The sequence below is a fragment of the Vibrio sp. 10N.261.55.C5 genome, from assembly GCF_041470505.1.
GTDB lineage: Bacteria > Pseudomonadota > Gammaproteobacteria > Enterobacterales > Vibrionaceae > Vibrio > Vibrio crassostreae_C.
In genome coordinates this window covers 4941-62611 of the sequence record NZ_JBFRMS010000052.1, presented here as the reverse complement: position 1 = coordinate 62611, position 57671 = coordinate 4941, and the positions used below count along the sequence as shown (strand labels likewise).

The following is a 57671-nucleotide window of genomic DNA, read 5'->3' as shown; positions in this document are numbered from 1 at the left end:
CTTCATTGTGGTCACGCTGATCTTTTCATTCGAGAACAGTGAGGTGATGTCTTTCAACAAGCCATTACGTTCTAGCGCTTCAACACGCAGCGTTAGGATGTATGAACCGACAAAGCCATTACCCCAAACGGTATCAATGATACGTTCTGGCGCATGCACGCTTAGCTCGCCTAGCTGTTCACAGTCAGCGCGGTGCACTGAGATACCACGACCTTGAGTGATGTAACCTTTAATCACATCACCTGGGATTGGCTGACAGCAACGCGCTAGGTGCGTCATTAGGTTATCTACGCCTTCAACGACAACTGCATCTTTCTTAGGACGACTCTGTTGTGCCGGCTTGTTTTCCGACTCAAGCAGTTTCTCTAGCGCTTTCTTGTCTTCTTCTTCCGCCGTTGGCTTATTCACTAGCGCATTGATGTGATTAACCACTTGGTTAATACGCAAGTCGCCACTACCAATACCTGCATAGAGTTCGTCTGGCGTATTCACGTTAAAGCGTTTTAGTGCGTATTGATCAGCATCTTTTAGGGTTGCGCCTACTTTCGCTAGCTCAACTTCCAGGATATCACGACCCGCTTCTAGGTTTTTCTCACGGCTTTGTGCGCGGAACCAAGCGTTGATTTTCGCTCGAGCTCGACCAGAATGAACAAAACCTGTGGTTGGATTTAACCAGTCACGAGATGGGTTCGGCTCTTTCTGCGTGATGATCTCAACTTGATCGCCCATCGATAGTTTATGAGTGAACGGTACGATACGCCCCGCTACTTTGGCACCGATACAGCGGTGTCCGACCATCGAGTGGATGTGGTAGGCGAAATCCAACGGGGTTGCGCCCATTGGTAAGTCGACCACGTCACCACGTGGAGTAAATGCGTATACACGGTCATCGAAGACTTGGCTACGTACCTCATCCAGCATCTCGCCAGAGTCCGACATCTCTTCTTGCCAGTCGATAAGTTTACGCAACCAAGTGATTTTCTCATCGTAGCCACTACGGCCGCTTGAAGCTCCTTCTTTGTACTTCCAGTGCGCCGCCACACCAAGCTCAGAGTCTTCGTGCATTTGCTTAGTACGGATCTGAATCTCAATGGTCTTGCCTTCAGGGCCAAGTACTACGGTATGAATCGACTGGTAACCATTTGGCTTAGGGTTCGCCACATAATCATCAAATTCGCTCGGGAGGTGCTTGTATTTAGTGTGTACCACCCCAAGGCCGGCGTAACAGTCTTGCAGCTGGTCAGCGATAATACGTACTGCTCGTACGTCAAAAAGCTCATCGAAGGCTAAGCCTTTCTTCTGCATTTTGCGCCAGATACTGTAGATGTGTTTTGGTCGGCCACTCACTTCAGCATTGATGTTTGAACGCTGCATTTCTGCGGTTAAATCATCAACGAAATCTGTGATGTATTGTTCACGAACGATACGACGCTCAGACAGCTGTTTTGCAATCTGCTTGTAGGTATCTGGTTGTTGGTAGCGGAATGCGTAATCTTCGATTTCCCACTTAAGTTGGCCGATACCTAAACGGTTTGCCAGTGGGGCATAGATGTTAGAACACTCTTTTGCGGCCGCGCGACGCACAGCATCAGGCGCTTTTTTTACCTCGATAAGGTTACAGATTCGTTCAGCGAGTTTGATGACTACGCAGCGGAAATCATCGACCATAGCCAGTAGCATGCGTCGAACGTTATCAACTTGACCCGAGGCAGCACTGCCTTCAAGGGTCACGTTTAACTGGCCTAAGGCCGCCATTTCTTCAACGCCATCGATCAACTTTACGGTTTCTTTACCGTAGCTTTCTTCAAACGCTTCGCGCTCAAAAACGCCGCTTGAGACGACGGGGAAAAGTTGTGCAGCAATTAAAGTGGCACGGTCCATGGACAAGGTGACCAAGATTTCGATCATCTCACGGCCACGCCAAAGCAAGAGCGATGCTTGCTCGTGATCTTTTAAAAGTTCTTCACAGTGACGATAAACTTTAATCAGTTTATTCGAGGTTTTTGCGTCTTGATTCAATGACGCAATCCAACTTTCTAGCTCAAACTGTTCGCTTGGGTTTAAATGTGCGCTTCGTACCGCAACCATCGTGCCTTCCTAGTTATTCTGTTTTATACCCAATTCAATATGACTAACTGGTTCCAAGTTAGTTCGACCATATTGATATCAGCGCAGGTGTCCCTGCGCCTTTGTCATTCATTTTTAAGCCTTATTTACGGGCCTTTAAGCCTTGATAAAGAGAGCCATCGATTCTAAATGGCTAGTGTGTGGGAACATATCCAACATACCAAGTTTGGCTAATTGGTAGCCTTGCTTTTCTAAGCTCTCTGAATCTCTAGCTAGAGTAGCAGGATTACACGAAACATAAACCACACGCTTCGCTCCTAACGCTGAAATTTGATCAACGATCCCACTCGCTCCCGCACGTGCCGGGTCAAGCAATATTTTATCGAATTTCTCTTTTGCCCAAGGCTGTGAAGATAAGTCTTCTTCAAGGTTAGCTTGGTAAAATTCCGTATTGCTTAACTGGTTTAACGCTGCATTAGATGTGGCTTGCTGAACCATTTCATCAACGCCTTCTACGCCAACCACAAACGCCGATTGTTGCGCGATAGGCAAACTGAAATTCCCTAAGCCGCAAAACAGGTCGAGCACTCGCTCATCCGCTTGAGGTTCTAGCCACTCAATCGCTTGAGCCACCATCTGCTGATTCACTTTCTGGTTTACTTGGATAAAGTGGTTTGGCTCAAACGGTAACGTCACGCCAGTTTCGCTGTAGCTAGGCGCATCACCAACCAGACGGGCCAACTTATCGGTTTCAGGCATCGAGTACAGCGTAGCGCCTTCTTCTTTTGCTAACGCAATCAGCGCTTGCTCATCTTTTTCAACCAAAGGCTTAAGGTGACGTAGAACCATAACAGGGCCAGTATCGCCCAACACCAATTCAACGTGTCCTAAAGACGTAAGGCTGTTGAAAGTGTTCAGTAAATTTTTCAGTTTTGGCAGCAACACATTAAGGCGAGGATCAAGCACGGCACAGTCGGTGATGTTTTCAATCTGCTTACTCTGCTTCTTACGGAAACCGAATTGAAGCTGTTGTGTCTTCTTATCAACAAATAGGCTGATACGTGCGCGACGTCGATAACCGGTTTCATCACCGACAATAGGTTGTGCAACTTCAGTGTTCGCCGTTTGGTATTGGCTCATCAGGTGCGTCAGAGATTGCGATTTATGCTCAACCTGAGAAGAGTAACCTAGGTGTTGAAGGTGACAGCCACCACACTGATTAAAGTGCTTACAAAACGGCTTTAAACGCTGCTCGCTCGGCTTCAATAACTTGATGAGTTTAGCTCGCGAAAACTTACTTTTGCTCTCAGTAAGTTGAATAACCACCTGCTCACCGGGCAATGCGCCATCAATGAAAACCGGTTTATTCTTTTGATAAGCGATGCCAACGCCATTGTGATCCATTCGTTCAACCAAAACCGATTGATGCTTGGTCTCGAGTTGAGTTTTCTTTTTTGGTTGGAAAAAACGTGCCATTGCTTGTGCCTAATGTATCTTTTAATAAGTAATTGGTATCCAGGACTCACTATTATGTCTTGGAATCATTGTCGAACGTCACGGCTTTGATTAAGCTTACCGTTCACTTAACCGCCATTGTGTGCGTTATTTTCCCATATCCAGACCTCGATGTAATTAAAGAACATGACCAGATATGGCTTAAGAGCCCGTGTAATTACCTTAACTCTAGCTCCAACCCTGATTATTGGGTTGCTATTGAGTGCATTTTTCTCATTTAACCGCTATCAAGACCTTGAAGGTCAAGTGGTTAACACTGGTACTAGCATCATTGAGCCACTTGCGATTACGAGTGAATCAGGCATGAAGCTCGAAAGTCGAGAGTCTGTTCGTCAGCTTATTAGCTATGCGCATCGAAAGAATTCTAAGCTAGTGCGCAGTATCGCGGTGTTTGATGAGCGTCATGAGTTGTTTGTAACCTCAAACTTCCACCCCGATTTTGAAAGCCTGACCTACCCCAAAGATAAACCGATCCCGCATTTAAGCTCATCGAACCTTCTCGATAATACGCTGATTCTGCGGACACCTATCATCGCCGAAGGCCAGTACATCAATTCAGCCAACGGTCAGTCTCAAGCTAATCAAGCGATCGGCTACATTGCGATTGAATTAGATCTTTCATCACTTCGATTGCAGCAATATCAAGAAGTGTTCTCTGCATTCTTAGTGTTGATTCTCGGGCTTGGTTTATCGGGCGTGTTTGCGTTCCGCTTAATGCACGATGTCACTCAACCGATCACACACATGAAAAACATGGTCGACCGAATTCGTCGAGGTCACCTAGATGTGCGTATCGAAGGTAAGATGCATGGTGAGCTAGACTCGCTGAAAAACGGTATCAATGCGATGGCGGTATCGCTATCAGAGTATCACGTCGAGATGCAGCACAGTATCGACCAGGCCACATCAGATTTGCGTGAAACTCTTGAACAGCTAGAGATTCAAAACGTTGAGTTAGACATCGCGAAGAAACGCGCTCAAGAAGCGGCTCGTGTTAAGTCTGAGTTCTTAGCGAATATGTCTCACGAATTGAGAACGCCGCTGAACGGTGTGATTGGCTTTACTCGTCAAATGCTCAAGACTCACCTATCGAACAGTCAAACCGATTACCTGCAAACCATTGAACGCTCGGCAAACAACCTGCTTAGCATCATCAACGATATCTTGGACTTCTCGAAACTTGAAGCCGGTAAATTAGCCCTAGAGAACATCCCATTTGAATTCCAAGCCAGCCTTGAAGAGGTAGTAAACCTTCAAGCAACCAACGCTCATGAGAAAGGCCTAGAACTGACACTGAAGATCGACCCTAAAGTACCGCCAGGTGTGGTGGGCGATCCACTGCGTATTCAGCAGATCCTAACCAACCTAGTGGGTAACTCAATCAAGTTTACCGAGCGCGGCAATATTGATATCAGCGTTGAGCTGCGTTCACAAAGCGAAGACAACATCGAGCTGCAGTTCATGGTTCGCGATACGGGTATTGGTATCTCGGAGCGTCAACAAGCTCAGCTGTTCCAAGCCTTCAGCCAAGCCGATGCAAGTATCTCTCGTCGCTATGGTGGTACAGGCTTAGGTCTGGTTATCACCCAAAAACTGGTCAGCCAAATGGGCGGAGAGATCAGCCTAACCAGTCGTCTTCACCAAGGCTCTACCTTCTGGTTCACCTTGAGACTATCAACGACTGATTTGCCGATGACAGAGCTGATTGAGACGCAGTGTCTGCAAGACAAACAACTGCTGCTTATCGAGCCAAACATGCAAGCGGCATCGATTACTCAGCAAATCCTAACCCAAGAAGGCTTAGTGGTAACGTATCGTTCGGTGATGCCAGATGAGACGACCTCGTATGACTACGTTCTGCTTAACCTAGCCGCCAACCAAGAGTATCAATTTGATACTGTGAGTGGTTGGGCGATCGGTGCGAAGAAGATTGCTCAAAACGTGATTATTGGTACACCAAGTACCGAGCTAGCGTTGGGTGAGCAACTAATGAAAGAGGTCGATGTTCAGTGCATCACCAAGCCTCTTTCTCGTAAGAAGTTGCTGCAAACTCTGGTATCGAATCAGGCACCTACCTTGATTGCACCAGCGATTGAAACGCATTCTGAAGAGAAGTTACCGCTTACTGTGATGGCAGTAGACGACAACCCAGCCAACCTTAAGTTGATTACCGCGCTGCTTAAAGAGCGTGTAGAAACCGTCATCAGTTGTACCAGTGGTCAGCAGGCGATAGACAAAGCGACAGAGACGCCATTTGATATCATCTTCATGGATATTCAAATGCCACAGATGGACGGTGTAACCGCTTGTCAGAACATCAAAAAACTGGCGAACAATGCGAATACACCTGTAATTGCCGTGACCGCACATGCAATGATTGGCGAACGAGATCGACTGCTTGAAGCGGGCATGGATGACTACCTAACCAAACCTATTGAAGAGCATGTTTTACAGCAGGTTCTGATTCATTGGAGCTCGACCTCTGAGGTTGAGCTCATCGAAAAAATAGATCCAGACCACCCAGCGGTCTCTGCTGAAGTCGACAACGGTCCGGTGTCAGAAACTGAAGCCAGCGTGCACACAAACATCATCATTGATTGGCAAGCTGCGATGAAACAAGCCGCCAATAAAGAAGACCTCGCACGCGATATGCTGCAAATGCTCGTCGACTTTATTCCAGAGGTGTATGAGGCAGCAGACAAAGCGATAGAAGACAGTGACTATCCAGTTGAAGAGCTGATACACATCATTCACAAGATGCATGGCAGCAGCTCGTACAGCGGCGTACCAAGGCTAAAATCGGTATGTGCGACAATAGAGAAAGAGCTGCGTTCAGGTACTTCTGTTGAAGACATTGAACCTGAGCTTTTCGAGCTTCAGGATGAATTAGATAAGGTTCAAGCAACCGCGATTCACTACTTGAAACAGGCGAAGGCCTAGCGGGTACTTGTTACTCACTAGTATTCTTTAGAGGGTTTACCCGCCAATAAAAAAGCAGAGCTCATGAGCTCTGCTTTTTTCTGTCTAGAGCCAAGAGCACTAGATATAAAGTCGCGATAATCTGTTTACGATTCGAGTAACACCGTTGCCACAGCGTAGTGACGCTCATCCGAGATAGTCAGATGAATCGATGTTGTGCCATTCGCCTCTGCGATTTCACGCGCTTTCTTGTGTAAGCTCAATACTGGCTTACCATGCTCATCGTTTGAAATCTCAAAGTCGTGGAAGGTAACACCCAGCGCAATCCCCGTACCTAACGCCTTAGATGCAGCTTCTTTAGCAGCAAAACGTTTTGCAAGGTAACGGCCTTTTTGCTTCAACTGTTGGAATACTTCAAACTCAGAATCCGTCAAAATACGCTGAGCAAAAGCGTCGCCACTTCGCGACAGCGCCTTCTCGACACGTTCGATTTCTGCGATATCTGTACCTAATCCAACAACTGCCATGTTTCCTCTACTACTTAACTTCTGTCTAATGATTAACTGTACATCGCTTAGTGCCGACGACTTGCCGAACTAAGCGTTGTTACGTGCTGTTTCCATGATTGCTTTCATGTCTGCAACGGCTTTGTTTAAGCCATCAAACACTGCACGTCCCATGATCGAGTGACCGATGTTCAGCTCGTAGATCTCTGGAAGTGCCGCAATCGGTGCTACGTTGTGGTAAGTCAGACCATGACCCGCATTGACTGTGATACCTAAGTCATCTGCATAGCTTGCGCCTGCTGCGATCTTCTTAAGCTCGTCTTGTTGATCTTCTTCTGTCTTAGCATCAGCATAGTGACCCGTGTGCAGTTCAATGAACGGTGCGCCACACGCTTTTGCAGCATCGATTTGCTCACGGTCAGCATCGATAAACAGAGATACCTTGATACCTGCTGCAGACAGTTTTTGTGTCGCCGCTTTGATCTTCTCTAGTTGACCAACTACGTCCAAGCCACCTTCAGTGGTTAGCTCTTCACGTTTTTCAGGAACCAGACAAACAAACTCAGGATTAGTATCGAGTGCAATTTGAACCATCTCGTCCGTTACGGCCATCTCCAAGTTCATGCGAGTTTGAAGTGTTTCAGCCAGAATACGCACATCGCGATCAACGATGTGACGACGGTCTTCACGCAGGTGAATAGTAATGCCATCTGCACCAGCACGTTCAGCGATTTCAGCTGCGTGTACTGGATCTGGGTATTTAGTACCACGTGCATTACGTAGTGTTGCAATATGGTCGATATTAACGCCTAAAAGGATTGAGCTCATTTTCCAATACTCCGTGCTCTGGAGAGGGCTATTGTTGGCATAAATAGCTCTCTACTTTTTAATGGTTTGCCGCCAAGATACGGCTTTAAGGCTATGCGTGTAAAGCGTTTTGCCGCTTTTAACTGCTCTTTAGTAATAAACCTACGTTCGCTGATTGCAATAAGTTCATCGCCCATAAAAGTCAGGTTATCTCGACGTACTGAAGCGATGAAACCTTTCTGCTCTCGATAGCGATAAGTCATGCTCGGATCAATCGCTTCGCCAGTGCCCGCGCAGTGTAAAAAGTCGACGCCGTAACCCATAGCAGATAATAGAGCCAGCTCAAAGCGACGCAGTGCTGGCTCAGGATTATCATTATGCGCCAGCTCTGTTAAAGCATGAAGATAGTCGTGAAAAAGTGCAGGCATCGGTACTTCCGCCATCAATACCCGACCGATAAGCTCGTTCACGTACATGCCTGAATACAGATTAATACCGGCGAGAGGGAGCCCCAAGCTGATGGGTTCAGCTTGGCGTAAGGTTTTCATCGAACCATTACCAGACCACTTAAGCAATAGCGGCGTAAAAGGTTGTAATGCACCTTTCAAATTGGAACGCTTGCTGCGAGCGCCTTTAGACATCAACGTCACCCGACCGAACTCTTCGCTGAAGACGTCCAAGATCAGGCTCGACTCACTGTATGGTCGACGGTGCAACACAAAGCATCGCTGTAACCCTTCGCTCAATCACTTACCCTTATTACAGATACAAAAAGAGAGAGTTCGCACTCTCTCTTGGATTTATCTTCAGTTCAACTTTCTTAATCTCAGAAAGTGACGTTCAATATATTATAGATCGTCGATGTAGCCTAACGAGCGAAGTGCACGCTCATCATCAGCCCAGCCAGATTTAACCTTGACCCAAGTCTCTAGGTAAACCTTACGGCCGAATAGCTCTTCCATATCGATACGCGCTTCACGACCAATCGTTTTGATCTTCTCGCCCGCTTTACCAATCACCATTTTCTTCTGGCCTGTACGCTCAACAAGAATCAGTGCATTGATGTGGAAGCCATCGTTATCTGGGTTGTAATCGAAACGTTCGATTTCAACCGTTACCGAGTAAGGTAGCTCGTCACCCGTAAAGCGCATCAGCTTTTCACGGATAATTTCAGAGGCCATAAAACGTTGCGAGCGATCAGTCACGTATTCTTCAGGGAAGTGGTGTGTCGCTTTAGGTAAATGTTCACGTACGTGCTTACGCAGTACATCAATATTTTTACCTTGCTTCGCTGAGATTGGCACTACATCAATGAAGTCCATCTTCTTAGAGACTTCCATCATGTGCTGCATCACGTTAGTACGGTCTTGAACGTTATCTACTTTGTTGATGCAAAGTACAACTGGGAAGTCAGTCTTCTTCAGTTTGTTCAGAACCATCTCATCGTCGTCAGTCCAGTGAGTACCATCGACAAGGAAGAATACTAGGTTTACATCACTCAATGAGCTGTTCGCCGCACGGTTCATCAAGCGGTTGATGGCACGCTTTTCTTCAATATGAAGTCCAGGAGTATCAACAAAGATCGCTTGGTAATCACCCTCAGTTTCAACGCCCATAATACGGTGACGTGTCGTCTGTGGTTTACGTGATGTAATAGAAATCTTCTGACCCAGAATATGGTTCAGAAGCGTCGACTTACCTACATTTGGGCGACCGACAATAGCGATGAAGCCACAGTGTTGGTTTTCCGGTAGGCCTGTTTTTTTGCTATCAGATGAAAAGAATGCATCGATATCGAAATCTTGGTTGTTATCAGACATTGCTTAGTTGCTCTAATGCTGTTTCAGCAGCCGCTTGTTCTGCCTTGCGGCGGCTAGTGCCTTTACCGATAACAGGTTTATCCACACCTGCCACTTCACACTCAACCGTAAACTCTTGGTTGTGTGCTTCACCTTTAATATTAGTCACTGTGTAGACAGGTAGAGGATTTCTTCGACCTTGCAAAAACTCTTGTAGGCGAGTTTTCGGATCTTTTTGAGATACTCCAGGCTGAATAGCATCTAGGCGAGATTGGTACCAGCTTAAAATAATGCCGCGAACCGTCTCGGTATCACTATCTAAATAGACAGCGCCGATGACCGCTTCAACCGCATCCGCTAGAATAGAATCACGACGGAAACCGCCACTCTTCAACTCACCTGGACCTAATTTTAAGTAATCTCCTAGTTCGAATTCACGACCTAGTTCTGCCAATGTATGACCACGTACTAATGTTGCGCGCATGCGGCTCATATCACCTTCGTTTACCTTAGGAAAACGGTGGTAAAGATCATCAGCGATAACAAAACTTAAAATTGAATCGCCCAGAAACTCAAGACGTTCGTTATGTTTACCTGCGGCGCTGCGGTGAGTCAGCGCCAAGTGGATAAGATCGGCATCATTAAACTGATAGCCAATCTTTCTCTCTAGTTTATCAATTGGAGAATTCATGCTCTCTCGATGTGTTATGTGATCGATTAATGAATCCCACCGATGCGATTAAAACGCACACCAGTAGGAATCCATGTTGGAAGTACACTGTCTGAACCGCGTTCGAATTCGAAGCTGATCCAAATAGCAACGGCCTTACCAACAAGGTTTGCTTCAGGGACAAAGCCCCAGTAACGGCTATCGGCACTGTTGTCACGGTTATCACCCATCACAAAGTACTGGCCTTCTGGAACGACCCATTCGTTAACACCATTGCGAGGCTGATATGCTTGCACACGATCGCGGCGCAATGGGTTAACTAAAATCTGGTGTTCTACGTCTCCAAGCTGTTCGTTCAGCTGAATCAGAGGCACACCATCTTGAATAAATTGGCTCTCTTCAACATTACTTAGTTTCACTGGTTCACAGCTACTTGTACCCTTCGCCTGAATGCAGATCTCTTTACGACTGCTGTAGCGAATGGTGTCACCTGGCATACCAACAACACGCTTGATGTAGTCGATGTTAGGCTGAGGTGGGTACTTAAATACGATTGAATCACCACGCTCTGGCTTGCCCGTTTCTACCAGTTGAGTGCGCCATACTGGGTCTTTTAGACCGTACGCGTACTTCTCTACCAAGATGAAGTCACCAACCAAAAGCGTTGGCATCATCGAGCCAGAAGGGATTTGAAACGGTTCATAAATAAATGAACGCAGAACCAAAACAAATGCAATTACCGGGAAAATGGACACACTGTTCTCAACCCACCAAGGTTGAGCCGTAACTTTTGCGCTAGTTTCAGCGTCTAGGCCATTCGATTGTGCTTCAACGTCAGCAAGCTTTTGCTGGCGCTTCTTCGCCCACACAAACTTTTCCAACGCCCATACAATGCCGGTCACTAGAGTTACGATCACTAAGATAAGCGAAAATGTATTAGCCATTGATATCCCTTAAATTTCATTTCTTTAAAAATAACGAAAGTGAAAGAGCATAACTCTTTCACTCTGCTTAATATTTCTAATTTGTATCAATCATGCTGACTAAATGCTGGGAAGATTACGCAGGAAAAATCGTTTAGTTCGAGGCGCAAAGTGCAGTGACTAGTGGGCCTAATTGCAATCTTTGCAACAAAGAAATAAACGATTTTAACCAGTAATATTCAGCAGATAGTTAGTGCGATTGATACCTAGTCTTTGCCAACATGAAGGATTGCAAGGAAAGCTTCTTGAGGCAGTTCAACGTTACCGATCTGCTTCATACGCTTCTTACCTTCTTTTTGTTTCTTAAGAAGTTTCTTCTTACGACTGATATCACCACCGTAACATTTTGCGATTACGTTCTTACGCAGTTGTTTCACTGTAGAACGAGCAATGATGTGGTTACCAATCGCTGCTTGAATCGCGATATCGAACATCTGACGAGGGATGAATTCTTTCATCTTCTCTACCAGTAGACGACCACGAGACTGAGCAATATCTTTGTGCGTAATGATAGCTAGTGCATCAACTGTTTCGCCATTCAGCAGTACGTCTACACGTACCATGTTTGATGGCTCGTAACGTTGGAAGTTGTAATCCAATGATGCATAGCCGCGAGACGTTGACTTCAGACGGTCGAAGAAGTCTAGAACGACTTCTGCCATAGGAAGATCGTACGTCACAGCAACTTGGTTACCGTGGTAGACCATGTCTACTTGTACGCCACGCTTCTCAACACACAGTGTGATTACGTTACCTAGGTAATCCGAAGGTACCAGAATATTACAGCGTGCAATTGGCTCACGAATTTCTTCTAGGTCATTAACCGCTGGCAGTTTAGCCGGGCTATCAACGTAAAGAACCGTTTTATCTGTTTTTACAACTTCATACACTACTGTTGGAGCAGTTGTGATTAGGTCTAGGTCGTATTCACGCTCTAGACGCTCTTGGATGATCTCCATGTGAAGCATTCCTAAGAAGCCACAACGGAAACCAAAACCAAGTGCTGCTGAACTTTCTGGTTCAAAGAACAGTGATGCATCGTTCAGGCTTAATTTGCCTAACGCATCACGGAAGTTTTCGTAGTCATCAGATGATACAGGGAATAGACCAGCGTATACCTGAGGCTTCACTTTTTGGAAACCAGGTAGACGTTCAGTGCTGCCGCCTTTTGCAAGCGTCAACGTATCACCAACTGGTGCACCTAGGATGTCTTTAATACCACAAACAACCCAACCTACTTCGCCAGTATTTAGCTCTGTAGTATCGATTTGCTTAGGCGTGAAGATACCTAGACGGTCAACACCCCATACTTGGTCTGTCGACATTACTTTGATCTTATCGTTCTTCTTCAGCTTACCGTTTTTGATACGAACCAAAGAAACTACGCCAAGGTAGTTATCGAACCAAGAGTCAATGATCAACGCTTGTAGAGGCGCTTCAGGATCACCTTCCGGTGGCGGGATTGCCGTCACGATGTTTTCTAGAACATCATCAACACCCAAACCTGTTTTCGCAGAACAGCGAGTCGCTTCCATCGCATCGATGCCAACGATCTCTTCGATTTCTTCAGCAACACGTTCTGGTTCAGCAGCTGGTAGGTCAATCTTGTTCAAGATTGGCACTACTTCCAGTTCCATTTCGATTGCTGTGTAACAGTTTGCTAGAGTTTGTGCTTCAACACCTTGGCCAGCATCCACTACAAGTAGTGCGCCTTCACAAGCCGCTAGAGAACGAGATACTTCGTAAGAGAAGTCTACGTGTCCAGGAGTGTCGATAAAGTTAAGTTGGTAAGTTTCACCATCTTTAGCTTTGTAATCTAAAGTCACACTCTGCGCTTTAATTGTAATACCACGCTCGCGTTCTATATCCATAGAATCGAGGACTTGAGCTGCCATCTCACGTTCACTTAATCCTCCACAAACTTGGATTAAGCGGTCAGAAAGGGTCGACTTACCGTGGTCGATGTGGGCGATAATCGAAAAATTACGAATGTGCTTCATAGGCTTGGTGTGACTAAACTCTTTGAATAGGGATAATAAGAAAGCCGCGACGCGTCCAATCTACAGTCAGCATTGGTGGCGGCATTTCAATCAAGTTGGCAGATTCTACCCAATTTAAGGGCAAGAAGCATCATAAATTAGACGAGAGACTCACCTAGGATTCGAATCAAGACGACTTCTTGCTTGGATTTGTCTTCCATGGGTTTGGCTAACCGCTTCGCTAAGGCAATCCCACCAGCAGTAAACAGTGCTGCACTTAAGATAACAATGCCCTCGCCCCCCTGGAGTAAGGGTTGTAACAAGAGTTGCCCAAAACCAGCACCAATCATCAACATGAAAAGTGGGATGAGATAAACAATCGCCGCCGACTGAAGTAGGCTTTTTTCTGGAAAGCCAATTTCTACGATTTGTCCAGCTTTGACTAAGCTTTTGGTTTTAAGCTGCCAAAACAAAGATTTATTGCCAACAGCCTTGGTCACAATACCCGTACCGCAGTTTTTTTGAGAAGAACAGCTGCTACAACTGGTTTGTTGTTCGCAGCTCAATTGAACAAAGTATTGCTTACCTTTTTGTTCAACCGAGCTAACGGTCGCCAGCGCGGTCATCATTGCGCTTGTACCGATTTATTAAATGTAACTGACTGAGCAATACGTTTTGCAGTTGCCGGCGGAATGTCACCAACCACAGAGATCTCTTTATCGCCAATCACTAAGCTGTGCAAGGTTCTACGCCCTTGACGCACCAGCTGCCCTTTCAATGAATGCTCATCTTTTTCCGCGATATAAACCGAAAAGTTAAACAGTCCATCACTGAAAAGCTGACTTTCAACCATTTTATCGGTCGCAGCCATTTGATAGCGGCTAAGCTCTTTTGATTTAAACCCTTCAGGAATCCACGACGCTTGCCAGTTAGTTTCACTCACTAAGCCTTCCGGTAATGATAAAACTTTCGGCAATTGAGCTTGGCTCAAGCCACCCATAGCCTCAGCAATCTTATCGTTCACCACGTAAGAGATAGTGCGGTACTGTTCAAGCACTTCGCCATCACGATCCAAAAGGTCGGCACGCAAAGGAAGATTCGTTTTTTCGTCTACCCAAACCACGTAAGAGTAGCGAAGGCCATCTTTCGGCACGACACGCAGCACTTGAGTGGTGCTACCTGCTTCACGAGAGCGACCAACTTTCACAAAGTCGTAGTACTGATTCAGAGATTCGATATCTCGATTAATCATCGGAATAACAGGCGCAACCATGCTGCCTGACTGAATCGTAAATGGCTCTGTACCCGGCTCGATGTAGCTAACTTCGTTGCCACGTCGAATGACTTCACGAACAGGGCCGCTTAGATAAACAAGGTGTGCAAGTTGTTGGTCGTCGTTAACCGCATGGCGATAAACAAGAGGCTCAATACTGCTCTTCTTTATCAAAATGTAGGAGAGTTCGTAATTTAGATGCTGACTGGCCTCGTTCATTTGATGCAACAAGGCCTTTGCAGTGGTTTCCTCTGCAAAGGCTGTTGGAGACATCAAGCTGAACAGTGTCAGTGCACTGACCAGGATTTTCTTCATTCAATGTCCGATTCTAGATGTGCATCTTGCATTGGCGATGCATCACTGTTTAATCTTAGCTGCAGCTCATAATCTTCTAACAATGCATGAACGCGTTTGCGCTGCTCTTGCAAGTTAGCTTCAGATGCTGGTTTCTCAACAGAGTCACGCGTTAAACTTACTGGTTCCGCAGAACCGGCAAATGGAATCGTCTGGAGTACAGGCAACTGCTCTGGTGCTGCAGGGTCGCTACCACCATATTGTTGAACACCTAATACAACGGCTAATGAAACACACGCTGCCACGGCAACTTGTCCAAACTGTTGTAACCACGCCGGAAGCTGACGCTTCGCTTGCTGAGGTTTAGGTTGCTCTTCAATTGGAGCAACAGTAGGTTCAACATTCACTTGGTGCAGGTTCGACATTGAACCATGTGCAGGCTCGTTCTCAAGCGCTGCCGCTACACTATTAGCAATGTTCCACTCTGGAGTTTCTGGCGAATCCCCACGCATAACATCACCAATTAAATGGTAACTCTGCCAAGTATCCATGCTTTCTTGATCAGATTCTAGATCTACAATGAGAGCTTTATCGATCGTTTCACCATCCATGAGTGCCGAAAGCTTTTCTTTATCAGCCATTATTTTCACCATAATTATTACAAGTTCTAGCGTTGCAAAAGAGGTTTGATTTTCTTTTCCACCGCTTCACGAGCTCGGAAAATACGCGAACGTACGGTTCCTACAGGGCAATCCATTACTTCTGCAATCTCTTCGTAGCTCAAACCTTCGAGCTCTCGCAACGTCATTGCAGTTTTTAAGTCTTCTGGTAGCGCTTCAATCGCTCCAAAAACAACTTGTTTCAATTCTTTAGACAGCGTTAAGTTCTCAGGGTTCGATATTTCTTTTAACGCGCTGCCTGTTTCGTAATATTCTGCATCTTCTGCATCTACATCGGTTGCTGGCGGCCTACGGCTTTGGGCAACGATATGATTTTTAGCGGTGTTCACGGCAATTCGGTATAACCATGTATAGAAGGCACTCTCGCCACGAAAGTTAGGTATCGCGCGGTAAGCTTTAATAAAAGCTTCTTGTGCTACATCAGGTACATCACCGGAATTATTCACGTATCGAGAGATAAGATTACAAACTTTGTTTTGATACTTAACCACTAGTAAGTTAAATGCCTGCTTATCTCCACTCTGAACTCGCTCAATCAACACTTGATCGGTTAGCTGCTCGTTCATTCGAGCGGGTACTCCTATTGTTATAACCCTCACCTTCACAGATATGGGTACTAATTATGCGAAATGTAGTATTGACACCACCGTCTACAAGAGCACTATTGTGACTAAGCCAAATACCGAAAGTTCCAACTTTCTTAAAATTATTTGCCATTATTGTTTCACAATGTGATGTAATAAAAATAGCTATCCCTATCAATTTGGGGAAACTTGAGCAAAAGCAATGGTATTGAGCAATTAAATATTTCTAGATAGCTGTCTATATATTGATTTTGCATAGCGTTTAAGGATGACTCTGGAGAGATTATAACAGTCTTAGCCAAACTCCTAAAACAAGACAAAGTCAATTGAGAGTGGACAACTCGACTATAGCCCGGGATTTAATAAGTTTTATGAACGCAAACCGTGAACATCAGTGTGATGTATTAGTGGTAGGAAGTGGTGCGGCAGGCTTGTCATTAGCCTTACGCGTAGCAGAACATGCAAAAGTAATTGTATTAAGCAAAGGACCACGCAGCGAAGGATCGACGTATTACGCACAAGGTGGTATCGCCGCGGTGTTCGATGAGTCGGACAGTATTGAGTCTCATGTAGAGGATACTCAAATCGCTGGGGCTGGGTTATGCGAAGAAGATACAGTTCAATTCATTGCTGAAAATGCGAAAGAGTGTGTGCAATGGCTGATTGATGGTGGTGTTCCATTTGATAAAGATGAGAACAGCACAGAAGGCCAACCAAAATATCACCTCACTCGTGAGGGTGGCCACAGTCACCGCAGAATTCTGCACGCTGCCGATGCAACTGGCATGGCGATGCAAACCTCACTACAAGATAACGTCAACAACCACCCAAATATCGAGATCTTCGAGCGCCACAATGCGCTGGATTTGATCACGGAAGATAAGATTGGTGGTTCAAAAGACAAGGTGATCGGTGCCTACATTTGGAACCGTAACCAAGAACATGTTGAAACCGTGCGCGCTAAGTTTGTTGTATTAGCAACAGGCGGTGCTTCAAAGGTTTACCAATACACCTCTAACCCAGATGTTTCTTCAGGTGATGGTATTGCTATCGCTTGGCGTGCGGGTTGTCGTGTGGCAAACCTTGAGTTCAACCAGTTCCACCCAACTTGTTTATTCCACCCAGAAGCGCGTAACTTCCTACTAACGGAAGCACTGCGTGGTGAAGGTGCTTACTTGCGTCGTCCAGATGGTTCTCGCTTTATGAAGGACTTCGATGAGCGCGGTGAACTGGCGCCACGTGATGTGGTTGCTCGTGCAATTGACTTCGAAATGAAGCGCTTGGGTGCCGACTGTATGTATGTTGATATCAGCCACAAGCCTGAAGAATTCATCACAGCGCACTTCCCGATGATCCATACTCGCTTGATGGACTTGGGCATCGATATGACCAAAGAGCCGATCCCTATCGTACCAGCCGCTCACTACACGTGTGGTGGTGTCATGGTTAATAAGCAGGGTCAAACCGACCTAACGAACTTGTATGCGATTGGCGAAGTGAGCTACACCGGCTTACACGGTGCAAACCGTATGGCTTCTAACTCACTGCTTGAGTGTGTGGTTTACGCATGGGCAGCAGCAAAAGATATCGTTGAGAACATCGACCAATCTCAACTGTGTGCAGAACTGCCAGCATGGGATGAAAGCCAGGTCACCAACAGTGATGAAGAAGTTATCATTCAACACAACTGGCACGAACTGCGCCTATTCATGTGGGATTACATGGGCATTGTTCGAACGGATAAACGACTAGAGCGAGCATTGCGTCGCATTCAGATGCTGCAACAAGAAACTCATGAGTACTACAGCTACTTCAAGGTTTCGAATAACTTATTAGAACTGCGTAATTTGCTACAAGTGGCAGAGCTAATGGTTCGTTGTGCAATGCAGCGCAAAGAGAGCCGCGGCCTACACTACACGTTGGATTACCCTGAACTTGCTGAAGACAGTGGCCCAACGATTCTGACGCCAGAGAAACGCCAATCATAATAATTGGTTAAACGTGCTTAGCGAATTAGCCGTCAGCGGAAAATGATTAAACGAAAGGGAGCCGAGTGCTCCCTTTTCTTTTGTCTAACGCTTTCTTTTATCTAATACTTTCTTTCATCGAATAGTTTGGCTTCTCTAGCGCGCTCGTTGTAAGTTCGCCAGAAAATGGCTATATTCTCGCTCGCAACAGCTGTCTCGCCAAAGCAGTACCGAGTGCCCACATTCAAACTGTAATTTAACGAAGAACTGCGCCCAGATCTTATCAACGGACTTGAGTCGGTAAGTTCGGTCATTGAGTCGAATATCACCATCCTCTTTATAATCAAAACGGCCATGGGCACTATTCAAAATCAGATGATTAGTTTGAAGCAGATGAATCAGCAGTGCCAAGCAATAAAGGCTGACAACAAGTGGAATAGAAGACAGGACGATGAAAAACAAAAGGCACCCGAAAACAGTGCCCTTTGCGAATAATGCGGAATATGAAGGGTTAAGCTGGAGCTTAACGAACCTTGCTGAGGTTGTGTGCGACAATTTTATCAACCATTGATGCATGGCCTAGGTTTTCACTGCGTCCGTGTCCCATCACCCAAGTAAACAAATCTGGGTCATCACACTCTAATAGAGAAACAAACTCGCGCTGTTCCTGCTCTTGCAATGAATCAAAACACTCTTCGAAAAATGGCATGATGACTACATCAAGTTCTAACATGCCGCGACGGCAACCCCATTTAATTCGTGCTTTCTGCTCTGCAGTGTACATTGGCTATCCTCACCTATAATTTTTCTTTCTCGGAGTGTAACAAGTCATACGCCCTGTAACTACTATGTGAGTCACAGTCCCTATCTAAGCTCACAAAAAAACCTAGGCTGACAAAGAAACAGAACCGGATTAACATAGAGCCAAATAAAATTCTTAGGAAAGATAAAATGGATTGGAAAAACACATTTCAGCCACTCGCTCATACGCAAAATGAATCGCTTCCAGAACTGATGATGACACACGTGTCAGACTGGAGCGCAATCACCATGATAGGCGATGACAAAAAATCGTACCTACAGGGTCAAGTAACGTGCGATGTCGTCACTCTTCCTAATGATGAATCCACGTTAGGCGCGCACTGTGATGCAAAAGGAAAGGTATGGAGCATCTTCCGCCTGTTCCATCACAATGGCGGTTACGCACTCATGCAGCCTAAATCTGCGATTGAAGTAGAGCTGGTCGAAATCAAAAAATACGCCGTGTTCTCTAAGGTTGATATCGAGCAAACGTCTGACGTTGTTATCGGTGTGATGGGTTCGTCAGCTAATCAATACATTGATTCTATTTCAGAAAGCCAAGGTAATGTGCGTGCTATCTCTGGTGGTACAGCGGTTCAAGTTGCAGATAACCGCTGGGCTCTACTTGTGACAGAAGAAGCCGCTGAAGCCTTGGTATCAAACAGCGCTGCGGAGAAAGTATCAGAAACACTTTGGCAATATCATGAAATTCTTGATGCTCAGCCTAACCTATCGAAAGCAGAGCAAAACGAGCACATCCCTCAAGCGCTTAACCTGCAAGCGATTGGCGGTATCAGCTTTTCAAAAGGCTGTTACACAGGTCAAGAAACGGTTGCTCGTGCTAAGTACCGTGGCATGAACAAGCGTGAGATGCGCATTGTTTCAGGAACGACAGCAGAAGTATTGTCTCTAGAGAACCCAATTGAACTAGAGCGTAGCGTGGGTGAGAACTGGCGTGGCGCAGGCCGACTATTAAACGTCTATCAATTTGCTGATAACCGAGCGATTGGTTTGATGGTACTGCCAAACAACCTTGATGACGATGTTCAGCTGCGACTGACCGCGCAGCCTGATCAAACATGGAATATCCTGCCACTGCCGTACAGCCTTGACGACGAGTAACCACGTGGAAACGCAAATTACACAATGGCTGGATCAACAGCAGGTGAATTATCGCCTGCTGATGCAAAGCAAGCCAACCACCAGCATTGAAGAAACTGCACAAGAGCGAGGCATCGACGCCTCTCAAATGGTGAAGTGCATCCTGCTCAAGGATATGGGCAACCAGTATGCGTTAGCCTGTACTGCTGGCGATCGCTCTGTCGACCCCAAGAAAGTACGCTCGGTACTGAATTGCCGTCGAATGACCTGCGTGTCGCTCGCTGATGTTGAAGCGATCACCGGTTTTAAAGTGGGTTGTGTTGGTCCGCTCGCTCTCAAGAGACACATGCCGATCATTTTTGATCCTTCCATTCAAAACAACTCGACCGTAACCATTAGCTCCGGCGACCGAATGGCTGGCGTTGCGCTGGATCTCAATGATCTTATGGCGCTATGTGCACCGACCGTCGCGGACATCAGTCGATGATCGTTTAGATCATGCTTCGCAAACTTCATTTTAATATTTCATTGAGTACATTTTTAGTGTGAACCTCGTCATAAGAAGAACACACCACTAATAAATAGTTACTCAAAATAAAAGCATAAGTAGTCACAAAGTTAAATTTGCGTTATTGTAAATTTACTGACTAGCTATTAAGCAAATCAGTGCAAGTGAATCCACTGAGTAACATCAGTATCCACTTTTGTGTAATGCATCTGTGACTATTCGCCCGTTTTAGACGGGCTTTTTTTTGTCCGAAATTTACAATTTGATTACACAAACAAAAAAATCCCGCCTATTCTTATACTTGTAACATTATCACTACTTAATACTGAACAGAAAAGTTCACGGCAGTTCACTACTCAGTATTATTTTGGGGAGGAGCTCACGTAAAAATAGATATTTACTGAAGAAAGTGCTTAGAACAGCACAAATATCTAATTAACGTCAACGCTACTGCATATAACTCCATGCTTATCACAATTATTATCTCGGAGTTTTTCTATAATATGCAGGCTAGGTAAATATAAGGATAATTAAGAATGAGACTGTTTAAGCGCTATACACCGAGTATGATTGCTAAACATGTAAGTCGACTTTTCAAAGGACGAATCTACATTTACGGCGTAGGAAAATTTGAGTTTGATAACGGTAAGCTAGTGCTACCAGACCGAGCAGAAAAACGTCACTTTCAAACAGTGAAAGAAATAAATAGTGAAATCATGAAACTGCGCTGTGCGTACGCATGACCTGATTATCTACAGAATTAAAAACAAAAAGGGTTGGCATTATGCCAACCCTTTTTTCGTACCAATTTTCGTATCAATGATGATTCGATATACCACCAGAACACTATGTCATTATCGATGAGTCACTGGACGCTTAGCTAAGTCAGGAAGATTGCCAGACAAACCCAGTGCGCGCTTCATGATCTCATCTTTCGCACCCGGTAATTGGCCCGCTAGCTTCATACCAATACCACGAATCAGCTTCTTAGCTGGGTTATCGCCTTCAAACAGATCTTTGAAGCCCTGCATTGAAGCAATCATTTTCGCCGCCTCTGCTTTTCTCCAGCGCTCGTAGCCGCGAAGATTACGCTTGGTGCCAATGTCTTCACCCGCAGACCATAGCTTTAACAGCTCTTGCGCTAGGCTTGCTGCGTCTAATAGGCCAAGGTTCACGCCCTGCCCTGCTAATGGGTGAATGGTATGAGCAGCATCACCAACCAAAGCCACACGCTCTACCGCAAAGTCACGCGCATAACGCATGCGCAGTGGGAAGGCAAAACGGTCACCAACCACTTCACATAAGCCCAGCTTTGCATCGAACTCAGCTGTTAACTGCTTGTTGAATTCAGCATCCGACATTGATACGAGGTTCTCGGCACGATTTGGTTCCGTAGACCAAACAATCGAGCTCATGTTGCTTGGTTGCATTGGTAGGAATGCCAATGGGCCTTGAGGCGTGAAGATTTGACGAGCAACGCTGTGGTGCGGCTCTGTGGTTTTGATGTTCGCGACAATCGCACTGTGTCCGTAATCCCAATGTGTTAATGGGATATCTTGCTGCTTACGAACCCAAGAGTTTGCGCCGTCTGCTCCAACAACTAACTTAGCTGTCAGTGCTTGACCATTGTCCAATGTTAACCAAGCTTCACTTTCACCAATCGCCATCGTTTTACACGTTGCGGGCATATACAGGCTGACGTTGTCTTGTTTCTTAACCTGATCAAGCAGCGCTAATTGAATCACACGGTTTTCAACGATATGACCAAGATTAGGCTGAGCCAAGCGTGTCGAGTCAAACTCAATACGAGCGAAACTGTCTTGTTCCCACACTTCCATCGCTTGATACGGTGCAGCGCGTCTTTGTTCGATACCTTGCCATGCACCTAGGTTACGAAGAATCACTTCACTAGAACGACTCAACGCGGATACACGCACATCAGGCAGCTCACACAGCCCTTCGCTGGGAGCTCTGCCTTCAATGACAGCGATTCTTAGGTCACTGTCTTTTAGGGCAGCAGCAAGCGCTAGGCCAACCATGCCACCACCAACAATCGCGATATCAACACTTTGCATCATTATTTATTACCTTATCTTTCTACTAGGCCAAGCGTATGACGCAAAAGTGGACCTTTAAGTGGTGGAAGGTTATCTATTACGGCTAACCCAAGATTACGCCCAATGCGAGCGGTCATATAATCGTTTGAGAACAGGTGAACTAGGCTTGAAGTCAACGTGATCGTTGCGTCTCGGTCTTGTTCTCTACGCTTTCTAAAGTTAACAAGACCACGGTAACGACCTACATCATCTAACTGGGTACACAACTCTTCTGCCAAGGAAGCCACATCTCGGATGCCTAGGTTAAAGCCTTGCCCCGCAATTGGGTGAAGCGTTTGAGCAGCATTACCAACAATGGCAAATCGATGAGAGATATTTTGCTGTCGGTGACGAAGAATCAGAGGGTAACTCGCGCGCTTGCCGACCTTCTCTAATCGGCCAAGTCGCCAGCCAAAGTCATTCTGCAATTGCTCAAGAAATTCATTGTCGTTTAGCGTCATCACTTTTTGTGCTTGCTCTGGTGTTAAACACCAAACCAGCGATAAACGGTTGTCACTCATCGGTAATAGAGCAACTGGCCCATGATGGGTAAAACGCTCAAATGCGCGACCTTGGTGAGGTTCACTCGCCACAATATTGGCAATCACAGCGACTTGCTCAAAGTCGTGCTCACTCAATGAGATATTGAGCTGTTGGCAACAGGTTGAGATTGCACCGTCAGCAGCAACCAGTAACTTAGTGGTTACTGGTTGCCCACTTGTCAGTTCAATCGTCGTCAACGCTTCTTCACGTTCAACTTTACTAACAGACTCAGGACAAAGCATGGTAATTGCCGCTTCTGATTCAAGTTTCTGCTGATAGATTCGACCCACATCTGCTAACTCGACCACGTAGCCAAGCGCATCTACAGCAAGCTCTTCACTGTAGATGTCTGTCATTCCGGCATGCCCGCGATCCGAAACATGGATATCTTTAATCGGGGTCGCGACCGGAGCGATAGATTGCCATAAGCGCAAAGAATCCAGGATCTGCACCGTGCCATAGGACAAAGCAATCGAACGAGAATCAAACCCAGGGTGAGCTTGATGATCAACCTGATAAGGCTCCACTACCGCAATCGACAGTGAACCTTGGCTTAGGTGATTCAAAGCAAGGGCTAAGGTTGCCCCTGCCATTGCGCCACCAGCAATTACAACATCATACTGAGCCATCATAACCTCAAACCGGCCAACGAATTAATGAATGGTAGGCGCCGCATCTTCAGATGGGCGAGCACCAAATTCAGCATGAATCGTTAGTGCACACGCTTTTACGTGCTCAATAACGTGCTCTAGAAGCTGCGCTTGCTCTTCCAGATCATCTTCTTCGTCAATGCCTAGCTTGGCCATCTCTTCTAGATCAGCTAATGCTTCTTTTGTACTGTCAGACGCTTTGTTCAATTGAGCGCCAACCAAGCCTAGACCAGAAATGAAATGGTTAATCCAATCAGACACACCATCAGCCAAGTCAAATAGGCTTGCGCTTGCGTCTTCGTCAGGCAGCAACATAGACAATTCCATACCCGAACCTGTGATTTCACTGGTCGTTACTTTCAGTGTCGCTTCCGCTAGCGTTAATGCGCGATCTGGCCAACCCATGCCTTCATTGGTGTAATCGAAGATCAGTGGTTGCCAGCTTTTATCTGCAAGGCTTAAGCCTCCGCTTAACATACCCGTTAATAAACCGTGCATCTCAGCAGGGGTTACGGCTAGACTTGCCGATTGAAGTTCAGTCGCAACCGTTAGGTAGTCAGGTAAAGTAGTTTCGCTCATCAGATAGCTCGCTCAGTTATTCTTTATATCGATAGTATAATCGTACCACTTCACCCCAATTCTGGTAAGCATCGATCCCCAGCAATTGAAGGATGACTGACTACCAATTGTTCAATTTGCTGAATTACTGTGTGCTCAAGCTCTCATTTACAAACAGTCACTCTGAAAAGCTTGAATCTTAATAGCGGTTTACCTATAGTTTCTCCCTCAGAGGAGATTGCTTCCTCATCGGTACTTGCACTTTTTCTTTCTCAAAAAATGGCGAAGGGCAACAGCCTTAAAATAGCGCGTTAAAGAGTTCATCCATCATGAGTAATCAAGCGGTAGACGTTGAAATATTAGGAAAACTGACTCGAGTGAATTGTCCACCAGGGCAAGAAGAGTCATTGATTGCAGCGGCGGCCGATCTTGATAATCGATTGAAAGAGATGGCTGAACGTACTAAGGTAACCAATGAAGTGAAGCTGCTGACTATCGCAGCTCTGAATATTTGCTACGAATTACAAACCAAGAAGTTTGAAGCAAATGATGAACAAAACGCACTGACCGAGCGAATGGAACAGCTCACGACATCACTTTCAGATGTCCTCAGTAAAGTTAAGCACGGACAGCAATAGCGTACACAAAATTTACCCTGGAGTGTTTGTCAGAGGATTCACGTCCCCGAGCCGATAAGCAATCCCTAAGGGTTAGTACTTGAGTGCTATTGAGCATGCTCGGCCCGACCGAGAAGCCTACGGTAATCATTGCTGATCCGCCTTGAACTCGCTGGTTCAAGGGCCATCTATTCTCAACGGCACTTTGGGGTATCCCTTCTTATGAAGACGCTCACACGCAGCGAATTTCGCAAACAGATCCGTATCAAACGCAATGCCTTATCTGGCGACCAACAAACTCAATCCGGTATCGACTTAGTTAAGCAGTGCATGCAGCTTGATGAAATTCAGTCTGCTCAGCATATTGCCCTCTATATCTCTATCGATGGCGAACTCGATACTCAGCCTTTAATCGAATGGTTATGGGCGCAAGGTAAGCACACTTATTTACCAGTATTGCACCCCTTCTCTGCCGGGCACCTGCTGTTTTTACACTACTCGCCAACCACACCGACGGTCTTGAATAAGTACGGTATTGTCGAACCTCAGCTCAATCAAATGCTGGTTAAACCTTGTCAGCAACTCGACCTTATTCTTACGCCCCTTGTCGGCTTTGACTCCCATGGCCATCGTTTAGGTATGGGCGGCGGATATTACGATCGCACCTTGGCAAAGTGGTTCGAGACGGGCGAAGGTGCAGCTCCTATTGGTTTGGCTCATGATTGCCAACATGTTGATACGCTACCGATTGAAGAATGGGACATTCCGTTACCTAAAATCGTGACTCCGAGTAAAACTTGGCAATGGGAAAACAACCATTAAAGCGCTATAATCGCGCCGCAAACGTTAACCTCGATATAGAAACGTTAACTCAATATCTAAACGTTAACTTCATCATTACGCAAACGATCAATTCAAAGCGCAAGACCTTATTCAGGAGAATGGCATGACTCAAGATGAAATGAAAAAAGCAGCTGGCTGGGCAGCACTTCAATATGTTGAAGAAGGCAGCATTGTAGGTGTAGGTACTGGCTCTACAGTAAATCACTTCATCGACGCACTAGGCACAATGAAAGACAAAATCAAAGGTGCGGTTTCAAGCTCTGTTGCTTCAACGCAGCGACTAGAAGAGCTAGAGATCAAAGTGTATGAGTGTAACGATGTCGCTAAGCTAGACATCTATGTTGATGGCGCAGATGAAATCAACCCAACTCGCGATATGATCAAAGGCGGCGGCGCTGCTTTGACTCGTGAAAAAATCGTAGCGGCTATCTCTGATAAGTTTGTGTGTATTGTTGACGGTACTAAAGCAGTTGATGTGTTGGGTAAATTCCCACTGCCTGTTGAAGTAATCCCAATGGCACGTTCATACGTGGCACGTGAGTTGGTTAAGCTTGGTGGTGACCCAGTTTACCGCGAAGGCTGCACAACCGATAACGGCAACGTGATCCTAGATGTGTACGGCATGGCGATCGAAAACCCGAAACAACTAGAAGATATCATCAATGGTATAGCTGGTGTGGTGACGGTTGGTCTGTTCGCTCACCGTGGTGCTGATGTGGTTATCACCGGCACGCCTGAAGGTGCAAAAATCGAAGAATAAATAATAGAAGATTGAGTTTTTCTGTTACTTCATTACATACGGTGCCCTAGGGCGCCGTTTTTTTTGCTTTATTGCTGTAAAATTATGTCTTATTCCGTAATTTTCTTACCCAAAACATTTTTTTTTTGTTACTTTATTGTTCAGAAGACGCACAGGGAAAACGTTTGTCTCCTAACAAAGTGGTGAATTTGTTCCCCTTTCAGCCATTTTGTAGCACGTGCGCCGCATTTGCCCAACCTTTCCATTTTAAGGACGAGAACAATGGCCAAAGTTTCACTGGAAAAAGAAAAAATTAAAATTCTACTTCTAGAAGGTCTTCACCCTTCTTCTGTAGAAGTACTGCAAGCCGCTGGTTACACAAACATTGAGTACCACAAAGGCTCGCTACCGGAAGATGAACTTCTTGAAGCAGTAAAAGATGCTCATTTCATTGGTATTCGTTCTCGCACTAATATCTCCCAAGAAGTTATTGATGCAGCTGAAAAGCTGGTTGCCGTCGGTTGTTTCTGTATTGGTACTAACCAAGTCAACCTTCAAGCAGCAGCAAAACGCGGTATCCCTGTGTTCAACGCACCGTTCTCAAACACTCGAAGCGTTGCTGAGCTCGTTCTTGGTCAGGTTCTATTGCTACTACGTGGCATTCCAGAAAAGAACGCGCTTGCACACCGTGGCATCTGGAAAAAGAGTGCCGACAACTCTTACGAAGCCCGTGGTAAGCGTTTAGGTATTATTGGCTACGGTCACATCGGTACTCAACTGGGTATTATTGCTGAAAACCTTGGCATGCGTGTTTACTTCTACGACATTGAAAACAAACTGTCTCTGGGTAACGCAACGCAAGTTCATACCATGACGGAATTACTGAACAAGTGTGACGTAATCTCTTTGCATGTACCTGAAACCAACGAAACAAAAGACATGATGGGTAAAGAAGAGTTCGAGCGCATGAAGCCTGGTTCTATCTTTATCAACGCAGCTCGTGGCACGGTAGTCGATATTCCTGCTCTGTGTGGCGCTCTGGAGTCTGGACACCTTGCAGGTGCGGCTATTGATGTTTTCCCAACAGAACCAAAAACCAATGCAGACCCGTTTGAGTCTCCATTAATGCAGTTCGATAACGTGATCCTAACGCCTCACGTGGGTGGTTCAACTCAAGAAGCACAAGAGAACATTGGTGTTGAAGTTGCTGGTAAGCTAGCGAAATACTCTGATAACGGCTCTACGCTATCAAGTGTTAACTTCCCTGAGGTATCACTACCACTGCATACTGGAACGTCTCGTTTATTACACATTCACGAAAACCGCCCAGGCATCCTAACTCAGATCAACACCATCTTCGCTGAGGAAGGGATCAACATCGCGGGTCAATACCTACAGACTGCGGCTGATATGGGTTATGTCGTTATCGATGTAGAAGCCGATCGCTCTGAAGAAGCACTGCTTAAACTGAAAGAGATCGAAGGCACAATCCGTGCTCGTCTTCTTCACTAATCATCGCACTCAAAATGCATAAAAAAGGCTCTCATCATGAGAGCCTTTTTAGCATTTGGCCTATCGTAGGTAATTAGGTCGTCATGATCCAAAACCTTCTATAGCACTGTCATTACTCTTCGATCTGGTAGATCACATTCACGCGATCACGAATGGTGATCGTTGAGTCTTCATAAGAGTTCGATTCTGTTCTTGCATCCATCGCCATTGAACGCATGAGTACTGGCTGAGAAGATTGGGCGTTGTAATCCACGCGCCATACATCACCTAACTCGCGCTCAAAACCACTCGCCAATGATTTAGCTTTTGATGTCGCATCTTTAATGGCTTCTAAGCGCGCTTGCTCTTGATACTTAGCTTGGTCGCGAACTTGCAGTTGGATGTTGTCGATCTGATTAATGCCTTCTCCAATCGCAATATCCATGTACTCATTAAGATTAGCTAGCTCAGTCACTTGAACGGTCACATTACGTGAGGCGCGGTAGCCAACCAGTTCCGGCTTGCCATCTTTCGGGTAATGATATTGAGGAGATAAATACAGGTTAGAGCTGTGTACACTCGCCTCATCAACACCAGCTTGATGCAGCTTGTTTAGAAAGCCTGTCACGACTTTATCAACGGTATTTTTAGCCTGTTCAGCAGTCATCGTCGATTCCACGACTCTCACAGAGAATGTCGCCATATCAGGTGTAGCGATCACTTCACCATAGCCTGTCGTTGAAATATGAGGAAAGGATGGAGAGTCAGCCAATGATGGAAAACTCACAGCACTCAACGCCGCAGTAAGAGTAAGAGACGTTGCTAACATCTTTGGTACAAGCTTCATTAGGTATGACCTATGCTGAACAAATGTCCTTTCATCATAGAGCAATTTATCGTTTAGCCAATCCAGAGCACACACTTCTAACAGAACTTTGACGCTGAAAAAACCAACAGTTTACTGAGGTAAGTGATTGTGAGCAAAACTCAATATTGCTTGGGATACCTCTTTTAATACTCCGCTCTCAAGCTGCCAATGGTGCCAATAGATGCGATAAGAGAGCAGAAAGCCAGGGGTAATATCAATCAGAGCACCAGACTCGAGCTCATCGATAATCTGTAATCGGGGGATCAAGCAATAGGCTACACCCGATAATGCCAAGCGCACAAATGCTTCTGAACTGCCGACTGTATGATTGATCACACTGTCTCTCGGGACGTTAAAATGATCATGCAGAAACTTCTTATGCAGATCATCGTATTGATCATAGGAAACCGCAGGTGCTTTGCTTAAGGTGGCGTAGTTTACGCCCTCTGCAAAGTAACGCTGATGAAAGTCAGGGCTAGCCACGCACACATAATCCATCCTACCGAGATAGTCAGCACTGCAGCCAGGAATCGCTTGAGACTCCAAACTGATTGCACCGGCCACCTCGCCACTTTTAATCTTTTCAATGGTTCTCGACTCACCATGAATCGCGAGGTTCAACTCGACTTGGCGAGACTTAATCACATCCGACAAAGCTGGTAGCAACCATGTCGCCAAACTATCAGCGTTGGTGGCTATGGATATCGATAGTGGTTGATTACCCTCTTCATTCATCAACTCAGGCACAAGCTCGTGCTCTAACAAACGAACACGGCGATATAAGCCCAGTAGTTTTTTACCCGCAGGCGTTGGCCTAGGCGGGCTTTCTCTCACCAAGGCTGGCTGAGCCAACCACCTTTCCAGCTGTTTGATGCGTTGAGATACCGCCGACTGGGAGATATATAACTGCTCAGCAGCCCTTTCGAAGCTACGTTGTTTTACTACAGCATCCAGTGCTTCAATCCATTTATAATCCAATCCGCGCATCAATTTGCTTCCTTTTTAAGCTAACTCATCACCACATTAGCAACTCTAATAATGGATTAAAATCATTAATTATACTTATTTAAAGGGTCAGAGTATCTTCGCCATATAGCACGTAAATATCGTTAAATAAGTGGAGGTTAAAATGAGTTTTTGGGTTTTATTACAAGGTTTTGGTCTAGGGGCAAGTATGATTATCCCTATTGGCGCTCAGAATGCGTACGTCCTAAATCAAGGGATAAAACGCAATCATCATTTAACGACAGCAACGATTTGTAGCCTGCTCGATACTCTGTTTATCTCATTAGGCATTTTTGGCGGCGGAGCGATCTTGTCGCAAAATGAATTACTGCTTACCTCAGTGACACTAGGTGGCATCGCTTTTCTGACTGTGTATGGTTTGCTCTCACTACGCAGTGCATTCAAAGTGCGCACCAGTGATGAGTCGAAAGGTGAGATATTAGCGCGTGGCAAGCGCACCGTTATTTTAGGGGCATTGGCAGTAACAGTATTAAACCCACATCTCTATTTGGATACCGTGGTAATTCTTGGATCCATTGGTGGGCAATTTGAAGGCAACGACAGAATTGCATTTGCTATGGGGACTATATTGGCTTCGTTCGTCTGGTTCTATTCTTTGTCATTAGGCGCTGCAAAACTAGGCCCGACGCTATCTAAACCTAAGGTTAAGAAAGGCATTGATATCGCAGTCGCAACCATGATGTTCGCCATAGCAACGGTGCTTACCGATGGACTTATTGAGCAATACTGGTAAATCTATTTAGCTTCATGAAACCAACAAAAAAGGCGGATAACCTAAGTTATCCGCCTTTCCTTATAAAAGCTTATAGTTATAAAAACTAACTAGGAATTAAGCTTCTACTTTATTCATGTGTACATCCATTTGCGGGAATGGAATTTCGATACCCTCGTTATCCAAGCCTTCTTTGATTGCTTGCATCAGGTCGAAATAAACATTCCAGTAGTCAGCAGTGCTAACCCATGGACGAACAACGAAGTTAACTGAAGAATCAGCAAGCGTATGAACACCAACTTGAACGCCAGGTTCTTTCAGTACACGCTCATCAGATTCACAGATCTTAGTCAGTAGCGCTTTTGTCTTCTGAAGATCAGCGTTGTAAGAAACACCAATCATTAGATCAATACGGCGCGTCGCATGACGAGAATAGTTTGTGATTGGGCTGCCGATAACGCTACCGTTAGGTACTACAACCATTTTGTTGTCTGGCGTTGTTAGAACCGTTTGGAAGATTTGAATAGAATCAACTGAACCTGCCACACCACCAATTTCCACATAGTCACCAGACTTAAATGGACGGAATGCAACGATAAGTACACCAGCAGCAAAGTTAGATAGTGAGCCTTGTAGTGCAAGACCAACGGCTAAACCAGCCGCACCAATAACAGCAACTACAGATGCCGTTTGAACACCTAAACGACCAAGTGCAGCAATTAAAACAATCACAAACAACAAGTAACGAACTAAACCATGGACGAACTCCACAACTGCTCGGTCCATTTTCTTCTTCTGAAGAACCTTAGACACGCTATTCGCTACTGCTTTAACAATAAGGTTACCAATAAATAGAATTATCAGTGCTGAAATGATATTTACGCCATATTGGATAAATAAATCTGAATTATTTGTTAACCACTGCTCTGCTTGAGACAAACCATCCACAAGTGGAGTCTCAATCGCTGTCGAACTATCAGCCATAATGTGCATCCTCTATATAATATGCTATGGGCTAAACTGCCTTAAGCCTCATTTACTCTGCAATATAATAAACAGTGTAATTACCGTTAAGTCATTGTGTTAAAAGTAAATTAAAGCCAAGTCCTTTTTATAAACTGAACCAAGTTCAGTTTTTCGGCACGATATCCTATCTTTGACAGATTGCAAAGTCATATTTATGTAAGCTTTTGAATTATTAAAACTTACCGATAAACACAAATACCGATAACTAAAAGACTACGAAATTTATTCACCGCACGCTAGGTTTTTCACATATTTAGTACAATTTTTTATCAGATATAAAAAAACCCGCTCAATGAGCGGGTTTTTAAAACTTAAAGAGTACTTAATTCAAAGAATTATAGTACGTCTACAGCGTTAAGGTCAGCAAATGCTTTCTCTAGACGAGCAACCATTGAAGCTTGACCAGCACGTAGCCATACGCGTGGATCGTAGTACTTCTTGTTTGGAGCAGCTTCGCCAGTTGGGTTGCCGATTTGACCTTGTAGGAAATCGAAGTTGTCAGCAGAGTACTGACGGATACCGTCCCAAGTTGCCCACTGTGTATCAGTATCGATGTTCATTTTGATAACACCGTAGCCGATAGACTCTTGGATTTCTGCTTCAGAAGAACCAGAACCACCGTGGAATACGAAGTTTAGAGCGTTAGGTGCGATACCGAACTTCTCTGCACAGTATGCTTGAGAGTCACGTAGGATAGTTGGAGTAAGTACAACGTTACCAGCTTGGTAAACACCGTGTACGTTACCGAAAGATGCAGCGATAGTGAAACGTGGGCTAACAGCCATTAGTTTCTCGTAAGCGTATGCTACGTCTTCTGGAGAAGTGTAAAGCTCAGATGCGTCCATATCAGAGTTATCAACGCCGTCTTCTTCACCACCAGTACAACCAAGTTCGATCTCGATTGTCATGTTCATTTTAGCCATGCGCTCTAGGTACTTAGCACATGTTTCGATGTTCTCTTCTAGAGACTCTTCAGAAAGGTCTAGCATGTGAGAAGAGAATAGAGGCTTACCAGTTTGTGCGAAGAACTCTTCACCAGCGTCTAGTAGACCGTCGATCCATGGAAGAAGTTTCTTAGCAGCGTGGTCAGTGTGCAGGATAACTGGAACACCGTAAGCTTCAGCTACAGCGTGTACGTATTTTGCACCAGCTACAGCGCCAAGAACTTGTGCGCCTTGACCTTCAAGTTTAACGCCTTTACCTGCGAAGAATGCAGCGCCGCCGTTAGAGAACTGAACAACTACTGGAGCTTTAACTTTAGCAGCTGCTTCTAGTACTGCGTTTACAGAGTCAGTACCAACAACGTTTACAGCAGGAAGAGCAAATTTGTTTTCTTTTGCTACTTCAAATACTTTCTGTACGTCATCGCCAGAAATCACACCAGGTTTTACAAAATCGAAGATCTTAGACATGGAAATAGTCCTATTTATTCTATCGTTTTAAGATTAAAAAACTTAAGTTTAAAAACTTGCAATCGTTTGCTCACAACTTATGCCATTCTAGCAAAAAAGTGTGATATGCAGCAAACGTTAAAAGGCGAGATTCACATCTCGCCTTTCTAAATCAATTATGCTTTAGCGCGCTCTTCAAGCATTGCTACTGCAGGAAGTACTTTACCTTCAACGAATTCAAGGAAAGCGCCACCGCCAGTAGAGATGTAAGAAACGTCAGCTTTGATACCGAACTTATCGATAGCTGCTAGCGTGTCACCACCACCTGCTACAGAGAAACCTGCAGACTCAGCGATTGCTTTAGAGATACCAGCTGTACCCGCTTCGAAGTTCTTGAATTCGAATACGCCTACAGGGCCGTTCCAAAGGATTGTTTTCGCGTTGCCGATGATTTCAGCTAGTGCCGCAGTTGAATCTGGACCAAGGTCGAAGATCATGTCGTCGTCTTGAACTTCAGAAACGTGCTTGATTTCAGCTTCTGCGTTTTCGTCGAATGCTTTAGCACATGCAACGTCAGTTGCTACTGGGATAGCACACTCTTTCATTAGCTTTTGAGCCGTTTCAACTAGGTCAGCTTCGTATAGAGACTTACCTACGTTGTGGCCTTCAGCAGCGATGAATGTGTTCGCGATACCACCACCAACAACAAGCTGGTCAGCAATTTTAGAAAGAGATTCTAGAACTGTTAGTTTAGTAGAAACCTTAGAACCACCAACGATAGCCACTAGTGGGCGAGCTGGGTTGTCCATTGCTTTACCAAGCGCTTCAAGCTCAGCAGCTAGAAGAGGGCCAGCACATGCTACAGGAGCGTAAGTACCAACACCGTGTGTAGAAGCTTGAGCACGGTGAGCTGTACCGAATGCATCCATTACGAAAATGTCACATAGTGCAGCGTATTGCTTAGAAAGCGCTTCTTCGTTCTTCTTTTCGCCTTTGTTAAAGCGAACGTTTTCAAGAACAACAAGTTCACCAGCGTTTAGCTCTAGGCCGTTTACGTAATCTTTAGCTAGTTTAACTTCGCAGTCTAGTGCGTCGTTTAGGTAGTTAACTACAGGAGCTAGAGAGAACTCTTCGTTGTATTCGCCTTCAGTAGGACGACCAAGGTGAGAAGTAACCATTACCTTTGCGCCAGCTTCTAGGCAAAGTTTGATAGTTGGTAGAGATGCAAGGATACGTGCATCTGAAGTTACTTTACCGTCTTTTACTGGTACGTTTAGGTCAGCACGGATAAATACGCGTTTACCTGCAAGTTCCAGGTCAGTCATCTTGATCACAGACATGATTTGTCCTCTCAAATTTAAATAAATATAAAGTTTTGGAAACTCAGCAACCCTGCTAAGCCTATAAATTATTCAACTGGTAATTCTTTCACTACCAATAATATGTGGACTCTTAGTATTTATTTCAAGCTAAAAAATAAATAATCCGCACATTTGCTTCTAGGTCTTACTTCTTGCCTTCAGAAGCTTGCATTGCAAGAACCGTATCCAGCATTCGGTTCGCAAAGCCCCATTCATTGTCACACCACACTAGCATTTTAACTAAGTGGCCGTTGCTCACTCGAGTTTGTGAACCATCAACGATTGCGCTATGGGGATCGTGATTAAAGTCGATGGAAACGAGCGGCGCTTCAGTATAGTCAACTATATTATGTAATGTACACTGGGATGCATTAACAATGGTTTGATTTACGTCATTAACTTTCACATTTGCATTAATTGTGACACTTAAATCCATCGCTGTTACGTTTACCGTCGGCACACGCACAGATATAGCTTCAAATTTGTTGGAAAATTTCGGGAAGATTCTTTCAATACCTTTATGCAACTTGGTATCGACAGGAATGATCGATTGGCTTGCCGCTCGAGTACGACGCAAATCGCTGTGGTACGCATCGATAACTTGTTGATCATTCATTGAAGAGTGAATAGTTGTAATAGTACCGGACTCAATGCCAAAGGCGTCATCAATAACCTTAATGATAGGAACAATACAGTTGGTGGTGCATGAACCATTGGAAACGATTCGGTGGCCCGCTTCAATGGTATCGTGATTCACACCATAGATAATGGTGTTATCGAGGTCATTGGCACCAGGGTGAGAAAACAGTACCTTTTTTGCCCCAGCAGCAATGTGCGCTAGGCCGTCATCTCGGCAACCATAAACACCGGTACAGTCGAGAACAATATCCACTTCTAGGTCACGCCAAGGCAACAGCTCAATATCAGCAAGATGTAAGATACGAATGGTATCGAACTCACCTTTATCTTCCGCACCAATGCCGTGATGGACATAGATGTGCTCTTGATCGTTGGAGATTTTCTTGCCGAAGCGGCCGTGACTAGTGTCGTACTGCAATAGATGAGCCATAGCGTCAGGCTGAGCAAGCTCATTAACAGCTACTACTTTGATTTGTTGGCTTTTGCCACTTTCATAGACAGCGCGTAATACATTACGCCCTATTCTTCCAAATCCGTTTATCGCGACTTTTAGCATATTTCCGTACATCTAACCAAAATTTCGTGCAACAGATGATAACTGAATCCTACCCAAAAGGCATTACTTGAATAACCCCGTTTAGTTAGGACAGGTTAATCTGTTGCTTGTAGAGATAAGCCTAGAAGAAACAAATCCCAGATACAAAAAACCGAGCTCAGCGCTCGGTTTTTCCTTCATTTAACTGTTAGCACAGGCCATAAGTCAATGATTAAGCAAGAAGCTCTTTCGCTGTGTTTACTACGTTTTCAGTAGTGAAACCGAACATCTTGAATAGCTCACCTGCTGGTGCAGATTCGCCGAACGTTGTCATACCGATGATCTTGCCACCGAAGCCAACGTATTTGTACCAGAAGTCAGCGATGCCAGCTTCTACTGCGATACGCGCTGTAACATCAGATGGAAGTACAGACTCACGGTATTCAGCGTCTTGCTTGTCGAATGCGTCAGTTGCAGGCATAGATACTACGCGTACAGCTTTACCTTCAGCGGTTAGTTGTGCAGCAGCTTCAACTGCAAGCTCAACTTCAGAACCAGTTGCAATGATGATTAGCTCTGGCTTGCCTTCACAATCTTTCAGGATGTAACCACCCTTAGCGATGTTAGCAACTTGCTCAGCATTACGATCTTGTTGTGCAAGGTTTTGACGAGAGAAGATTAGAGATGAAGGACCATCTTTACGCTCAATAGCCAGTTTCCAAGCCACTGCAGATTCAACTTGGTCACATGGACGCCATGTGCTCATGTTTGGAGTCAGACGTAGAGAAGCGATCTGCTCAACCGGTTGGTGAGTAGGGCCATCTTCGCCTAAGCCGATAGAATCGTGCGTGTAAACTTGGATGTTCTGAACTTTCATCAGAGCAGCCATACGCATTGCGTTACGCGCGTATTCCATGAACATTAGGAACGTTGCGCCGTATGGCACGAAACCACCGTGCAGAGCGATACCGTTCATGATAGCCGTCATACCGAATTCACGTACACCGTAATGGATGTAGTTACCAGAAAAGTCAGTTGCTTCAAGAGACTTAGAACCAGACCACATAGTCAGGTTAGAAGGCGCTAGGTCAGCAGAGCCGCCCATGAATTCTGGAAGCATTTGACCAAACGCTTCTAGTGCGTTTTGAGATGCTTTACGTGAAGCGATGTTTGCTGGGTTAGCTTGAAGATCAGCAATGATTGCGTTTGCTTTCTCTTCCCACTCAGCGGGTAGCTCGCCGTTAGTACGACGTTTGAATTCAGCTGCTAGCTCTGGGTAAGCCGCTGCGTATGCGTCAAACTTCGCGTTCCACGCTGCTTCTTTCGCTGCGCCTGCTTCTTTCGCATTCCACTCAGCTGCGATATCTGCTGGGATTTCGAAAGGACCGTGTTCCCAACCCAATGCTGCTTTAGTTGCTGTGATTTCATCAGCGCCTAGTGGAGCACCGTGACAGTCATGCGTACCCGCTTTGTTTGGAGAACCAAAACCGATGATAGTTTTAGTACAGATAAGCGTTGGACGAGGATCCGCTTTAGCCGCTTCAATCGCTGCGTTGATAGCATCAGAGTCGTGACCATCTACTGCTGGGATTACGTGCCAACCGTATGCTTCAAAACGCTTAGGTGTATCGTCAGAGAACCAACCTTCAACTTCACCATCGATAGAGATGCCGTTGTCATCCCAGAAAGCAACCAGCTTACCAAGACCTAGCGTACCTGCTAGAGAACATGCTTCGTGAGAAATACCTTCCATCAGACAGCCATCACCCATGAATGCATAAGTGTAGTGGTCTACGATGTCGTGGCCTTCTTTGTTGAATTGTGCTGCTAGCGCTTTCTCAGCCATAGCCATACCAACAGCGTTAGTGATGCCTTGACCTAGAGGACCAGTCGTTGTTTCGATGCCTGGTGCGTAGCCGTACTCTGGGTGACCTGGAGTCTTAGAGTGCAGTTGACGGAAGTTCTTAAGGTCTTCAATTGAAAGCTCGTAACCTGCTAGGTGAAGCAGAGAATAAATCAACATTGAACCATGGCCGTTAGACAGGATAAAACGGTCGCGGTCAGCCCATTCTGGGTTTGCTGGGTTGTGGTTCAAGTGGCCACGCCAAAGAACCTCAGCGATGTCAGCCATGCCCATAGGTGCGCCTGGGTGGCCTGAATTTGCTTGTTGAACACCGTCCATGCTAAGTGCGCGGATTGCATTGGCTAGATCTTTACGAGAAGGCATGTCTGCTCCTGGATACATAAGCGATTTAAAAAAGAGATAATTGCTAAAGTTTTCATTTTTATTAGCGCGGGTATTCTCTCAAACGACTATTGCGACTGCAAACGTTTTACTGGCATTTTAACGGTCATTTTTCGCAATTTTCGAACATTTACATCACTTGGCAGTGGCTTATCTCGATCGATACGCAAACGATTAGTTATGACATATCATAAAAAAGAGCTTGTAATTCGACCGCTGGAATTTAGAATAGCCGTCTAGATGTAGAAACACCTACAAAATATACTGTATTTAATGGCGGCGCTTCCTAGCTTGCGACGCCATAAACTATTTACACCAAAAACTAAAAGTGGAGCTCTCATGGCTAAGCACCTATTCACTTCTGAATCTGTTTCAGAAGGCCATCCAGATAAAATTGCAGACCAAATCTCTGATGCTGTTCTTGATGCCATCTTGGAACAAGATCCAAAAGCACGTGTTGCTTGTGAGACTTACGTTAAAACCGGCATGGTTATGGTTGGCGGTGAAGTAACAACGTCTGCATGGGTTGATATCGAAGAAATCACTCGTGAAACAGTACGTGAAATTGGTTACGTTCATTCTGATATGGGCTTTGACGCTGACTCTTGTGCTGTTCTAAACACAATTGGTAAGCAGTCTCCAGACATCAACCAAGGTGTTGATAAAGAAGACCCTAAAGAGCAAGGCGCAGGCGACCAAGGCATCATGTTTGGTTACGCGACTAACGAAACACCAATCCTAATGCCGGCTCCAATTACTTACTCTCACCTTCTTGTTAAGAAGCAAGCTGAAGTACGTAAGAGCGGTAAACTTGACTTCCTTCGCCCTGATGCGAAATCTCAAGTTACGTTCCAATACGACCAAGGTAAAATCGTTGGTATCGACGCTGTTGTTCTTTCGACTCAACACTGCGATTCAGTAACAACACCGGATCTACGTGAAGCAGTAATGGAAGAGATCATCAAACCAGTACTTCCTGCTGAGTGGATCAACAAAGACACTAACTTCTTCATCAACCCAACAGGCCGTTTCGTAATCGGTGGCCCAATGGGTGACTGTGGTCTAACAGGTCGTAAGATCATCGTTGATACCTACGGCGGCGCAGCTCGTCACGGTGGCGGTGCATTCTCTGGTAAAGATCCATCAAAAGTTGACCGTTCTGCAGCTTACGCGGCTCGTTACGTTGCGAAAAACATCGTTGCTGCTGGTATGGCTGACCGTTGTGAGATTCAACTGTCTTACGCTATCGGTGTTGCTGATCCAACATCTATCATGGTTGAAACGTTCGGTACTGAGAAAGTAGCACACGAAATCATCATTGAAGCTGTTCGTCAAAACTTCGACCTACGTCCATACGGCCTTCAAGAGATGCTGAACCTTCTTCAGCCTATCTACAAGCAAACTGCTGCATACGGTCACTTCGGTCGTGAAGAGTTCCCTTGGGAAGCGACTGACAAAGCAGCAATCCTTGCGGACTTCGCTGGCCTAAAATAATTTAGCCACTGCGATGTGTTCCTTTAAAGCCCTTACTGCTTAGTAAGGGCTTTATTTTTATGTACTTACCGAACTTTCACTCACAATACCCTTCCCTAACGCCCTTCTTTACCGTTAACCACTTAGTATAAAAAACCGGCGATAATTTGTGTTTTCTAGCACTACTGACAATAGTTAAGGTAACTCCTAGGCGATCAAGCTCACATTTAACTTAAATTAATTCAGTCTGATAACGCTCGTTAAATGCACGCTAGAACAATAACTGGGATGACAAAGAGCAATTTAGCTCAACACCATAACTCTCACACAAGCCACATCGATGAGCCTTATGGAATTATAACTAGGACGTTATTTAACTAGGGGGATCTATGCCTCGTACCGCGCACCCATCCGAACTGAACGATAAAAAACACAAGGTCAGCGATAAGGATTACGCTCGCACCATTCCTTGTAACCAAATCAGTATTTCCGCACCCTTTCATTGGTTGTCGCTTGCTCTGCATGACTTAGTAAGAATGCCATTAATCAGCGCATTCTACGGTTTGTGCTTTATGGGAGCGGCAATCGCCATTGTTCAGCTTGTCCAATGGCAAGGAACACACTTGGTCGTAATGCCAAGCCTGATCGTGTACATGCTAATAGGGCCGTTTCTTGCTCTGGGCTTGTATGACGCAGCTTGGGAAAGAGAAAAAGGCCACAACGCAAGCCTACTGCACTCGATGAAAGCCATCACTCGCAACTCCACCCACCAATGGGCCTTTGCGATCGTATTGATGGTTGCGATGATATTCTGGATGCGTATCGCTGCGTTATTGCACGCGCTCTACCCTTCAGTGCAAGGCGCACCACTGGCTGAGTTCGCTCCCTTCTTAATTACGGGTTCTGTGATTGGTTTTGTTATCGCAAGCCTCATATTTAGCATCTCAGCATTTTCAATTCCGTTAATGATGGAGAGACGCGTTGATGTGATGAGTGCGATTTTCACTAGCTTTAATGCCGTGAAATCGAACATCCCTGCAATGGTGGTTTGGGCGAGTATTATTTGTGCCGGTATTTTGGTGGGTTTTGCCACCTACGGCATCGGAATGATCGTCACCATGCCGCTACTTGGCTATGCTACATGGCACGCTTATCACGAGATCATTAAGAAAAAACATCACGTGTAAAGCATCGCTAGATCAACAAGCAATGTTATGATTAGGCCTTGGTTTAAACGCTGAGGCCTTTTATTTGGAGTTAACAACGTTTGTCTTACACCCCGCAACAACACCGAGCAAATAAGAAATTGGCCGAATGCCTAGCTATCGCAAATCAACATTTCTCTCGTGAATTTCCACACCCAACTATCACCTTCAAGTTAAGAGGCAAAGCGGCGGGAAAGGCCTACCTTCAGCTCAACGAAATTAAGCTCAACCACGTACTATTTTCTGAAAATGAAGATGCCTTCATCAACGAGGTTGTGCCACATGAACTCGCACACCTGATCACGCATCAGGTTTTCGGACGTGTTAGGCCTCACGGAAACGAGTGGAAATACGTGATGGAAAAAGTATTCAACGTGCCAGCCAGAACAACTCACAGCTTTGAAATCGCGTCAGTTCAAGGGAAAACCTTTGAATATCGATGTGAGTGCACCACTTACCCATTATCAATCAGACGACACAACAAAGTACTTCGGAATCAATCGACCTACCGCTGCCAATTGTGCCAGCAAACCTTAGCTTTCACGGGAACTCAACTAAGCTAGTGACAGGTTGATTTACTCGGTAGAACAAATCTAATAGAGAGATCTAACATTTGAGTGCTAGACTGATGTTTATCATACTTTTATCAGTCTTTTTCTATGCAAAAACTCACCTTCAAAGCATTTGGCCTACCTGTATCTTTTTACTTAACAATAGTATTTGGCCTACTGGTAACCCAAAGCGTTCTCGCCGCACCACCGAGCTCATTTTCCAAAGCAAAAAGAGAAGCGGTGAAGATTTACCTCGACCATCCGACTTCATTTTATTGCGGCTGTGACATTACATGGAAGGACAAAAAGAAAGGCATTCCCGACCTTGATGGCTGTGGCTATCAAGTCCGAAAACAACAAAAGCGGGCGAGTCGAATTGAGTGGGAACACGTGGTTCCAGCTTGGCAATTTGGCCACCAGCGTCAGTGTTGGCAAGATGGTGGGCGCAAGAACTGCACTCGCAATGACAAAATATTCAAATCCATGGAAGCCGACCTTCACAACCTAACTCCGGCCATTGGCGAGGTTAACGGTGATCGCTCCAACTACAACTTCAGTCAGTGGAATGGCATGGATGGTGTGAGCTATGGTCAGTGTGAAATGCAGGTCAACTTCAAGCAGCGTAAAGTTATGCCGCCAGACAGAGCAAAAGGCTCTATCGCGCGTACTTACCTTTACATGAGCCAAGAGTATGGTTTCAAACTATCTAAGCAACAAACCAACCTAATGATGGCGTGGAACAAGCAATTTCCTGTCGACAAGTGGGAATGTACTCGTGATGAGCGAATCTATGCCATCCAAGGTAATCACAACCCATTTGTTTACCCTGCTTGTAAATAACGTCGCTCGTACAATCAACATTCCTAACTATCTCAAACAAGAGTTTCAGAATTGCCCCTGAAACTCTTGCTCTACCCTTGTTTTTTCAACTAAAAGCATCCATGTTAGGCAGAGACAAAATACCCAAATGAACATATTTATAGGTTTACCAGCATGAGAATCCCTCGTATTCATCACCCAGAACGCATTCATCAGTTAGGTTCACTCGCTTTAGGCGAAGATGCCGCGGGTCATGTTGGTCGTGTCCTTCGCATGAAAGAAGGCCAAGAAGTCCTTCTATTTGATGGCAGTGGCGCTGAATTCCCTGCGACGATAGCCGAAGTATCAAAGAAAAATGTCACCGTTAATGTTTCTGAACGCATCGAACGCAGCAGCGAATCTCCGTTAGACTTACATTTAGGCCAAGTGATTTCACGTGGCGACAAAATGGAGTTCACGATTCAGAAATCGGTTGAGCTTGGTGTGAACACCATTACCCCTTTAATTTCAGAGCGCTGTGGCGTTAAGCTTGATACAAAACGCTTCGAGAAAAAACTCGCACAGTGGCAAAAGATTGCTATTGCGGCGTGTGAACAGTGTGGCCGCAATACGGTTCCAGTCATTCGCCCTATCATGCAACTTGAAGAGTGGTGTAGCGAACCGAGTGAAGCATTAAAGCTGAACTTACATCCTCGTGCAAAATACTCAATTAATACCCTTCCAGAACCTATCAGTAAGGTACGCCTATTGATCGGCCCTGAAGGTGGCTTGTCGGCTGAAGAAATCGGCATGACAGAACAATACAAATTTGAAGAGACGCTACTCGGCCCACGTGTACTTCGTACCGAAACAGCAGCTCTAACCGCAATTACTGCCTTACAAGTCCGTTTTGGCGATCTAGGCTAGGAGAAAAAAATGATCAAACTTGGCATCGTAATGGATCCAATTTCATCCATTAACATCAAAAAAGACTCTAGCTTTGCCATGATGCTTGAAGCTCAGCGTCGTGGTTACGAAATCCATTACATGGAAATGAATGATCTACACTTAGATCAAGGCGTAGCGATTGCAGACACTAAGGTCGTTGAGCTCAAAGAAGATCCAAATGGTTGGTATGAATTCAAGTCAGAACAGACTATCGCGCTATCTGATTTAGATGCTGTACTGATGCGTAAAGATCCTCCGTTTGATACTGAGTACATCTACGCAACTTACATTCTTGAGCGTGCTGAAGAGAACGGCGCACTGATCGTCAACAAACCACAAAGCCTACGTGACTGTAACGAGAAGTTGTTCACGGCATGGTTCCCTGAACTGACACCGACCACCATCGTGACTCGTAAAGCTGAAAAAATTAAAGCGTTCCGAGAAGAACACGGCGACGTGATTCTAAAACCACTTGATGGCATGGGCGGCGCATCGATCTTCCGTGTGAAAGAAGGCGATCCAAACGTATCAGTGATCATAGAAACACTGACTAACCACGGTCAAAACTACGCGATGGCACAGACTTTCGTTCCTGACATCAGCAACGGTGATAAGCGTATTCTTGTAGTTGACGGTGAGCCAATGCCTTACTGCCTAGCTCGAATCCCTGCTAAAGGCGAAACTCGAGGTAACCTTGCAGCTGGCGGTACTGGTGAAGCACGTCCTCTAAGTGACACAGATTGGGCGATCGCAAGAGCGGTTGCTCCTGCACTAAAAGAAAAAGGTCTAATCTTCGTTGGCCTAGACGTCATCGGTGATAAGCTAACTGAAATCAACGTAACGAGCCCTACATGTATCCGCGAAATCGAAGCCGCTTTCGATATCTCGGTAACGGGCAAATTAATGGATGCAATTGAGCGTCGCGTTAACGCAAAATAACCTAAGCTAAAAGAAAGCCCTAGCGCTTCACACATACGTCTTAGGGATAGAATGAGCGGCTTTACGCCGCTCTTTTCCTTTATTGGGAACACACTGGCAGGAGGCTCTATGAACCTAACGAACCACTTTTTGGTCGCTATGCCCGGGATGAAAGATCCGTATTTTCAAAACTCGGTAATCTACCTCTGTGAACACAACGAGGAAGGTGCGATGGGGTTAATGATTAACGCTCCCATCGATGTCACTGTCGGTAGTATGCTCAAACAAGTTGAGGTTGAGTCTGAACAACCAAAAGCGAATCAAGCCAGCCTTGATAAGCCGGTATTAAATGGTGGACCTGTAGCAGAAGACCGCGGGTTTATTTTGCACAAACCTAAAGGCAGCTATCAATCCAGCATCAACATGACTGACCAAATCTCAGTAACAACCTCAAAAGATATCTTGATGGTGTTGGGCACAGAAGATGAGCCGATGAATTATTTAGTCGCACTTGGGTATGCAGGATGGGAACCGGGACAACTGGAAACCGAACTGACCGAGAACTCATGGTTAACCGTTGAGGCCGACCCTAAAGTCATCTTCGATACGCCAATTTCAGATCGCTGGAAAGTTGCGGTACAAATGTTAGGTATTAATGCCGCTCAGCTTTCAGCAGACGCTGGTCACGCCTAGCTCAAATCAGCTAAATAAAATAAACAGACACTCTCAAACACAGATAAATTTGGAAACCCCATGTCACGAACAATTATGGCATTTGATTACGGTACAAAAAGTATCGGCAGCGCGATTGGACAAGAAATCACTGGCACAGCGAGCCCTTTAAAAGCGTTTAAAGCTAAAGACGGTATCCCGAACTGGGACGATATCGAAAAACAGATTAAAGAGTGGCAACCAAATCTTATCGTCGTCGGGCTACCTACCGATCTTCACGGTCGTGATCTAGAGACCATCACACCAAGAGCAAAGAAATTTGCTAACCGCTTAAAAGGTCGTTTTGGTGTTGATGTTGAGCTGCATGACGAAAGATTATCGACCGCAGAAGCAAGAGCCGACCTCTTTGACATGGGTGGCTACAAAGCATTAAGTAAAGGAAATGTTGATAACCAGTCCGCAGTTGTCATTCTCGAAAGCTGGTTTGAAGCACAATATTCTTAACGAAAATTAAGAGCTCAAAGATTAAACTCCTTTGTGATCCTATAATGATATTATGGCGTAATGTCGAAGCAATTCATTATTAGGTAAGTGGGAGTTCACATGAAAATTTTTCTAGCAATCTTCGTAGCTCTAGCAATATCAGCATGCAGTTCGACAAGCTCCAATAATGCAGGTTATATGAATCATACTTCGACTGACGCAGACGTAATCAGCGAGCCTAAGAACAAGAAGCGTTGATAATACAGACGCAGTCGAACGATGAATATGATGAACGCCTGATTTTAACCTAGAATCAAATCAGGCGTTTTTTATCACCCCATATCTATCTTCACACCAGCCAACGCCCCAGTTCCGTAGTCGTCATCACCACGTCTAGTTTTGAGCATTAAGCGCAAGTCATTAGCAGAATCGGCACTGTGGAACGCATCCTCTTCGCTGATCTTGCCTGCTATCACTAAATCATACAAAGCTTGGTCAAAGGTCTGCATACCTATCTCTTTCGATTTAGCCATGGTTGCTTTCAGTTCGTGTAGTTCACCACGACGAATCAAGTCAGAAACACGAGGGCTATTCAGCAGAATCTCGAATACACCATGACGCCCGCTGCCATTCTTGTCGCGAATGAGTTGCTGAGCGACGACACCACGCAGGTTCATCGATAGGTCAAACAAGAACTGTTCTTTCTGCTCTTTCGGCACCAAATGAAGAATACGCTCTAGCGCTTGGTTAGCGTTATTGGCGTGCAAGGTTGCCATACACAAGTGACCCGTTTCAGCAAAGGTCATCGCGTATTCCATGGTCTCACGGCTACGGATTTCGCCAATCAAGATCATGTCTGGTGCTTGGCGTAGCGAGTTCTTAAGCGCGACTTCGTAACTCTCGGTGTCGAGCCCGACCTCACGCTGCGTCACGATGCACTTTTTATGTTCGTGCACAAATTCAATAGGGTCTTCAACCGTCAAGATATGTCCCGAGCGATTGGTGTTGCGATAGCCTGTCATTGCAGCCATTGAGGTCGATTTACCAGAGCCTGTCGCACCAACCACCAGCACAAGTCCGCGCTTAGCTATTGATAGGTCCTGTAGTACATCAGGAAGCTTTAATTGCTCAAAGGTTGGGATGTTCGTCTCGATACGTCGAATTACTGCTCCAGGTAGCTCTCGCTGAAAAAACGCACTAACACGAAAGCGACCAAAATCACGCACAATCGCAAAGTTAGCCTCACGCGTTTGCTGATATTCATCACGTCGGTCTTGTTCCATCATCGCATCAAGTAATTGAGCAACTTGAGCCGCATTCAGCTTCTCTCCTTGGGGGCGTAATTCACCATCCACACGAAAAAGGATTGGCGCATCAACCGTGATATAAAGATCCGATGCCTTTTGAGAAAGCATTCCCTCAAGGATTTGATTCAATTCCATTGTGTCCACCTTGATTAAAACATTGAGGTTTCAATTTCGATCTTTTTCTCGACCTCTTCCGAATCAACCAAGCCCTGCGCCATCAGCTGCTTCGCATTTTGTTCCATGGTCTGCATGCCGTGCGCTGCGCCCGTTTGAATGATCGAGTACATCTGCGCAACCTTATCTTCACGAATCAAGTTTCTGATCGCAGGTGTTGCCATCATGATTTCATGACACGCCACACGACCACCACCAACACGCTTTAGCAGCTTCTGGGCTATCACCGAGCGCAGTGATTCAGACAACATCGAACGAACCATATCTTTATCGCTACCTGGGAACACATCGATAATACGGTCGATCGTTTTAGCCGCAGAACTGGTGTGCAGAGTACCAAAGACCAAGTGACCCGTTTCTGCTGCGGTTAACGCTAAGCTAATCGTCTCTTGGTCACGAAGTTCACCAACCAGAATCACGTCTGGGTCTTCACGTAAGGCACTGCGCAGTGCCGCTTTAAAACTGTGGGTATCACGGTGAACTTCACGCTGGTTGACTAGGCATTTATTATTGGTGTGAACGAATTCAATCGGGTCTTCAATCGTCAGAATATGCTTATTGTGGTTGCGATTTACGTAATCAACCATCGCCGCAAGAGTCGTTGATTTACCAGAGCCAGTTGGACCAGTGACGAGCACTAACCCTTTTTCGTAGTTAGCAATCCTTTCGAAGATCTCAGGTGCACCTAACTGATCTAAAGTCGGGATTTCGACAGGGATAGTTCGAAAGACAGCTGAGCAGCCACGGGCTTGGTTAAACGCATTAACACGAAAGCGACCAACATTGGGTAATTCAAAAGAGAAGTCGACTTCCAGTTTTTCTTCAAACTCGCCGCGTTGTAAATCGCTCATGATCTCAAAAACCAAACGATGCACATCAGCATGACTCAAAGCTGGGATTCCAAGCTTCCTTACTTCACCATCTATACGTACCATTGGAGATACACCCGCAGAAAGATGTAGATCTGACGCGTTATGCTTTACACTAAAATCTAGTAACTCAGTGATATCCATTTATTTTCCCTTAAGTAAAGTCAGCTATGAGTAGTATTCAACAAAATATCGAACAAATCACCTCACAGATTCGTAGTGCTGAGCAAAAGTGCGGACGAGCTCCAGAGTCCGTGCAACTTTTAGCCGTCAGCAAAACTAAACCTATTGATGCGATTCTAGAAGCCGCACTCGGAGGCCAAGTTGCCTTTGGTGAAAACTATGTTCAAGAAGGTGTAGATAAAGTAAAACACTTTTCAGAACAACATTCTAACCTAAATTTAGAGTGGCATTTTATTGGTCCAATTCAATCCAATAAAACCCGCCCAATCGCGGAAAGCTTTCAATGGGTGCATTCCGTCGATCGCGATAAGATCGCACAAAGGCTTAATGATCAACGACCAAGCGAACTTCCACCTTTGCAAGTGTTGATTCAGGTAAACACCAGTGGTGAAGAGTCCAAATCTGGAACCTCAGAAGAGACAGTTTTTGCACTCGCGGAGTTGATTTCATCGCTCCCCAACCTCACCTTAAGAGGATTGATGTCGATTCCTGCAAACGTATCTGACTATCAATCTCAGCTTAATGCATTTTCTCAACTGGCAGAGCTTAAAGACAAGCTAGCCGCGAAGTATTCAGACATTGATACCCTTTCGATGGGGATGAGTGGTGATATGGATGCAGCAGTTGAGGCTGGCAGCACAATGGTTCGTATTGGAACAGCTATTTTCGGCGCTCGTGATTACGCGAAATAGCCGTAGTAAGTAACGACAAGTACAAGTATTGATACCGCTTCGCCTTATCCGCGCAGCGACACGCTCAGGATTTTATATATGGTACATAAGAACATCGCCTTTATTGGGGCGGGAAACATGGTTCGCTCAATTGTAGCTGGCTTAGTTGCTAGTGGTTACCCAGCGCAAAAGATTACTGCGACAGCACCTTCAGAAACCAGAAGGCTGCCGTTAGAACAAGAATACGGCATCAATACCACCAGCGATAATATTGCAGCAGCTGAAAAAGCAGACGTTGTTGTGTTATCCGTGAAGCCACAAATGATGGCTGATGTATGTAAACCCTTACAAGATATCGACTTCAGCAACAAACTGGTTATCTCAATTGCCGCGGGTATTAATGCGAATCGACTTAATGAGATGTTAAACTGCCAACTGAACCTTGTTCGTGTGATGCCAAACACGCCATCACTGCTTGGTAAAGGGATGAGTGGTCTTTATGCCGATGCAACTGTCAGCCAAGATGATAAAGAATTTGCTTCTCAGCTGATGCAAGCTGTTGGTGAAGTAAGTTGGGTTGAACAAGAGTCTGGAATCAACAACATCATTGCGGCGGCGGGTAGCGCTCCGGCTTACTTCTTCCTGTTTATGGAAGCGATGCAAGCTGAAGCAATCAAGCAAGGTTTTGACCAAGAAACCGCTCGTAAGCTAGTGCAGCAGTCTGCATTAGGCGCGGCAGAGATGGTGGTAGCAAACCAAGATACTGAATTATCAACACTGCGTGAACAAGTGACATCCAAAGGCGGCACGACCGCAGAAGCACTACGCACGTTTAACGAACATCAACTATCAGACATCGTAGCAAAAGCCATGCAAGCGGCGGTTGCTCGAGCTGAAGAGATGGAAAAACTGTTTTAGTACCAATCAAGGTAAACAAGCATTTTGCCGCTCTGGTTATATCTAAGCGACAAGTAAATCCGAAAAAGGAAACAATATGAACTCGATGAGCTTTCTGATCTCGACCGTTTTTGATCTTTACATCATGGTTGTGATCTTGCGTATCTGGCTACAAGCATCACGTGCAGATTTCTACAACCCATTCTCACAATTCATCGTAAAAGCGACACAACCGGTTGTTGCCCCACTACGCCGAGTTATTCCATCAATCGGCAGCCTTGATCTAGCGACCGTTGTTTTCGCTTATGTGCTGTGTGTACTTAAGTTCGTTGCTCTAAACCTGATTATCTCTGGCGGCGCTGCCGTTTTCGATATTAGCTTCCTTATCTTTGGTGCACTGTCTCTGCTCAAAGCGGCTGGTGGTTTGATCTTCTGGGTTCTACTTATCCGTGCAATCCTAAGCTGGGTAAGCCAAGGTCGTAGTCCAATCGAGTACGTATTCCATCAACTGACTGAACCAATGCTAGTGCCTATCCGCCGTATCCTTCCGGACATGGGTGGTTTCGACCTAAGCGTACTGGTTCTGTTCATTGTTCTGCAATTTGCGAACTTCCTAATGGGCGACATGATTGGCCCTATTTGGTATCAGCTATAATTCAAGTACAAACATCAGGTACTTTGACGATGCCAAAAGCGGTTTGGGCCGAGGAAGACGATATTCTTCTTAGGCTCTATATCCAACCCAAAGCAAGCCGAGACAAAATTGTCGGCTTGCACGGTCAGGAACTGAAAATTGCCATTACTGCACCACCGGTTGATGGCAAAGCCAATGCCCATTTAGCGAAATACCTTGCGAAACAGTTTAAGGTCGCAAAAGGGCAAATTAAGATAGAAAAGGGAGATCTCGGTAGGCACAAGCAAGTTCGAATATGCTCGCCAAGCCAAATCCCAACTGAAGTCAAAGCCATCCTATGATGGCTTTTTGCTATTTATTGGAGTCATTATGCGTTTATGGATAACAGCACTACTCACCGCTCTTGTTGCCTTACCAAGCTCAGCAGGGCAATTTAAGAACATTAAGGATGTCGAGGTTCATTACTCGGCTTTTAATTCCACGTTCTTAACTTCGCAAGTCGCTAAGCAATACAAACTTAAGCGAAATGGATACTCAGCAATCCTCAACATCAGCGTGTTAGACAAGGCTTCTCTAGGCAAGCCTGCGACAACGGCTAAAATTACGGGAACAGCGAAGAACCTCGTTGGAAACACCCGTACTTTGAAGTTTCGAGAAATCAAAGAAGGCGATGCGATTTATTACCTTGCTGAGTTCCCCGTAACTCACGAAGAAAACATCACCTTCGACATCGATGTGAACGCAGGCCTAAAAGGCACTGGTCCACTGCGTTTCACACAGAAATTCTATATAGAAGAGTAAGCTCAAACCTTACTTTTCATTTATTAACTTATTTAGAGCTACATTCCCATGAGTAAGATTGTTTTAGCAACAGGCAACCAAGGTAAAGTTCGCGAGATGGCAGATATTCTGTCTGAGTTTGGTTTTGACGTTGTCGCGCAAAGTGAATTTAACGTTTCAGAAGTCGCTGAAACAGGAACGACTTTCATTGAAAATGCCATCATCAAAGCTCGCCACGCAGCGAAAGAAACAGGGCTGCCAGCCATTGCTGACGACTCAGGTTTAGAGGTTGATTACTTAAATGGTGCACCAGGTATCTATTCAGCGCGTTACTCAGGTGAAGGGGCAACCGATAAGCAGAACATCAAAAAACTATTAGATGCGATGCAAGGTGTCGAAACTGAAAAGCGTACTGCGCGTTTCCACTGTGTGTTGGTGCTAATGCGTCACGAGAATGATCCAACACCTCTAGTGTGTCACGGTAAATGGGAAGGTCGTATTCTTACTGAAGAACACGGTGAGAATGGCTTTGGCTACGATCCTGTGTTCTTTGTACCAGAAGATAACTGCGCCTCAGCAGAGCTTGAATCTTCGCGTAAGAAGCAACTATCACACCGTGGTAAAGCGCTTGCGTCACTATTCAAGACTCTCAAGGAGCAAGCTCTGTAATGCACAATGCAGCACTAATACCACCCGCACTTAGCCTCTATGTACACATCCCATGGTGTGTACAAAAGTGTCCGTATTGTGATTTTAACTCTCACGCTCTGAAAGCCGAGATCCCTGAAAAAGAGTACATCGATGCACTGCTTGAAGATCTTGATACTGATATCGAAAAATATCAGCTCAATGGTATGCCTCGCCCACTGCATTCGATCTTTATTGGTGGCGGTACCCCAAGCCTGTTTTCTCCTGAAGGAATTGGCCGATTGTTACAAGGCATTGAACAGCGCATCCCGTTCAAACCTGAAATAGAAATCACCATGGAAGCCAACCCGGGAACTATCGAAGCTGAGCGTTTTGCAGGTTACCAAAAGGCAGGCATTACTCGAATCTCGGTGGGTGTGCAAAGTTTTGAGCAAGAGAAACTGGAAAGACTTGGGCGTATTCATGGTCAAGATGAAGCGGTAAATGCTGCTCATTTAGCGCATAAGATTGGATTGAATAGTTTCAATTTAGACTTAATGCACGGCTTACCCGAACAGAGTATTGAACAAGCGTTGGCTGATTTGGATAAAGCGATAGAACTCGACCCTCCGCACTTATCTTGGTATCAGCTAACAATAGAACCTAACACCATGTTCTATTACAAAACACCAACGCTGCCTGATGATGATGACCTTTGGGATATCTTCGACCTAGGCCATAAGAAGCTCGCAGACGCAGGGTATGTGCAGTACGAAATTTCAGGCTACAGCAAGCCGGGATATCAGTGCCAACATAACCTCAACTACTGGCGCTTTGGTGACTATCTAGGTATTGGCTGTGGCTCTCATGGCAAGCTGAGCTTTACAGATGGACGCATTGTTCGTACCACTAAGGTTAAGCACCCTAGAGGCTATCTAGCTGCGTACCAAAACATGGTAAAACCTTATCTATCAGATGAATTTGAAGTGCCGAATGAAGACCGCCCTTTTGAATTTTTCATGAACCGCTTTAGGTTAATGGAAGCATGTCCAAAGCAGGATTTCATTGATACGACAGGGCTTGGTTTTGACTCGATTCAAAAAACGATTGAATGGGCAAAAGAGCTAGGCTACTTGAAGGAAACCGACACTCACTGGCAGATCACTGAAAAAGGAAAGCTGTTTCTCAATGATCTGTTAGAAGCCTTTATGGCAGAAGAAGACGAGTAGTTCGAGATTCGAGAAGCATTGCGTAAGGGTTGGCTTTAGGGTCAACCCTTTTTGTTTTATAGCCCTCTCTCGGAGCGAAGCGTTCTATAGGACAACGTCCGTGCTCGAATCTTTCTCTTAGAAAATAGAACGACCAATTCGCTCTGAAAGCAACTCTAGAGCCTTAGTACCTGCGAGCGAGTTGCCAGAAGGATCAAGCTCTGGAGACCACACCGCAATCGTCATTTCGCCAGGAACGATAGCAATAATACCGCCACCAACGCCCGATTTTCCTGGCATACCAACACGGTAGGCAAACTCACCAGCCCCATCGTACAAGCCACACGTCGCAAGCAAAGCATTCAACTGCTTGGTTTGAACTGGCGTGATGATCTCTTTCTTGGTTTGAACCGACACGCCTTTGTTTGCTAAATAGCTAAAGGTTTTTGCCAAATCCACACACGTCATTTTAAGCGCACAAGCGTGGAAGTAGTTATTCAGAACTGGGATAACATCATTCTCAAAATTACCAAATGAACGCATCAAATAAGCAATGGCAGCATTACGATCGCTGTGCATCATTTCTGAAGCCGCTACCACCTTGTCATACACAATATGAGTATCACCCGATAACTGACGCACAAACTCTAACAAGCGGTGCCTAGGCGCAGACAAGCGGCTTTGTAGTAGGTCTGCAACGACAATTGCCCCCGCATTGATGAACGGGTTGCGGGGAATACCATACTCCATCTCAAGCTGAATCATCGAGTTAAAGGCTTGACCAGAAGGCTCTTTGCCTACTCTTTGCCAAATCTCTTCAGGCTTATATAGCACCATAGCTAGCGTCAGGCTCAAGGCTTTAGAAATAGATTGCACAGAAAATGCTTCTTCAGCATCGCCTGCTTTAATCACCTCACCTTCATTGGTGTATACCGCGATCGCCAGTTTCTGGTTCGATACGCGAGCCAGTGCAGGGATATAATCAGCGACCTTTCCCTGTCCAATTAAAGGACGAACTTCGTCTAAGATCTCGGCCAAAATAGCTTGAGTTGGTTTCATGTGCGCTTACTTCTATATTGTTATTTTTGTAGGGGTGTAACATATACCAATCGTAGTAAATAACTGCTAACTCTAGCTTGTTAAAATGCTCGATAACTGCGTTAGAATTTTTGATTGTAGAGTAACTACTTATCGAAAAATGCTGCCTTGTTCTCAAGCCTTTTTCCTACGCTATTTCTGATCACTTACTTACTGTGATTGGTATTACTTTCTGTCGTTAAGCCTTTACTGAAATAAAAGCCTAAGGACAAAAAAGCCAACATTACAATAATGTTGGCTTTAATCAATCCCATAAAGTGTAGGGGTTAAACCCTAAGTCGGATTACCCTTCACTTAATTTGATTCGAAGTTACTTAGTACGCTTGAACTTAATGTCCCAAACACCATGACCTAAACGGTGGCCACGAGCTTCAAACTTAGTTAGCGGGCGCTCATCCGGACGAGGGATGTAATCACCATCTTCAGCGATGTTTTCGAAGCCTGGAGCTACGTTCATCACTTCAATCATATGTTCTGCGTAGTTTTCCCAGTCTGTTGCCATGTGGAAAACACCAGTATCAAGTTGAAGCTTGCCGCGAACCATCTCTGCAAACTCAGCCTTAACGATACGACGTTTATGGTGACGAGCTTTGTGCCATGGATCAGGGAAGAACAGTTGCAGTGTATGCAGGCTGCTATCTGGAATCATGTGTTCAAATACTTCTACAGCATCGTGACACATTACACGCAGGTTAGTTACGCCAGCATCGCGAGCTGTACCTAAACACGCACCAACGCCCGGGCTATGAACTTCAATACCTAAGAAATTTTTCTCAGGTGCGTTCTTTGCCATTTCAACCAGTGATGCACCCATACCGAAGCCAATCTCTAGTACAACCGGGTTATCGTTGCCAAATACTTCTTTCCAGTTAAGAAGCTCTGGGTTGTAGTCGATACCCATTGTTGGCCAACATTCATTCATCGCGTTCTCTTGGCCTTTTGTTAAGCGGCCTTCGCGGCGAACAAAACTACGGATCTTACGAACCAGTTTGCCGTCTTCAGTATATTCGTTAGTGGTCACTTCACTCATTGATTTTTGCCTGCACATTGATTAATCAAAGCGGGGATTATCCAAAGAATTGCCTCCGGTGCAAGTCTTTCCGTGGATAAATTCCCACACAATTTGTCTGTTTTACATCCAACGTTAAGTGTGGTGCAATTTCGCTTCTAATAATAGCAAAGCATAGAGCATGTCGTGACTCCTTTCGCAACCGCCATATTAAAGTGGTATGACGCCTACGGGCGTAAAGAATTGCCTTGGCAACAAAACAAAACCGCCTACACCGTTTGGCTATCTGAAATCATGCTTCAGCAGACTCAGGTTGCTACGGTGATTCCATACTACCAACGCTTCTTAGAACGCTTTCCAACGGTTATCGACCTAGCGAACGCCGAACAAGATGAGGTACTCCACTTATGGACAGGGCTTGGTTATTACGCACGAGCTCGCAATCTACATAAAGCAGCCAAGATCGTTGCTGAGCAATATGGTGGTGAATTTCCGCTGTCTATCGAAGAGATGAACGCGCTACCGGGCATCGGTCGCTCGACCGCTGCGGCTGTGCTGTCTTCGGTTCATAAGCTTCCTCATGCGATTCTTGATGGCAATGTAAAACGAACGCTTGCGAGAAGCTTTGCCGTTGAAGGTTGGCCTGGGCAAAAGAAAGTCGAGAACCAGCTCTGGGAGCATGCCGAAGCACATACTCCGAAGAAGGATGTCGATAAATACAACCAAGCAATGATGGACATGGGTGCGATGGTTTGTACCCGTAGCAAGCCTAAATGTACCTTGTGCCCGATTGAAAACATGTGTGAAGCCAAGAAGCTCGATAGACAGCTCGACTTCCCTGGCAAAAAAACTAAGAAAGAAAAACCAGTAAAAGAAACATGGTTTGTGATTCTGTACCACGACAACCAAGTGTGGCTCGAACAGCGCCCTCAGTCAGGTATCTGGGGCGGATTGTTTTGTTTCCCTCAAAATGAAAACGCAGAGATCGAACATCAACTAGATCTTCGTTCGATCAAAGACACTGAAACCGATTCGATAAAGACCATGATTGCGTTTAGGCACACTTTCAGCCACTACCACTTAGATATCACGCCAGTATTAGTGAAATTAGATAAACAACCAGATTTGATAATGGAAGGGACTAAAGGTCTCTGGTATAACTTATCAAAACCGGAAGAAATTGGCCTAGCAGCTCCAGTAAAGCAGCTTATTGAGAGCCTACCCTTTGAACTGAACGACGACGTTTGAATCAACGAACGCGATAAGAGGAACCACTATGAGCCGCACTGTATTTTGTGCTCGCCTTCAAAAAGATGCTGAAGGCCTAGATTTTCAACTTTACCCAGGTGACTTAGGTAAGCGTATCTTTGACAACGTGTCTAAAGAAGCTTGGGGACAATGGCAAAGCAAGCAAACGATGCTAATCAATGAAAAGAAGCTAAACATGATGGATCCTGAGCATCGTAAACTTCTTGAAACTGAGATGGTTAACTTCCTTTTCGAAGGTAAAGATGTCGTAATTGATGGCTATACTCCACCAAGCGAATAAGACATTTATTTAAGCAATTTTTAATGACATCATGGTTAACGCTGCGATGTCATTTTTGTATGAGGAACTATGAAAAAGCTAAGTTACTTCCTAACAGCCATGTTATTAACTGGCTGCAGCCGTGAATTTGTCGAAAGCATTTATGATGTGAATTACGAGCCGACCAACAGATTTGTAAGTAATTTGGCGGAGCTGCCCGGTCAATTTGAAAAAGACACGGGTGCCTTAGATTCCTTGATTAATAGCTTTTCTGGTAACATCCAAAAGCGTTGGGGCAGCAGTGAAGTAAAGATGGCTGGTAAAAGTAACTATGTGAAATACATAGATAATTACCTAAGCCGTTCCGAAGTTAACTTTAGCAAAGGCCTCATAACGGTAGAAACCGTCTCCTCTACTGAGCCTAAAAAACACCTCAAAAACGCGATCATGACAACGCTTTTGACGCCAGATGATCCGGCGCATGTTGACCTATTCTCTTCTAAAAGCATCAAGCTAGAAGGCAAACCTTTCCTCTATAATCAGGTCGTAGACCAAGAAAAAAAGCCCATTCAATGGACTTGGCGAGCGAACCAGTTTGCGGATTACCTGATCGCGAATAACCTAAAAACCAAAGAAGTCGACTTTAAAAAAGCCTACTACGTTGAAATCCCAATGGTGGCCGACCACGCTAGCCAGCGTAGTTATCAATATGCCGACATCGTTCGACGAGCGTCTCAGCGTTATGACATCCCTGAAGATTTAATCTACGCTATCATCAAGACAGAGAGTAGCTTCAACCCGTACGCCGTAAGCTGGGCTAATGCTTATGGTCTTATGCAGGTGGTACCTAAAACCGCTGGTCGAGATGTATTTGAACACGTCAAAAAGAAACCTGGTGAACCAAGCCCTGAGTACTTATTCAATCCAGAAAACAACATTGATGCTGGCACCGCATACTTTTACATCCTTAAAAATCGTTATTTGAAAGACGTAAAAAACCCATTAACGCTTGAATACAGTATGATTTCAGCCTATAACGGCGGTACTGGTGGCGTACTCAATACCTTCAGTAAGGACAGAAAGCGAGCAATGCAAGACTTAAACTCGCTGCAACCGAGCCAAGCCTACTGGGCGCTTACCAAGAAGCATCCAAATAAAGAGTCGCGCCGATACCTCGAAAAAGTAACGCAATTCAAAAAAGAATTTAACCAAGGTAAAACATAACCCTCACTTTTGAATAAAAAAACAACGAACGAACGGTTTTTTTAGTTATTTTCAAAAAAGGAGTTGACGGTTATGCAGAAAATCCGTTTAATAGCGCTCCGTTGCCCGGATAGCTCAGTCGGTAGAGCAGAGGATTGAAAATCCTCGTGTCGGTGGTTCGATTCCGCCTCCGGGCACCACAATTTGATTTGTTGGTGTCAACACTCTTTAACAGGGAGTAACAACACGGACAAAAGCATAAAGAATTTAGTGTGCCGACTTAGCTCAGTAGGTAGAGCAACTGACTTGTAATCAGTAGGTCACCAGTTCGACTCCGGTAGTCGGCACCATTCTTTTGCCTCGATAGCTCAGTCGGTAGAGCAGCGGATTGAAAATCCGCGTGTCGGTGGTTCGATTCCGCCTCGAGGCACCATTATTTGGTACTTAACAAATAATGGTCTTTATAGACCTGATGTTGAGACAAGTAATTCCCCTTTAGTTCAGTTGGTAGAACGGCGGACTGTTAATCCGTATGTCGCAAGTTCAAGTCTTGCAAGGGGAGCCATTTTTAAAGGACTTCATTTTATATGAGGTTTTAATTGAAGAGTTTAACTCTTTAAGCAAAGAATTTAGTGTGCCGAC

58 protein-coding genes, 4 tRNA genes and 1 other RNA gene (1 of these 63 only partly in view) are annotated in these 57671 nt (G+C 45.2%); 34 read left to right on the top strand and 29 right to left on the bottom strand.

Annotation, left to right across the window (positions count from 1 at the left end):
* On the bottom strand, positions 1 to 2088 hold the 5' portion of the coding sequence (gene relA / locus AB4263_RS19160; protein ID WP_017059036.1) for a GTP diphosphokinase. 135 nt of this gene lie to the left of the window's left edge; only the first 2088 of its 2223 coding nucleotides appear in the window; its start codon is at positions 2086 to 2088; its stop codon lies off the left edge, out of view.
* A gap of 135 nt (positions 2089 to 2223) precedes the next feature.
* Positions 2224 to 3543, bottom strand: coding sequence for a 23S rRNA (uracil(1939)-C(5))-methyltransferase RlmD (gene rlmD / locus AB4263_RS19155; RefSeq protein ID WP_372098713.1), 1320 nt, complete (start codon positions 3541 to 3543; stop codon positions 2224 to 2226).
* 165 nt (positions 3544 to 3708) lie between these two features.
* Between rlmD and barA the strand changes: the two genes are divergently transcribed.
* Positions 3709 to 6522 carry a two-component sensor histidine kinase BarA gene (gene barA / locus AB4263_RS19150; protein ID WP_372098712.1) on the top strand — a complete coding sequence of 938 codons (2814 nt, stop codon included), beginning with the start codon at positions 3709 to 3711 and terminating at the stop codon, positions 6520 to 6522.
* Between the two features lie 125 nt (positions 6523 to 6647).
* On the opposite strand, the gene acpS is transcribed toward barA, so the two are convergent.
* The 11 genes from acpS to rpoE form a co-directional block, all read right to left on the bottom strand.
* Positions 6648 to 7028 carry a holo-ACP synthase gene (gene acpS, locus AB4263_RS19145; protein WP_017059039.1) on the bottom strand — a complete coding sequence of 127 codons (381 nt, stop codon included), beginning with the start codon at positions 7026 to 7028 and terminating at the stop codon, positions 6648 to 6650.
* Positions 7029 to 7097: 69 nt separating this feature from the next.
* Entirely contained in the window at positions 7098 to 7835 is a 738-nt protein-coding gene (pdxJ, locus tag AB4263_RS19140) for a pyridoxine 5'-phosphate synthase (RefSeq protein ID WP_017059040.1), read from the bottom strand.
* Positions 7832 to 8560 carry a DNA repair protein RecO gene (recO, locus tag AB4263_RS19135; RefSeq protein ID WP_019826299.1) on the bottom strand — a complete coding sequence of 243 codons (729 nt, stop codon included), beginning with the start codon at positions 8558 to 8560 and terminating at the stop codon, positions 7832 to 7834. Before recO ends, pdxJ begins: the two co-directional genes overlap by 4 nt.
* Positions 8561 to 8662: 102 nt before the next feature.
* Entirely contained in the window at positions 8663 to 9634 is a 972-nt protein-coding gene (era, locus tag AB4263_RS19130; protein WP_017059042.1) for a GTPase Era, read from the bottom strand.
* Positions 9627 to 10304 carry a ribonuclease III gene (rnc, locus tag AB4263_RS19125; RefSeq protein ID WP_017066012.1) on the bottom strand — a complete coding sequence of 226 codons (678 nt, stop codon included), beginning with the start codon at positions 10302 to 10304 and terminating at the stop codon, positions 9627 to 9629. Before rnc ends, era begins: the two co-directional genes overlap by 8 nt.
* Positions 10305 to 10330: 26 nt before the next feature.
* Positions 10331 to 11227, bottom strand: a complete 897-nt coding sequence (gene lepB / locus AB4263_RS19120; RefSeq protein ID WP_017068697.1) for a signal peptidase I — start codon at positions 11225 to 11227, stop codon at positions 10331 to 10333.
* A 245-nt stretch (positions 11228 to 11472) separates the two neighbouring features.
* Entirely contained in the window at positions 11473 to 13266 is a 1794-nt protein-coding gene (gene lepA / locus AB4263_RS19115) for a translation elongation factor 4 (RefSeq protein ID WP_017059045.1), read from the bottom strand.
* 137 nt (positions 13267 to 13403) lie between these two features.
* Positions 13404 to 13874 (bottom strand): SoxR reducing system RseC family protein, encoded by a 471-nt coding sequence (locus AB4263_RS19110; RefSeq protein WP_017059046.1) that lies wholly within the window; start codon positions 13872 to 13874, stop codon positions 13404 to 13406.
* The gene (gene rseB, locus AB4263_RS19105) at positions 13871 to 14833 is read right to left on the bottom strand and encodes a sigma-E factor regulatory protein RseB (RefSeq protein WP_017059047.1); all 963 of its coding nucleotides are present in this window, start codon (positions 14831 to 14833) and stop codon (positions 13871 to 13873) included. The genes AB4263_RS19110 and rseB overlap by 4 nt, the downstream gene beginning before the upstream one ends.
* Entirely contained in the window at positions 14830 to 15453 is a 624-nt protein-coding gene (locus tag AB4263_RS19100) for a sigma-E factor negative regulatory protein (protein ID WP_017063205.1), read from the bottom strand. The genes rseB and AB4263_RS19100 overlap by 4 nt, the downstream gene beginning before the upstream one ends.
* 26 nt (positions 15454 to 15479) lie before the next feature.
* Complete coding sequence (gene rpoE, locus AB4263_RS19095; RefSeq protein ID WP_008223963.1) at positions 15480 to 16058, bottom strand: RNA polymerase sigma factor RpoE; 579 nt, start codon at positions 16056 to 16058, stop codon at positions 15480 to 15482.
* 389 nt (positions 16059 to 16447) lie between these two features.
* Here rpoE and nadB point away from each other — a divergent pair, with 389 nt between their 5' ends.
* Positions 16448 to 18064 (top strand): L-aspartate oxidase, encoded by a 1617-nt coding sequence (gene nadB / locus AB4263_RS19090; RefSeq protein WP_017059049.1) that lies wholly within the window; start codon positions 16448 to 16450, stop codon positions 18062 to 18064.
* Between the two features lie 135 nt (positions 18065 to 18199).
* Here nadB and AB4263_RS19085 read toward each other — a convergent pair whose 3' ends face one another.
* Positions 18200 to 18619 carry a protein YgfX gene (locus tag AB4263_RS19085; protein WP_372098711.1) on the bottom strand — a complete coding sequence of 140 codons (420 nt, stop codon included), beginning with the start codon at positions 18617 to 18619 and terminating at the stop codon, positions 18200 to 18202.
* Positions 18567 to 18827, bottom strand: a complete 261-nt coding sequence (locus AB4263_RS19080) for a succinate dehydrogenase assembly factor 2 (protein ID WP_004735374.1) — start codon at positions 18825 to 18827, stop codon at positions 18567 to 18569. The genes AB4263_RS19085 and AB4263_RS19080 overlap by 53 nt, the downstream gene beginning before the upstream one ends.
* Before the next feature lie 167 nt (positions 18828 to 18994).
* Between AB4263_RS19080 and ygfZ the strand changes: the two genes are divergently transcribed.
* From ygfZ to AB4263_RS19065, 3 genes are all read left to right on the top strand, one after another.
* A complete protein-coding gene (gene ygfZ, locus AB4263_RS19075) occupies positions 18995 to 19966 on the top strand; it encodes a tRNA-modifying protein YgfZ (RefSeq protein ID WP_372057952.1) in 972 nt (323 codons plus the stop codon).
* Positions 19967 to 19970: 4 nt separating this feature from the next.
* Positions 19971 to 20432: an aminoacyl-tRNA deacylase gene (locus AB4263_RS19070; RefSeq protein WP_029235114.1), complete on the top strand. Its 462-nt coding sequence runs from the start codon at positions 19971 to 19973 to the stop codon at positions 20430 to 20432.
* Positions 20433 to 20989: 557 nt separating this feature from the next.
* A complete protein-coding gene (locus tag AB4263_RS19065; protein WP_009847660.1) occupies positions 20990 to 21196 on the top strand; it encodes a DUF1107 domain-containing protein in 207 nt (68 codons plus the stop codon).
* Between the two features lie 111 nt (positions 21197 to 21307).
* On the opposite strand, the gene AB4263_RS19060 is transcribed toward AB4263_RS19065, so the two are convergent.
* The 3 genes from AB4263_RS19060 to AB4263_RS19050 are packed head-to-tail and all read right to left on the bottom strand — an operon-like array spanning position 21308 to position 24321.
* Positions 21308 to 22531 (bottom strand): FAD-dependent 2-octaprenylphenol hydroxylase, encoded by a 1224-nt coding sequence (locus AB4263_RS19060; protein WP_372098710.1) that lies wholly within the window; start codon positions 22529 to 22531, stop codon positions 21308 to 21310.
* Positions 22532 to 22542: 11 nt separating this feature from the next.
* Complete coding sequence (gene ubiH / locus AB4263_RS19055) at positions 22543 to 23721, bottom strand: 2-octaprenyl-6-methoxyphenyl hydroxylase (protein WP_229648170.1); 1179 nt, start codon at positions 23719 to 23721, stop codon at positions 22543 to 22545.
* Positions 23722 to 23745: 24 nt separating this feature from the next.
* On the bottom strand, positions 23746 to 24321 hold the full coding sequence (locus AB4263_RS19050; protein WP_017070457.1) for a YecA family protein: 576 nt from the start codon (positions 24319 to 24321) through the stop codon (positions 23746 to 23748).
* 308 nt (positions 24322 to 24629) lie between these two features.
* Here AB4263_RS19050 and zapA point away from each other — a divergent pair, with 308 nt between their 5' ends.
* The 5 genes from zapA (at position 24630) to serA (ending at position 28011) form a co-directional block, all read left to right on the top strand.
* A complete protein-coding gene (gene zapA, locus AB4263_RS19045; protein ID WP_004735366.1) occupies positions 24630 to 24938 on the top strand; it encodes a cell division protein ZapA in 309 nt (102 codons plus the stop codon).
* Positions 24939 to 24949: 11 nt separating this feature from the next.
* A non-coding RNA gene (gene ssrS, locus AB4263_RS19040) (6S RNA) lies at positions 24950 to 25133 on the top strand.
* 6 nt (positions 25134 to 25139) lie between these two features.
* Entirely contained in the window at positions 25140 to 25739 is a 600-nt protein-coding gene (locus AB4263_RS19035) for a 5-formyltetrahydrofolate cyclo-ligase (protein WP_372051300.1), read from the top strand.
* A 124-nt stretch (positions 25740 to 25863) separates the two neighbouring features.
* A complete protein-coding gene (gene rpiA, locus AB4263_RS19030; RefSeq protein ID WP_017059057.1) occupies positions 25864 to 26520 on the top strand; it encodes a ribose-5-phosphate isomerase RpiA in 657 nt (218 codons plus the stop codon).
* 261 nt (positions 26521 to 26781) lie between these two features.
* Positions 26782 to 28011, top strand: coding sequence for a phosphoglycerate dehydrogenase (gene serA, locus AB4263_RS19025; protein ID WP_017059058.1), 1230 nt, complete (start codon positions 26782 to 26784; stop codon positions 28009 to 28011).
* A gap of 112 nt (positions 28012 to 28123) precedes the next feature.
* Here serA and AB4263_RS19020 read toward each other — a convergent pair whose 3' ends face one another.
* Positions 28124 to 28837 (bottom strand): oxidative stress defense protein, encoded by a 714-nt coding sequence (locus AB4263_RS19020; RefSeq protein ID WP_017059059.1) that lies wholly within the window; start codon positions 28835 to 28837, stop codon positions 28124 to 28126.
* 111 nt (positions 28838 to 28948) lie between these two features.
* A complete protein-coding gene (locus tag AB4263_RS19015) occupies positions 28949 to 29845 on the bottom strand; it encodes a LysR family transcriptional regulator ArgP (protein WP_372098709.1) in 897 nt (298 codons plus the stop codon).
* Between the two features lie 142 nt (positions 29846 to 29987).
* Between AB4263_RS19015 and AB4263_RS19010 the strand changes: the two genes are divergently transcribed.
* Positions 29988 to 30617 carry a LysE/ArgO family amino acid transporter gene (locus AB4263_RS19010; RefSeq protein WP_017059061.1) on the top strand — a complete coding sequence of 210 codons (630 nt, stop codon included), beginning with the start codon at positions 29988 to 29990 and terminating at the stop codon, positions 30615 to 30617.
* Positions 30618 to 30713: 96 nt separating this feature from the next.
* On the opposite strand, the gene mscS is transcribed toward AB4263_RS19010, so the two are convergent.
* The 5 genes from mscS to tkt form a co-directional block, all read right to left on the bottom strand.
* On the bottom strand, positions 30714 to 31580 hold the full coding sequence (mscS, locus tag AB4263_RS19005; RefSeq protein ID WP_017063201.1) for a small-conductance mechanosensitive channel MscS: 867 nt from the start codon (positions 31578 to 31580) through the stop codon (positions 30714 to 30716).
* A 377-nt stretch (positions 31581 to 31957) separates the two neighbouring features.
* Entirely contained in the window at positions 31958 to 33034 is a 1077-nt protein-coding gene (gene fbaA, locus AB4263_RS19000; RefSeq protein WP_010435694.1) for a class II fructose-bisphosphate aldolase, read from the bottom strand.
* 155 nt (positions 33035 to 33189) lie between these two features.
* Positions 33190 to 34353, bottom strand: a complete 1164-nt coding sequence (locus AB4263_RS18995) for a phosphoglycerate kinase (RefSeq protein ID WP_017059064.1) — start codon at positions 34351 to 34353, stop codon at positions 33190 to 33192.
* A gap of 166 nt (positions 34354 to 34519) precedes the next feature.
* The gene (epd, locus tag AB4263_RS18990) at positions 34520 to 35569 is read right to left on the bottom strand and encodes an erythrose-4-phosphate dehydrogenase (protein WP_372098708.1); all 1050 of its coding nucleotides are present in this window, start codon (positions 35567 to 35569) and stop codon (positions 34520 to 34522) included.
* Positions 35570 to 35780: 211 nt separating this feature from the next.
* Positions 35781 to 37775, bottom strand: coding sequence for a transketolase (gene tkt / locus AB4263_RS18985; RefSeq protein ID WP_048605833.1), 1995 nt, complete (start codon positions 37773 to 37775; stop codon positions 35781 to 35783).
* A 357-nt stretch (positions 37776 to 38132) separates the two neighbouring features.
* On the opposite strand from tkt, the gene metK reads away from it, so the two are divergent.
* The 9 genes from metK to AB4263_RS18940 all read left to right on the top strand — a co-directional run bounded on the left by metK (position 38133) and on the right by AB4263_RS18940 (position 45099).
* The gene (gene metK, locus AB4263_RS18980; protein ID WP_017062234.1) at positions 38133 to 39287 is read left to right on the top strand and encodes a methionine adenosyltransferase; all 1155 of its coding nucleotides are present in this window, start codon (positions 38133 to 38135) and stop codon (positions 39285 to 39287) included.
* Positions 39288 to 39655: 368 nt separating this feature from the next.
* Positions 39656 to 40453, top strand: coding sequence for a DUF2189 domain-containing protein (locus AB4263_RS18975; protein ID WP_017062235.1), 798 nt, complete (start codon positions 39656 to 39658; stop codon positions 40451 to 40453).
* Positions 40454 to 40533: 80 nt separating this feature from the next.
* Positions 40534 to 41034, top strand: a complete 501-nt coding sequence (locus AB4263_RS18970; RefSeq protein WP_017062236.1) for a SprT family zinc-dependent metalloprotease — start codon at positions 40534 to 40536, stop codon at positions 41032 to 41034.
* Positions 41035 to 41130: 96 nt separating this feature from the next.
* A complete protein-coding gene (locus AB4263_RS18965; protein ID WP_017063198.1) occupies positions 41131 to 41862 on the top strand; it encodes an endonuclease in 732 nt (243 codons plus the stop codon).
* A 153-nt stretch (positions 41863 to 42015) separates the two neighbouring features.
* Positions 42016 to 42747, top strand: a complete 732-nt coding sequence (gene rsmE / locus AB4263_RS18960; protein ID WP_017062238.1) for a 16S rRNA (uracil(1498)-N(3))-methyltransferase — start codon at positions 42016 to 42018, stop codon at positions 42745 to 42747.
* Positions 42748 to 42756: 9 nt separating this feature from the next.
* Positions 42757 to 43707: a glutathione synthase gene (gene gshB, locus AB4263_RS18955; protein ID WP_372098707.1), complete on the top strand. Its 951-nt coding sequence runs from the start codon at positions 42757 to 42759 to the stop codon at positions 43705 to 43707.
* A gap of 108 nt (positions 43708 to 43815) precedes the next feature.
* Positions 43816 to 44379 carry a YqgE/AlgH family protein gene (locus AB4263_RS18950; protein ID WP_032498752.1) on the top strand — a complete coding sequence of 188 codons (564 nt, stop codon included), beginning with the start codon at positions 43816 to 43818 and terminating at the stop codon, positions 44377 to 44379.
* 60 nt (positions 44380 to 44439) lie between these two features.
* The gene (gene ruvX, locus AB4263_RS18945; RefSeq protein ID WP_004738973.1) at positions 44440 to 44862 is read left to right on the top strand and encodes a Holliday junction resolvase RuvX; all 423 of its coding nucleotides are present in this window, start codon (positions 44440 to 44442) and stop codon (positions 44860 to 44862) included.
* Between the two features lie 99 nt (positions 44863 to 44961).
* Positions 44962 to 45099 carry a hypothetical protein gene (locus tag AB4263_RS18940; RefSeq protein ID WP_170791814.1) on the top strand — a complete coding sequence of 46 codons (138 nt, stop codon included), beginning with the start codon at positions 44962 to 44964 and terminating at the stop codon, positions 45097 to 45099.
* A gap of 74 nt (positions 45100 to 45173) precedes the next feature.
* On the opposite strand, the gene AB4263_RS18935 is transcribed toward AB4263_RS18940, so the two are convergent.
* Both AB4263_RS18935 and AB4263_RS18930 read right to left on the bottom strand, forming a co-directional pair.
* Positions 45174 to 46283 carry a PilT/PilU family type 4a pilus ATPase gene (locus AB4263_RS18935; RefSeq protein ID WP_017062241.1) on the bottom strand — a complete coding sequence of 370 codons (1110 nt, stop codon included), beginning with the start codon at positions 46281 to 46283 and terminating at the stop codon, positions 45174 to 45176.
* A 14-nt stretch (positions 46284 to 46297) separates the two neighbouring features.
* Entirely contained in the window at positions 46298 to 47335 is a 1038-nt protein-coding gene (locus AB4263_RS18930) for a type IV pilus twitching motility protein PilT (RefSeq protein WP_372098706.1), read from the bottom strand.
* A gap of 26 nt (positions 47336 to 47361) precedes the next feature.
* Between AB4263_RS18930 and AB4263_RS18925 the strand changes: the two genes are divergently transcribed.
* The 7 genes from AB4263_RS18925 to hemW all read left to right on the top strand — a co-directional run bounded on the left by AB4263_RS18925 (position 47362) and on the right by hemW (position 52212).
* On the top strand, positions 47362 to 48066 hold the full coding sequence (locus tag AB4263_RS18925; protein ID WP_017062243.1) for a YggS family pyridoxal phosphate-dependent enzyme: 705 nt from the start codon (positions 47362 to 47364) through the stop codon (positions 48064 to 48066).
* 78 nt (positions 48067 to 48144) lie between these two features.
* On the top strand, positions 48145 to 48963 hold the full coding sequence (gene proC, locus AB4263_RS18920; protein ID WP_372098705.1) for a pyrroline-5-carboxylate reductase: 819 nt from the start codon (positions 48145 to 48147) through the stop codon (positions 48961 to 48963).
* A 76-nt stretch (positions 48964 to 49039) separates the two neighbouring features.
* Positions 49040 to 49597 carry a YggT family protein gene (locus tag AB4263_RS18915; RefSeq protein ID WP_017067798.1) on the top strand — a complete coding sequence of 186 codons (558 nt, stop codon included), beginning with the start codon at positions 49040 to 49042 and terminating at the stop codon, positions 49595 to 49597.
* Between the two features lie 29 nt (positions 49598 to 49626).
* A complete protein-coding gene (gene yggU, locus AB4263_RS18910) occupies positions 49627 to 49917 on the top strand; it encodes a DUF167 family protein YggU (protein WP_017067797.1) in 291 nt (96 codons plus the stop codon).
* A 28-nt stretch (positions 49918 to 49945) separates the two neighbouring features.
* Positions 49946 to 50377 (top strand): DUF4426 domain-containing protein, encoded by a 432-nt coding sequence (locus tag AB4263_RS18905; RefSeq protein WP_017062246.1) that lies wholly within the window; start codon positions 49946 to 49948, stop codon positions 50375 to 50377.
* A 48-nt stretch (positions 50378 to 50425) separates the two neighbouring features.
* Entirely contained in the window at positions 50426 to 51025 is a 600-nt protein-coding gene (locus tag AB4263_RS18900; RefSeq protein ID WP_017062247.1) for an XTP/dITP diphosphatase, read from the top strand.
* Positions 51025 to 52212, top strand: coding sequence for a radical SAM family heme chaperone HemW (hemW, locus tag AB4263_RS18895; RefSeq protein ID WP_017067796.1), 1188 nt, complete (start codon positions 51025 to 51027; stop codon positions 52210 to 52212). The genes AB4263_RS18900 and hemW overlap by 1 nt, the downstream gene beginning before the upstream one ends.
* Before the next feature lie 117 nt (positions 52213 to 52329).
* On the opposite strand, the gene glsB is transcribed toward hemW, so the two are convergent.
* Positions 52330 to 53250 carry a glutaminase B gene (gene glsB, locus AB4263_RS18890; protein WP_017062249.1) on the bottom strand — a complete coding sequence of 307 codons (921 nt, stop codon included), beginning with the start codon at positions 53248 to 53250 and terminating at the stop codon, positions 52330 to 52332.
* Positions 53251 to 53599: 349 nt separating this feature from the next.
* Positions 53600 to 54319, bottom strand: coding sequence for a tRNA (guanosine(46)-N7)-methyltransferase TrmB (gene trmB, locus AB4263_RS18885; RefSeq protein WP_017062250.1), 720 nt, complete (start codon positions 54317 to 54319; stop codon positions 53600 to 53602).
* A 165-nt stretch (positions 54320 to 54484) separates the two neighbouring features.
* On the opposite strand from trmB, the gene mutY reads away from it, so the two are divergent.
* The 7 genes from mutY (at position 54485) to AB4263_RS18850 (ending at position 57594) form a co-directional block, all read left to right on the top strand.
* A complete protein-coding gene (gene mutY / locus AB4263_RS18880; protein ID WP_372098704.1) occupies positions 54485 to 55546 on the top strand; it encodes an A/G-specific adenine glycosylase in 1062 nt (353 codons plus the stop codon).
* A gap of 28 nt (positions 55547 to 55574) precedes the next feature.
* Entirely contained in the window at positions 55575 to 55847 is a 273-nt protein-coding gene (locus AB4263_RS18875) for an oxidative damage protection protein (protein WP_010435637.1), read from the top strand.
* Positions 55848 to 55916: 69 nt separating this feature from the next.
* Positions 55917 to 57050 (top strand): membrane-bound lytic murein transglycosylase MltC, encoded by a 1134-nt coding sequence (gene mltC / locus AB4263_RS18870; RefSeq protein ID WP_372098703.1) that lies wholly within the window; start codon positions 55917 to 55919, stop codon positions 57048 to 57050.
* A gap of 103 nt (positions 57051 to 57153) precedes the next feature.
* Positions 57154 to 57229, top strand: a tRNA-Phe gene (locus AB4263_RS18865).
* A gap of 74 nt (positions 57230 to 57303) precedes the next feature.
* Positions 57304 to 57379: transfer RNA gene (locus AB4263_RS18860), tRNA-Thr, on the top strand.
* A gap of 7 nt (positions 57380 to 57386) precedes the next feature.
* Positions 57387 to 57462, top strand: a tRNA-Phe gene (locus AB4263_RS18855).
* Between the two features lie 56 nt (positions 57463 to 57518).
* Positions 57519 to 57594 (top strand) — tRNA-Asn (locus AB4263_RS18850).
* Positions 57595 to 57671: the final 77 nt, after the last annotated feature.

Bases quoted from the DNA above. Each gene is read 5' to 3' on its own strand.
- AB4263_RS19060 (WP_372098710.1), bottom strand. From the start codon at position 22,531: ATGATGCAAAGTGTTGATATCGCGATTGTTGGTGGTGGCATGGTTGGC.
- nadB (WP_017059049.1), top strand. From the start codon at position 16,448: ATGAACGCAAACCGTGAACATCAGTGTGATGTATTAGTGGTAGGAAGT.
- ygfZ (WP_372057952.1), top strand. From the start codon at position 18,995: ATGGATTGGAAAAACACATTTCAGCCACTCGCTCATACGCAAAATGAA.
- AB4263_RS19020 (WP_017059059.1), bottom strand. From the start codon at position 28,837: ATGAAGCTTGTACCAAAGATGTTAGCAACGTCTCTTACTCTTACTGCG.
- yggU (WP_017067797.1), top strand. From the start codon at position 49,627: ATGCCAAAAGCGGTTTGGGCCGAGGAAGACGATATTCTTCTTAGGCTC.
- AB4263_RS18995 (WP_017059064.1), bottom strand. From the start codon at position 34,353: ATGTCTGTGATCAAGATGACTGACCTGGAACTTGCAGGTAAACGCGTA.
- hemW (WP_017067796.1), top strand. From the start codon at position 51,025: ATGCACAATGCAGCACTAATACCACCCGCACTTAGCCTCTATGTACAC.
- AB4263_RS18925 (WP_017062243.1), top strand. From the start codon at position 47,362: ATGAGTAGTATTCAACAAAATATCGAACAAATCACCTCACAGATTCGT.
- AB4263_RS19110 (WP_017059046.1), bottom strand. From the start codon at position 13,874: ATGATGACCGCGCTGGCGACCGTTAGCTCGGTTGAACAAAAAGGTAAG.
- AB4263_RS18935 (WP_017062241.1), bottom strand. From the start codon at position 46,283: ATGGAATTGAATCAAATCCTTGAGGGAATGCTTTCTCAAAAGGCATCG.
- AB4263_RS18965 (WP_017063198.1), top strand. From the start codon at position 41,131: ATGCAAAAACTCACCTTCAAAGCATTTGGCCTACCTGTATCTTTTTAC.
- AB4263_RS19010 (WP_017059061.1), top strand. From the start codon at position 29,988: ATGAGTTTTTGGGTTTTATTACAAGGTTTTGGTCTAGGGGCAAGTATG.
- metK (WP_017062234.1), top strand. From the start codon at position 38,133: ATGGCTAAGCACCTATTCACTTCTGAATCTGTTTCAGAAGGCCATCCA.
- trmB (WP_017062250.1), bottom strand. From the start codon at position 54,319: ATGAGTGAAGTGACCACTAACGAATATACTGAAGACGGCAAACTGGTT.
- AB4263_RS18950 (WP_032498752.1), top strand. From the start codon at position 43,816: ATGAACCTAACGAACCACTTTTTGGTCGCTATGCCCGGGATGAAAGAT.
- rsmE (WP_017062238.1), top strand. From the start codon at position 42,016: ATGAGAATCCCTCGTATTCATCACCCAGAACGCATTCATCAGTTAGGT.
- AB4263_RS19065 (WP_009847660.1), top strand. From the start codon at position 20,990: ATGAGACTGTTTAAGCGCTATACACCGAGTATGATTGCTAAACATGTA.
- AB4263_RS19080 (WP_004735374.1), bottom strand. From the start codon at position 18,827: ATGTACACTGCAGAGCAGAAAGCACGAATTAAATGGGGTTGCCGTCGC.
- AB4263_RS18915 (WP_017067798.1), top strand. From the start codon at position 49,040: ATGAACTCGATGAGCTTTCTGATCTCGACCGTTTTTGATCTTTACATC.
- mscS (WP_017063201.1), bottom strand. From the start codon at position 31,580: ATGGCTGATAGTTCGACAGCGATTGAGACTCCACTTGTGGATGGTTTG.
- glsB (WP_017062249.1), bottom strand. From the start codon at position 53,250: ATGAAACCAACTCAAGCTATTTTGGCCGAGATCTTAGACGAAGTTCGT.
- serA (WP_017059058.1), top strand. From the start codon at position 26,782: ATGGCCAAAGTTTCACTGGAAAAAGAAAAAATTAAAATTCTACTTCTA.
- AB4263_RS18875 (WP_010435637.1), top strand. From the start codon at position 55,575: ATGAGCCGCACTGTATTTTGTGCTCGCCTTCAAAAAGATGCTGAAGGC.
- AB4263_RS18900 (WP_017062247.1), top strand. From the start codon at position 50,426: ATGAGTAAGATTGTTTTAGCAACAGGCAACCAAGGTAAAGTTCGCGAG.
- tkt (WP_048605833.1), bottom strand. From the start codon at position 37,775: ATGCCTTCTCGTAAAGATCTAGCCAATGCAATCCGCGCACTTAGCATG.
- AB4263_RS18930 (WP_372098706.1), bottom strand. From the start codon at position 47,335: ATGGATATCACTGAGTTACTAGATTTTAGTGTAAAGCATAACGCGTCA.
- fbaA (WP_010435694.1), bottom strand. From the start codon at position 33,034: ATGTCTAAGATCTTCGATTTTGTAAAACCTGGTGTGATTTCTGGCGAT.
- rpiA (WP_017059057.1), top strand. From the start codon at position 25,864: ATGACTCAAGATGAAATGAAAAAAGCAGCTGGCTGGGCAGCACTTCAA.
- zapA (WP_004735366.1), top strand. From the start codon at position 24,630: ATGAGTAATCAAGCGGTAGACGTTGAAATATTAGGAAAACTGACTCGA.
- AB4263_RS19100 (WP_017063205.1), bottom strand. From the start codon at position 15,453: ATGGCTGATAAAGAAAAGCTTTCGGCACTCATGGATGGTGAAACGATC.
- rpoE (WP_008223963.1), bottom strand. From the start codon at position 16,058: ATGAACGAGCAGCTAACCGATCAAGTGTTGATTGAGCGAGTTCAGAGT.
- AB4263_RS19085 (WP_372098711.1), bottom strand. From the start codon at position 18,619: ATGCATCAATGGTTGATAAAATTGTCGCACACAACCTCAGCAAGGTTC.
- AB4263_RS18975 (WP_017062235.1), top strand. From the start codon at position 39,656: ATGCCTCGTACCGCGCACCCATCCGAACTGAACGATAAAAAACACAAG.
- lepA (WP_017059045.1), bottom strand. From the start codon at position 13,266: ATGAAGCACATTCGTAATTTTTCGATTATCGCCCACATCGACCACGGT.
- rnc (WP_017066012.1), bottom strand. From the start codon at position 10,304: ATGAATTCTCCAATTGATAAACTAGAGAGAAAGATTGGCTATCAGTTT.
- epd (WP_372098708.1), bottom strand. From the start codon at position 35,569: ATGCTAAAAGTCGCGATAAACGGATTTGGAAGAATAGGGCGTAATGTA.
- AB4263_RS18940 (WP_170791814.1), top strand. From the start codon at position 44,962: ATGAAAATTTTTCTAGCAATCTTCGTAGCTCTAGCAATATCAGCATGC.
- gshB (WP_372098707.1), top strand. From the start codon at position 42,757: ATGATCAAACTTGGCATCGTAATGGATCCAATTTCATCCATTAACATC.
- AB4263_RS19015 (WP_372098709.1), bottom strand. From the start codon at position 29,845: ATGCGCGGATTGGATTATAAATGGATTGAAGCACTGGATGCTGTAGTA.
- rlmD (WP_372098713.1), bottom strand. From the start codon at position 3,543: ATGGCACGTTTTTTCCAACCAAAAAAGAAAACTCAACTCGAGACCAAG.
- AB4263_RS18905 (WP_017062246.1), top strand. From the start codon at position 49,946: ATGCGTTTATGGATAACAGCACTACTCACCGCTCTTGTTGCCTTACCA.
- ruvX (WP_004738973.1), top strand. From the start codon at position 44,440: ATGTCACGAACAATTATGGCATTTGATTACGGTACAAAAAGTATCGGC.
- era (WP_017059042.1), bottom strand. From the start codon at position 9,634: ATGTCTGATAACAACCAAGATTTCGATATCGATGCATTCTTTTCATCT.
- ubiH (WP_229648170.1), bottom strand. From the start codon at position 23,721: ATGGCTCAGTATGATGTTGTAATTGCTGGTGGCGCAATGGCAGGGGCA.
- proC (WP_372098705.1), top strand. From the start codon at position 48,145: ATGGTACATAAGAACATCGCCTTTATTGGGGCGGGAAACATGGTTCGC.
- AB4263_RS19050 (WP_017070457.1), bottom strand. From the start codon at position 24,321: ATGAGCGAAACTACTTTACCTGACTACCTAACGGTTGCGACTGAACTT.
- rseB (WP_017059047.1), bottom strand. From the start codon at position 14,833: ATGAAGAAAATCCTGGTCAGTGCACTGACACTGTTCAGCTTGATGTCT.
- pdxJ (WP_017059040.1), bottom strand. From the start codon at position 7,835: ATGAGCTCAATCCTTTTAGGCGTTAATATCGACCATATTGCAACACTA.
- barA (WP_372098712.1), top strand. From the start codon at position 3,709: ATGACCAGATATGGCTTAAGAGCCCGTGTAATTACCTTAACTCTAGCT.
- lepB (WP_017068697.1), bottom strand. From the start codon at position 11,227: ATGGCTAATACATTTTCGCTTATCTTAGTGATCGTAACTCTAGTGACC.
- mltC (WP_372098703.1), top strand. From the start codon at position 55,917: ATGAAAAAGCTAAGTTACTTCCTAACAGCCATGTTATTAACTGGCTGC.
- AB4263_RS19035 (WP_372051300.1), top strand. From the start codon at position 25,140: ATGAAGACGCTCACACGCAGCGAATTTCGCAAACAGATCCGTATCAAA.
- acpS (WP_017059039.1), bottom strand. From the start codon at position 7,028: ATGGCAGTTGTTGGATTAGGTACAGATATCGCAGAAATCGAACGTGTC.